This is a genomic window from Thalassobacillus hwangdonensis (genome assembly GCF_042675915.1).
Lineage (GTDB): Bacteria > Bacillota > Bacilli > Bacillales > Halobacillaceae > Thalassobacillus_A > Thalassobacillus_A hwangdonensis.
This window is the reverse complement of record NZ_JBHTKL010000006.1, coordinates 281,025-338,695: the sequence shown is the minus strand read 5'-3', so window position 1 is coordinate 338,695 and position 57,671 is coordinate 281,025. Positions and strand designations below refer to the sequence as shown.

General features: G+C 42.2%; 55 protein-coding genes and 1 riboswitch (2 of these 56 cut by a window edge). Of the genes, 44 read left to right on the top strand and 11 right to left on the bottom strand.

The window, feature by feature from the left end; all coding sequences use genetic code 11:
- The 13 genes from ACFQ2J_RS17310 to ytxJ form a co-directional block, all read left to right on the top strand.
- Window positions 1-2,698 carry the 3' portion of a hypothetical protein gene (locus ACFQ2J_RS17310; RefSeq protein ID WP_386063546.1) on the top strand. 737 nt of this gene lie to the left of the window's left edge, so only the last 2,698 of its 3,435 coding nucleotides appear in the window; its start codon lies off the left edge, out of view; it ends in the stop codon at window positions 2,696-2,698.
- A 16-nt stretch (window positions 2,699-2,714) separates the two neighbouring features.
- On the top strand, window positions 2,715-3,512 hold the full coding sequence (locus tag ACFQ2J_RS17305; protein ID WP_386063543.1) for a hypothetical protein: 798 nt from the start codon (window positions 2,715-2,717) through the stop codon (window positions 3,510-3,512).
- Between the two features lie 74 nt (window positions 3,513-3,586).
- Complete coding sequence (locus tag ACFQ2J_RS17300; protein ID WP_386063540.1) at window positions 3,587-5,992, top strand: McrB family protein; 2,406 nt, start codon at window positions 3,587-3,589, stop codon at window positions 5,990-5,992.
- The gene (locus ACFQ2J_RS17295; protein ID WP_386063538.1) at window positions 5,964-8,423 is read left to right on the top strand and encodes a DUF2357 domain-containing protein; all 2,460 of its coding nucleotides are present in this window, start codon (window positions 5,964-5,966) and stop codon (window positions 8,421-8,423) included. Before ACFQ2J_RS17300 ends, ACFQ2J_RS17295 begins: the two co-directional genes overlap by 29 nt.
- 16 nt (window positions 8,424-8,439) lie before the next feature.
- Window positions 8,440-8,763, top strand: a complete 324-nt coding sequence (locus ACFQ2J_RS17290; protein WP_386063535.1) for a phosphoribosyl-ATP pyrophosphohydrolase — start codon at window positions 8,440-8,442, stop codon at window positions 8,761-8,763.
- A gap of 167 nt (window positions 8,764-8,930) precedes the next feature.
- Window positions 8,931-9,668, top strand: coding sequence for a TspO/MBR family protein (locus ACFQ2J_RS17285; protein WP_386063532.1), 738 nt, complete (start codon window positions 8,931-8,933; stop codon window positions 9,666-9,668).
- Between the two features lie 110 nt (window positions 9,669-9,778).
- Window positions 9,779-10,438, top strand: a complete 660-nt coding sequence (locus ACFQ2J_RS17280; protein ID WP_386063529.1) for a hypothetical protein — start codon at window positions 9,779-9,781, stop codon at window positions 10,436-10,438.
- 27 nt (window positions 10,439-10,465) lie between these two features.
- Window positions 10,466-10,861, top strand: a complete 396-nt coding sequence (locus tag ACFQ2J_RS17275; protein WP_386063526.1) for a VOC family protein — start codon at window positions 10,466-10,468, stop codon at window positions 10,859-10,861.
- Window positions 10,862-11,004: 143 nt separating this feature from the next.
- Window positions 11,005-12,681, top strand: a complete 1,677-nt coding sequence (locus ACFQ2J_RS17270; RefSeq protein ID WP_386063523.1) for an FAD-dependent oxidoreductase — start codon at window positions 11,005-11,007, stop codon at window positions 12,679-12,681.
- A 112-nt stretch (window positions 12,682-12,793) separates the two neighbouring features.
- A complete protein-coding gene (locus ACFQ2J_RS17265; RefSeq protein ID WP_386063520.1) occupies window positions 12,794-13,279 on the top strand; it encodes an LptM family lipoprotein in 486 nt (161 codons plus the stop codon).
- Between the two features lie 119 nt (window positions 13,280-13,398).
- Window positions 13,399-13,869 (top strand): divergent PAP2 family protein, encoded by a 471-nt coding sequence (locus tag ACFQ2J_RS17260; protein ID WP_386063517.1) that lies wholly within the window; start codon window positions 13,399-13,401, stop codon window positions 13,867-13,869.
- A gap of 211 nt (window positions 13,870-14,080) precedes the next feature.
- Window positions 14,081-15,526, top strand: coding sequence for a protein adenylyltransferase SelO (locus tag ACFQ2J_RS17255; RefSeq protein ID WP_386063514.1), 1,446 nt, complete (start codon window positions 14,081-14,083; stop codon window positions 15,524-15,526).
- Between the two features lie 390 nt (window positions 15,527-15,916).
- Entirely contained in the window at window positions 15,917-16,261 is a 345-nt protein-coding gene (ytxJ, locus tag ACFQ2J_RS17250) for a bacillithiol system redox-active protein YtxJ (protein WP_386063511.1), read from the top strand.
- Between the two features lie 248 nt (window positions 16,262-16,509).
- Here the strand turns inward: ytxJ and ACFQ2J_RS17245 are convergent, their stop codons facing one another.
- The 3 genes from ACFQ2J_RS17245 to ACFQ2J_RS17235 all read right to left on the bottom strand — a co-directional run bounded on the left by ACFQ2J_RS17245 (window position 16,510) and on the right by ACFQ2J_RS17235 (window position 18,951).
- Entirely contained in the window at window positions 16,510-16,920 is a 411-nt protein-coding gene (locus tag ACFQ2J_RS17245; RefSeq protein WP_386063509.1) for an Imm10 family immunity protein, read from the bottom strand.
- 100 nt (window positions 16,921-17,020) lie between these two features.
- Window positions 17,021-17,599 carry a glycerol-3-phosphate 1-O-acyltransferase PlsY gene (plsY, locus tag ACFQ2J_RS17240; RefSeq protein WP_386063506.1) on the bottom strand — a complete coding sequence of 193 codons (579 nt, stop codon included), beginning with the start codon at window positions 17,597-17,599 and terminating at the stop codon, window positions 17,021-17,023.
- A gap of 272 nt (window positions 17,600-17,871) precedes the next feature.
- A complete protein-coding gene (locus tag ACFQ2J_RS17235; protein ID WP_386063503.1) occupies window positions 17,872-18,951 on the bottom strand; it encodes a GGDEF domain-containing protein in 1,080 nt (359 codons plus the stop codon).
- Between the two features lie 205 nt (window positions 18,952-19,156).
- Window positions 19,157-19,240, top strand: a riboswitch (cyclic di-GMP riboswitch).
- Between the two features lie 12 nt (window positions 19,241-19,252).
- Between ACFQ2J_RS17235 and ACFQ2J_RS17230 the strand changes: the two genes are divergently transcribed.
- The 3 genes from ACFQ2J_RS17230 (at window position 19,253) to ACFQ2J_RS17220 (ending at window position 22,688) form a co-directional block, all read left to right on the top strand.
- Window positions 19,253-19,864 (top strand): HD-GYP domain-containing protein, encoded by a 612-nt coding sequence (locus ACFQ2J_RS17230; protein ID WP_386063500.1) that lies wholly within the window; start codon window positions 19,253-19,255, stop codon window positions 19,862-19,864.
- A gap of 121 nt (window positions 19,865-19,985) precedes the next feature.
- Window positions 19,986-20,852, top strand: a complete 867-nt coding sequence (locus tag ACFQ2J_RS17225; protein ID WP_386064017.1) for a pirin family protein — start codon at window positions 19,986-19,988, stop codon at window positions 20,850-20,852.
- Window positions 20,853-21,272: 420 nt separating this feature from the next.
- Window positions 21,273-22,688: a sodium/glutamate symporter gene (locus ACFQ2J_RS17220; protein WP_386063497.1), complete on the top strand. Its 1,416-nt coding sequence runs from the start codon at window positions 21,273-21,275 to the stop codon at window positions 22,686-22,688.
- A gap of 43 nt (window positions 22,689-22,731) precedes the next feature.
- Here ACFQ2J_RS17220 and ACFQ2J_RS17215 read toward each other — a convergent pair whose 3' ends face one another.
- The 4 genes from ACFQ2J_RS17215 to ACFQ2J_RS17200 are packed head-to-tail and all read right to left on the bottom strand — an operon-like array spanning window position 22,732 to window position 24,803.
- Complete coding sequence (locus tag ACFQ2J_RS17215; protein WP_386063494.1) at window positions 22,732-23,115, bottom strand: hypothetical protein; 384 nt, start codon at window positions 23,113-23,115, stop codon at window positions 22,732-22,734.
- A 22-nt stretch (window positions 23,116-23,137) separates the two neighbouring features.
- Complete coding sequence (locus ACFQ2J_RS17210; protein ID WP_386063492.1) at window positions 23,138-23,863, bottom strand: hypothetical protein; 726 nt, start codon at window positions 23,861-23,863, stop codon at window positions 23,138-23,140.
- 13 nt (window positions 23,864-23,876) lie between these two features.
- Window positions 23,877-24,323 (bottom strand): hypothetical protein, encoded by a 447-nt coding sequence (locus ACFQ2J_RS17205; RefSeq protein ID WP_386063489.1) that lies wholly within the window; start codon window positions 24,321-24,323, stop codon window positions 23,877-23,879.
- A gap of 24 nt (window positions 24,324-24,347) precedes the next feature.
- Window positions 24,348-24,803, bottom strand: coding sequence for a hypothetical protein (locus ACFQ2J_RS17200; protein ID WP_386063486.1), 456 nt, complete (start codon window positions 24,801-24,803; stop codon window positions 24,348-24,350).
- A 180-nt stretch (window positions 24,804-24,983) separates the two neighbouring features.
- Between ACFQ2J_RS17200 and ACFQ2J_RS17195 the strand changes: the two genes are divergently transcribed.
- From ACFQ2J_RS17195 to ACFQ2J_RS17115, 17 genes are all read left to right on the top strand, one after another.
- The gene (locus ACFQ2J_RS17195; protein ID WP_386063483.1) at window positions 24,984-25,757 is read left to right on the top strand and encodes a Cof-type HAD-IIB family hydrolase; all 774 of its coding nucleotides are present in this window, start codon (window positions 24,984-24,986) and stop codon (window positions 25,755-25,757) included.
- A gap of 20 nt (window positions 25,758-25,777) precedes the next feature.
- Entirely contained in the window at window positions 25,778-26,290 is a 513-nt protein-coding gene (locus ACFQ2J_RS17190) for a hypothetical protein (protein ID WP_386063481.1), read from the top strand.
- 21 nt (window positions 26,291-26,311) lie between these two features.
- Complete coding sequence (locus ACFQ2J_RS17185; RefSeq protein ID WP_386063479.1) at window positions 26,312-26,605, top strand: TIGR04104 family putative zinc finger protein; 294 nt, start codon at window positions 26,312-26,314, stop codon at window positions 26,603-26,605.
- Between the two features lie 60 nt (window positions 26,606-26,665).
- Window positions 26,666-27,028 (top strand): hypothetical protein, encoded by a 363-nt coding sequence (locus tag ACFQ2J_RS17180; RefSeq protein WP_386063476.1) that lies wholly within the window; start codon window positions 26,666-26,668, stop codon window positions 27,026-27,028.
- Between the two features lie 133 nt (window positions 27,029-27,161).
- Entirely contained in the window at window positions 27,162-27,509 is a 348-nt protein-coding gene (locus tag ACFQ2J_RS17175; protein ID WP_386063472.1) for a hypothetical protein, read from the top strand.
- A 23-nt stretch (window positions 27,510-27,532) separates the two neighbouring features.
- Window positions 27,533-28,012: a GyrI-like domain-containing protein gene (locus tag ACFQ2J_RS17170; RefSeq protein WP_386063469.1), complete on the top strand. Its 480-nt coding sequence runs from the start codon at window positions 27,533-27,535 to the stop codon at window positions 28,010-28,012.
- 119 nt (window positions 28,013-28,131) lie between these two features.
- Window positions 28,132-29,046 carry an EamA family transporter gene (locus tag ACFQ2J_RS17165; RefSeq protein WP_386063466.1) on the top strand — a complete coding sequence of 305 codons (915 nt, stop codon included), beginning with the start codon at window positions 28,132-28,134 and terminating at the stop codon, window positions 29,044-29,046.
- An 11-nt stretch (window positions 29,047-29,057) separates the two neighbouring features.
- Window positions 29,058-29,504, top strand: a complete 447-nt coding sequence (locus ACFQ2J_RS17160; protein ID WP_386063464.1) for a nucleoside deaminase — start codon at window positions 29,058-29,060, stop codon at window positions 29,502-29,504.
- Window positions 29,505-29,535: 31 nt separating this feature from the next.
- The gene (locus tag ACFQ2J_RS17155; protein WP_386063459.1) at window positions 29,536-29,730 is read left to right on the top strand and encodes a hypothetical protein; all 195 of its coding nucleotides are present in this window, start codon (window positions 29,536-29,538) and stop codon (window positions 29,728-29,730) included.
- Between the two features lie 141 nt (window positions 29,731-29,871).
- Window positions 29,872-30,357, top strand: a complete 486-nt coding sequence (locus ACFQ2J_RS17150; RefSeq protein ID WP_386063456.1) for a DUF2975 domain-containing protein — start codon at window positions 29,872-29,874, stop codon at window positions 30,355-30,357.
- A gap of 10 nt (window positions 30,358-30,367) precedes the next feature.
- The gene (locus tag ACFQ2J_RS17145; RefSeq protein WP_386063453.1) at window positions 30,368-30,583 is read left to right on the top strand and encodes a helix-turn-helix domain-containing protein; all 216 of its coding nucleotides are present in this window, start codon (window positions 30,368-30,370) and stop codon (window positions 30,581-30,583) included.
- A 3-nt stretch (window positions 30,584-30,586) separates the two neighbouring features.
- Window positions 30,587-31,432, top strand: coding sequence for a DUF817 domain-containing protein (locus tag ACFQ2J_RS17140; RefSeq protein ID WP_386063450.1), 846 nt, complete (start codon window positions 30,587-30,589; stop codon window positions 31,430-31,432).
- Window positions 31,433-31,465: 33 nt separating this feature from the next.
- Window positions 31,466-31,900 (top strand): cell wall hydrolase, encoded by a 435-nt coding sequence (locus ACFQ2J_RS17135; RefSeq protein WP_386063447.1) that lies wholly within the window; start codon window positions 31,466-31,468, stop codon window positions 31,898-31,900.
- 114 nt (window positions 31,901-32,014) lie between these two features.
- Window positions 32,015-32,740 carry a ZIP family metal transporter gene (locus ACFQ2J_RS17130; RefSeq protein ID WP_386063445.1) on the top strand — a complete coding sequence of 242 codons (726 nt, stop codon included), beginning with the start codon at window positions 32,015-32,017 and terminating at the stop codon, window positions 32,738-32,740.
- A gap of 92 nt (window positions 32,741-32,832) precedes the next feature.
- Window positions 32,833-33,183 carry a PadR family transcriptional regulator gene (locus ACFQ2J_RS17125; RefSeq protein WP_386063442.1) on the top strand — a complete coding sequence of 117 codons (351 nt, stop codon included), beginning with the start codon at window positions 32,833-32,835 and terminating at the stop codon, window positions 33,181-33,183.
- On the top strand, window positions 33,170-33,508 hold the full coding sequence (locus tag ACFQ2J_RS17120) for a DUF1048 domain-containing protein (protein ID WP_386063439.1): 339 nt from the start codon (window positions 33,170-33,172) through the stop codon (window positions 33,506-33,508). The genes ACFQ2J_RS17125 and ACFQ2J_RS17120 overlap by 14 nt, the downstream gene beginning before the upstream one ends.
- Before the next feature lie 95 nt (window positions 33,509-33,603).
- On the top strand, window positions 33,604-34,092 hold the full coding sequence (locus ACFQ2J_RS17115) for an HIT family protein (RefSeq protein WP_386063436.1): 489 nt from the start codon (window positions 33,604-33,606) through the stop codon (window positions 34,090-34,092).
- 66 nt (window positions 34,093-34,158) lie between these two features.
- Here the strand turns inward: ACFQ2J_RS17115 and brnQ are convergent, their stop codons facing one another.
- Complete coding sequence (gene brnQ / locus ACFQ2J_RS17110; protein WP_386063433.1) at window positions 34,159-35,532, bottom strand: branched-chain amino acid transport system II carrier protein; 1,374 nt, start codon at window positions 35,530-35,532, stop codon at window positions 34,159-34,161.
- A 194-nt stretch (window positions 35,533-35,726) separates the two neighbouring features.
- Here brnQ and ACFQ2J_RS17105 point away from each other — a divergent pair, with 194 nt between their 5' ends.
- On the top strand, window positions 35,727-36,227 hold the full coding sequence (locus tag ACFQ2J_RS17105; RefSeq protein WP_386063430.1) for a hypothetical protein: 501 nt from the start codon (window positions 35,727-35,729) through the stop codon (window positions 36,225-36,227).
- 54 nt (window positions 36,228-36,281) lie between these two features.
- On the opposite strand, the gene ACFQ2J_RS17100 is transcribed toward ACFQ2J_RS17105, so the two are convergent.
- Window positions 36,282-37,559, bottom strand: coding sequence for a hemolysin family protein (locus ACFQ2J_RS17100; RefSeq protein ID WP_386063427.1), 1,278 nt, complete (start codon window positions 37,557-37,559; stop codon window positions 36,282-36,284).
- 468 nt (window positions 37,560-38,027) lie between these two features.
- Between ACFQ2J_RS17100 and ACFQ2J_RS17095 the strand changes: the two genes are divergently transcribed.
- The 3 genes from ACFQ2J_RS17095 to ACFQ2J_RS17085 are packed head-to-tail and all read left to right on the top strand — an operon-like array spanning window position 38,028 to window position 39,995.
- Window positions 38,028-38,555 carry a DinB family protein gene (locus ACFQ2J_RS17095; protein WP_386063424.1) on the top strand — a complete coding sequence of 176 codons (528 nt, stop codon included), beginning with the start codon at window positions 38,028-38,030 and terminating at the stop codon, window positions 38,553-38,555.
- A gap of 1 nt (window position 38,556) precedes the next feature.
- A complete protein-coding gene (locus ACFQ2J_RS17090) occupies window positions 38,557-39,396 on the top strand; it encodes a nucleotidyltransferase domain-containing protein (protein ID WP_386063421.1) in 840 nt (279 codons plus the stop codon).
- 56 nt (window positions 39,397-39,452) lie between these two features.
- Window positions 39,453-39,995 carry a hypothetical protein gene (locus tag ACFQ2J_RS17085; RefSeq protein WP_386063418.1) on the top strand — a complete coding sequence of 181 codons (543 nt, stop codon included), beginning with the start codon at window positions 39,453-39,455 and terminating at the stop codon, window positions 39,993-39,995.
- Window positions 39,996-40,024: 29 nt separating this feature from the next.
- Here the strand turns inward: ACFQ2J_RS17085 and ACFQ2J_RS17080 are convergent, their stop codons facing one another.
- Entirely contained in the window at window positions 40,025-41,245 is a 1,221-nt protein-coding gene (locus tag ACFQ2J_RS17080; protein WP_386063416.1) for a DUF819 family protein, read from the bottom strand.
- 307 nt (window positions 41,246-41,552) lie between these two features.
- Here ACFQ2J_RS17080 and ACFQ2J_RS17075 point away from each other — a divergent pair, with 307 nt between their 5' ends.
- From ACFQ2J_RS17075 to ACFQ2J_RS17055, 5 genes are all read left to right on the top strand, one after another.
- Window positions 41,553-50,900: a carboxypeptidase regulatory-like domain-containing protein gene (locus ACFQ2J_RS17075; RefSeq protein WP_386063413.1), complete on the top strand. Its 9,348-nt coding sequence runs from the start codon at window positions 41,553-41,555 to the stop codon at window positions 50,898-50,900.
- Window positions 50,901-51,113: 213 nt separating this feature from the next.
- Window positions 51,114-52,094, top strand: coding sequence for a nuclease-related domain-containing protein (locus tag ACFQ2J_RS17070; RefSeq protein WP_386063410.1), 981 nt, complete (start codon window positions 51,114-51,116; stop codon window positions 52,092-52,094).
- A gap of 216 nt (window positions 52,095-52,310) precedes the next feature.
- The gene (locus tag ACFQ2J_RS17065) at window positions 52,311-53,714 is read left to right on the top strand and encodes a vWA domain-containing protein (protein WP_386063407.1); all 1,404 of its coding nucleotides are present in this window, start codon (window positions 52,311-52,313) and stop codon (window positions 53,712-53,714) included.
- A gap of 154 nt (window positions 53,715-53,868) precedes the next feature.
- A complete protein-coding gene (locus ACFQ2J_RS17060) occupies window positions 53,869-54,708 on the top strand; it encodes a hypothetical protein (protein WP_386063404.1) in 840 nt (279 codons plus the stop codon).
- 67 nt (window positions 54,709-54,775) lie between these two features.
- Window positions 54,776-55,123: an ArsR/SmtB family transcription factor gene (locus ACFQ2J_RS17055; protein ID WP_386063401.1), complete on the top strand. Its 348-nt coding sequence runs from the start codon at window positions 54,776-54,778 to the stop codon at window positions 55,121-55,123.
- 22 nt (window positions 55,124-55,145) lie between these two features.
- Here ACFQ2J_RS17055 and ACFQ2J_RS17050 read toward each other — a convergent pair whose 3' ends face one another.
- Window positions 55,146-55,313 carry a hypothetical protein gene (locus ACFQ2J_RS17050; protein ID WP_386063399.1) on the bottom strand — a complete coding sequence of 56 codons (168 nt, stop codon included), beginning with the start codon at window positions 55,311-55,313 and terminating at the stop codon, window positions 55,146-55,148.
- A 123-nt stretch (window positions 55,314-55,436) separates the two neighbouring features.
- Between ACFQ2J_RS17050 and ACFQ2J_RS17045 the strand changes: the two genes are divergently transcribed.
- Both ACFQ2J_RS17045 and ACFQ2J_RS17040 read left to right on the top strand, forming a co-directional pair.
- Window positions 55,437-56,918: a spore germination protein gene (locus tag ACFQ2J_RS17045; protein ID WP_386063396.1), complete on the top strand. Its 1,482-nt coding sequence runs from the start codon at window positions 55,437-55,439 to the stop codon at window positions 56,916-56,918.
- A protein-coding gene (locus ACFQ2J_RS17040) for a GerAB/ArcD/ProY family transporter (protein WP_386063394.1) crosses the window boundary here: on the top strand, window positions 56,911-57,671 show its 5' portion. 346 nt of this gene lie beyond the right edge of the window; 761 of the gene's 1,107 nt are visible here — the first part of the coding sequence; it begins with the start codon at window positions 56,911-56,913; its stop codon lies off the right edge, out of view. Before ACFQ2J_RS17045 ends, ACFQ2J_RS17040 begins: the two co-directional genes overlap by 8 nt.

The following is a 57,671-nucleotide window of genomic DNA, read 5'->3' as shown; positions in this document are numbered from 1 at the left end:
TAGGTTTCTTCAAACTTTAGATAATGAGTTAATTCATGAAACAATGCAAGATCTTCAAGATATTGCTGAATTAGCTGATCATTATATTGATTCACTTCAAATCTTATTAATTACACATAAGAATTTAAGACAATACTTTAATTTGCTTAAAGAAGAGTATAAAGATGAGTTTGGACGCATCGAAAAACGATTTAAAAATTATCATATTAGTAATGATCAATCTACATTTGTTAGGTTAACTCATTCAATTTTAAATGAATTAAATATTATTAGTCCTATTGATAATAAGCTAAGGAACGAAGTAATTAATTCACTCAGAAAGTATTCCTTCTTCCCAACTTTAAATCAAGTTGAGATAGAGAAACTAATAGTTGAAGGTAGTTTTCCTATCCATCCAATTGCTTTATATCTATTGCCGCACTTATCAAGCGTTTTTGGGCAAAACGAACGTACTTTGTTTACCTTCTTAGAGAGTAATGAAACTGAAGGGTTATTAAATCATGTCCAAAAGAATGACGGATATTATTTACCCAATCAACTATTCGATTACTTTTTTTCAGATGAGCAAAACCTAGATAATGAAGACTTTAAAGAGATTTTTAAACTTTACAAACAGTTAGTTAAGAAAATTCCTACTAAAAGAGATAAGAGGAACCTAGAGCAAAAAATTCTTAAGCTCATTACATTGTGGGAATTAACTGGATTGCAATCAACACATAAGTTAAATGCAGAACTAGTAGCATTTGCATTAAATTCTAATTTGAAAAAGGTTGAAAAGTCTTTAGAGAAATTAAGTAATTATAAAGCAATAAGGTATAACAGAATTCTTGGTTATTGGGAGCTATTCCAAGGAAGTTCTATCAATGTTGAAGAAGAAATTCAACTTCGTCTTGAAGAAACTTCTATTGATACTTTTAAAAGAAAGAAAGTACTCAATACAGCATTGGACAAGAAATTTTATATAGCAACTTCCTATAATGATAAGAAGAGTATGACTCGATTTGCAACTACACAATTCTTATTGAGCACTGAGTTAATAGGGGACAAAGCCCTAGAGTTGAACATAGATAATGACGCAGTCATTAATTTTGTTGTATTAGAAGATATAAATGAAAAAAATGATGTTATAAAAGAAATTTTTCAACGCAGTGAAGTTGATGTGATTTATGCGGTATCTAACTATTCAATTAAAACTATTGAAGAAAAAATTGATCAGTTGATTGTTGTAGACGATATGCTTAATGATGTAGATTTAATCAAACAAGATAAGGATATTAAAAGTGAAGTTTTATTAACAAAAGAAGATTTATTATATGAGATTAAAGAGTATATTAATATGTGGACTGAATTTTCAAGTGAGGTTACATGGCTTTATAAAGGACAAAAGATCTCTATTACAAGTCAAATCAAACTAGAGAATAAGTTATCTCAAATAATGGGTGAATTATATCCATTTACTCCTGAAGTCAGAAATGACTCTATAAACAGACGTCAAATTAATAATGTTCAACTAAAAGCCGGTAAGGCTGTAGTGGACCATATACTCAAATACCCTTATGAAGATCAATTTAAGATAGAAGGTAATGGACCGGACTATCTTATTTATGCAACTATCTTTAAGAATAACAACTTTTCAATTGTAGACTTAGATAATATTGAACCTTATGACTTTAGAAAAATGAGAAAAGCTTTAGTGAAGAGAGTCAAAAGTAATAACCAGGGACATTTAAGTGATTTGTTAAATATACTTTCATCGTCTCCATTTGGTATTAGAAAACCTTTAACTCCAATCTATCTCGTGGCATTACTTAGAGATGTTTGGGATCAAATAATGTTTTATAGAAATGATATGTATGTTCCTGCAATTGATGGCGACAAGCTATATAAAATGATAGATGAACCTGAGGAATATAAATTTGTCTTTTATAATTTTAATAAGGATCTTAATCCTTTTCTACAAAAAATAGATCAACATTTCGGTGAATATAAGAGTGAATATGTAGAAGGGAAACCAAGGTTAATTCAAATGAGTAGTGCACTTATAGGTTGGTTAAGGTCTTTACCTAAATATACTCAAGTTACCTCGCATATGAATGACGAACTTAATAAACTAAAGGCTACAATTAAACGTAGTGAAGTTGATCCAACTTCTACTATTCAAGATTTATTTGAATCTTATCATAACAATTTTGAACAACTTATTGTTCAAACAAAAGATATCGAAGAGTTTATTGAAAAGCAAATGCAGTTAATCAAACTGTTAATTCTCAGTCAGACGAATTGCTCATCTTCCGTTGAATTATTTGCGTGGGCTGAAAGTCAATCAGGAGTGGTGAAAAAACAAAATGTCACTGTGAAAAGTATATTAGCTACTAAAGGAAAATCAGATTGGGTAAATCAATTTATCTTTAATTATACTGGGATTTCGATTGAAGATTGGTCTGATACAACCTTTGAGATGCTATCTAAACAAATTTCTAGTGATGTTAAGTCCATTAACCAGTCTAATGAGGCTAATGCAAGAGAATTACAAATTGATGGGAAAAATGTTACGATAACTACTGACGTTGAATTGTCTACAAAATCAAAAACTATCTATAAAAATGTTCATAGAATGATTAATAATGCTGGAAGAACTATACCACGTGACGAAGTTGAATATATTATCTACAAATTAGTTCAAGAATTTGTGGAGTGATGAGGTGAGGAAGTCTATGAGAAAGAATGTCCACGTAGCTATGTTTAGTGGAGGAGCGGCAAGTGCTTACGTAGCTAACCATATGGTGCAGACACATGGGGTAGAAAATTCAATTTTATTCTTTACAAATACCCTATGGGAAGATGAAGACAACTATAGGTTTATGGATGAAGTTGCTGATGCTATTGGTATAGAAATTACGGAGCGGGTAGACGGTAGGACTCCAGAAGAAGTTTTTTATGATACTAGATTTTTAGGAAACTCAAGAATGGCAAAGTGTTCAGAAGAGTTGAAAGTGTATCAAACTATCACATTCTTAGAGGAATTACGAGATAATGAAAATTTAGAACCTATTCTATATTTTGGGATAGGGCCTCATGAAAGTCATCGTGCAGATAACTTAAGAGACTTTTATGAACATAATCCTTTAGAGCCAATAGAAACCCGCTTTCCTATGATTGAAACCTTTAGAGAAGATATAGATGTAAAATCTATAATTGAAAATGAATGGAAGATTAAGCTGCCAAGAATGTATGAATTAGGTTTTAGCCATGCTAACTGTGGTGGGAGATGTGTCCGTGGTGGATTCCAACATTATGCTCAGTTGTATAAAATCTGGCCAGATCGTTATCAAGAGCAAGAGGAAATGGAAGAGAACTTCCGAAAACATTTTGATAAAAATGTTTCAATTTTAAAAAAGGACGGAAAGCCTTATACACTAAAAGAATACAGACAACGAATGGACAGAGAAGGATTAGACAAATTCTTAAAAGTACAGGACAATACTGTTCCGTGTGTTTGTTCATTCTCATAATGTTCTATTTCAACCAAGAGTAATATAACCATTGCTCTTGGTTTTTTATTTAACTTGAGAAGGATTGATTAATTATGTTAATTGAATTCACCTTGAAATTATTGGCCAATAAAATAACCAATTTGAAATATTCTACTATCGAAAGTATATCCGAGGGGGACATTCGGTATTTAGTAGAGCTCTTATTTAAAGAAGGAGAAATAAACGAGCAAGTTTTGGAAGAAAGAAATATCCCTATCGATATTATTATAATATTTAACGAACTGCCTTTTGTTTCGATAGATGACTTTACTAATAAAATTTCACTTAAGGAATTTAAAACTAATCAATTACTTAGAGATTCATTAAGAAATTTAGATGCATTCCTTAAATATGTTACAAGCTTCGAGAAATTGCCTACAACATTCAACAATCAATTTGAGAAAAAAGTAGCCCCACAAGACTTGAGGCTGTTAGGTTTTCTGAGTAAAGATGAGAACCTAAATCATCAGCTATTAAAGGAATATAGAGAAGAAAGTTTAAAGTTAATTCAAAAACAAGTATTAAATCATCCGTATTCTATTCTTAGCATTGAACTATTAAAACATATGCAATCATATAATGAATTTAGTAAGAAGAGAATATTAGTAGAATTGACTGAAAATATTGTAAGAAATTATAGACAAGAAAATCCTATTACTGATTCAATGGCTGAAAAAAGAATAGCTACGCAAATTAGTTACTTAAAAGGGGTAGGCATAGTGGATGAAAAACTAAACATAAATAAAGAGGCTAAGATTAGACCAATAATAAAAAAGATTATGAATAAATATCTACAAGAAAAACAATCACCCTTTAAAGCTAATGAACTAGGGCATTTTGTACGATCTGAAGCACCAATGATTTTGCATAGCTTAGATTTTGTAAACGAAGATCGCTATTCAGTTCAAGGGTCTGTGGGAAAAGGTAATTGGGCTAAAGTTCCTTGGATCTCTATTTTAGATAATAATGTAACTACTAGTACTCAACGCGGATATTATTTGGTTTACCTTTTCAGTGAAGACATGAATAGCGTGTACTTAACATTTGCTCAAGGAATTACCGAGTCTACTAAGGAACAAATGGCACATATAACTGAAGATATTAGAAATACAGTACATACTGAACATTACTCTTCATCTAGGCCAATACAAAAGGATGGTAACGTTAATCTGGGAGAAAGTTCTAAAAGTAAAGGTTATGGGGAGTCTACAGCTCTTTATATTCAATACGATAAAGATGCTCTACCTTCTGAAGAGGAGCTCCAGCAGGACCTTAAATCTATGATTTCTATTTATGATTATTATGTGAAAGTAAAGAGTGGAAACATTCGTGAAAAACAACCAGATGAAACGATTGATTGGTCTGATGATAAAGTTATTGAGCATATACACTCCTATATCCAAAATAAAGGATTTTATTATAGTTTAGAAAGTGTAAAAAACTTATTTATATCTCTAAAAACAAAGCCATTTGTCATTTTGTCAGGGATTTCTGGAACAGGGAAAACAAAAATTATTGAGCTTTTTGCTGAAAGTATAGGAGCAACAGAACAAAATAATCGTTTTAATTTGATACCAGTTCGACCTGATTGGAGTGACGGTTCAGATTTACTAGGTTATACAGATATTAAGGGTGAGTTTCTGGAAGGGCAATTGACTTCAATAATTAAACAGGCGAAAAATAACCCTGAACATCCATATTTTGTGGTGTTAGATGAAATGAACTTAGCTCGAGTAGAGTACTATTTTAGTGATTTTTTAAGCGTGATTGAAAGTCGTAAATGGAAAAACGGAGAAATTCAGACGCTCCCAATCCTTAAAGAGGCGCAATTGGGAGAACGCCTAACAATTCCCTCAAACTTATATATTGTTGGAACAGTTAATATGGATGAAACGACTCATCCTTTTAGCAAAAAGGTATTAGATAGAGCTAATACTATTGAATATAATGATGTTCACCTTGACACTTTTTCTTTCTTTAAAGAGAAGCTTGAAGAGGTTAAATCAATTAATCTTAGAAACCAAAGGCTTTGTTCCCAGTATCTTCAGTTAAAAGATGCCTATGGTGATCATGAGTCCTTAGTAAAAGATGTAACGGATGAATTAGTAAAAGTAAACAAATTATTAGAACCAATCCAAGCTCATGTAGGCTATCGTGTACGTGACGAAGTTTGTTTTTATGTTATATATAGTCGTTATGTCATGGGCTTTAATGAAGCGCTGGATTATCAGTTTTATCAAAAAATACTCCCTCGTCTAACAGCTAGTCATGGACAGTCATTCCAAGTTTTAAAGGACTTGTATGCTTACTTTACAAACCACGAATATGAAACTGATATATCAATCGAGCAAGCCAATGACATATTAGAGAAGGCTCGCTTCCCTCGGAGTGGTGGGAAAGTATATGAGATGCTTCTAAGAGGTGATCTAGATGGTTTCACATCCTTCTGGATTAGCTAACGAAATTGAACTAATAGAAATAGAGACTGAATCTTTTTCTTTATATATAAAGGGAAGACCGTTTCATCACCGTTATGAAAGCCTGAAACAATATAAAGACATTCACCCTAATGAACGTATGTACTTTTCAGTAATAGGGGGAGGCGTCGAATCCATTCGCCTCTTTGATGTAAATGAGGAAACGTTAACTGAATCTCAAGTTGTTCCACCTTTGTTTTTTGAAAATGGTGTGTACCAGTTAGTGGTGACTCCAAAGAATAAAGCTTCCTTGGAGTTCTACCATGAACACCCGTCAATTAGGAAAGCTGTAAGTAAGGTAGGAAAACCACCAAACCAACTTTTAATGGGAAACCTAACTTTTACGAATGAAGTAGGTTATTCAACATTTTCTATATATAGTAATGGAGATAAACAATTAGAAATCACTCTTGAAATTTTTCCATCTAAGCTGTCTTATAAAGAAGATTATAAGAAGCTTCTAGAAGAAGTGAATGAAGAAATTTATAATTTAGCCTACCATTTTGTGAAAAAAACTTATTTAGGATCAACAACTACATTAACTGTAGAATCTTCATGGACAGAATTTTATCGTTTACTGATGAAGTATTATAAACAATTTTCTAAATCTATTTCTCAAATAGAAAGACAGCCTCATCATCAGCTTTCCAAAGAACATCAACTAGTTAGAGGGGACCAGTTAAAGAAGCAAGACTCAAAAGGGAGAAAATTTCTCCAAAAGCGACCGGACCTATTTGTAAAGACTGAACATGGTATTAATATTGCTGATACCAGCCTAATGCCTATAAAAGGCTTAAATGTTAAAAAGTTCATGACTTACGATACTTTAGAGAATCGATTTGTAAAATGGATGATGATTAGGTTAAGCCACAAAATAGACATGCTAAAAAAAGTCTTAGAAGATAGAACCAACCTTTACTATTCAAATAATTATGAAGAGGTTGTTAAACAATTAAATGGCATGGAAAAGTCTTTAAATAGTAGGCTAAAGTCTACTTTTTGGAAGGGAATTGGAACATTAGACCGCTCGGTTATGAGCTTAGTAATGCAATTGGCACCAGGGTATAGAGAAGCTTATCAAACCTATTTAACATTATCTCGAGGGCTTGTTTTAAATGGGGAGTTAGCAAAAATGTCAATTAAAGATGTTGCTACACTTTATGAGTATTGGACTTTTCTTAAGCTTGGTCAAATTTTAGCAGCAAAGTATATTATGGTAAGTCAAGATATTATTAAAGTTAACAGAAACGGATTATTTGTTACATTAGATCAGTCCATGACAGCCAAAAGAATCTTTCGTCACCCGCATACTAATGAAAAAATCACTTTATACTTTCAAAAGCATTCCGGGCGATTGCCTACAGTAAAGCAGAAACCAGACTCTGTTTTAAGTATTGAAAAAGTAGGAAAAGATTACTCTTATGAATATGTTTTCGATGCGAAATACAGAGTGGATTTTGCAATTGAAGGAAGTTATTATGAGCGAAACTACAATAGTCCAGGTCCTCTTGAAGAAGATATTAATACAATGCATCGTTACAGAGATGCTATCGTGAGTAATAAAGTGAAAAATTATGAACGAACAACCTTTGGTGCTTATGTGCTCTTTCCGTGGGGAGAAGAACTAGAGTATGAAAAACACGAATTTTATCAAAGTATCCAAAAAGTCAATATTGGAGGATTTCCTTTCTTACCAAATGCAACTTCTTTGGTAGAAAGGTTTTTGGATCGATTAATTGAAAGTTCGCCGAAAAAATTACAACAAGAAGGTATCTTACCAAAAGGTACGTTGCAAGAATGGCAGTCTAGTTTAGAAGAAAAAGTTTTAATAATTAAAGTTAATAGTAAACAAGAATTAATTGAGATAAATCAAACAGGTGAAATAAACATAGCATCAAAAGTGTTGTGCAAAGATTGGAATGCTGCATCATACATTTCTTTATACATGCCGAAGAATGTATTCGGTGAAGATGGAGGAATAAATCAGTTCGCTAAGGTTAATGAAGTGTGTGTTAACGAGAGCTACTTAACTTTTAAAGTTCATAGTTGGAAAAGACTAAAAACGAAGATAAAGCCTGTCGGCTATGGAATTAGTTCATCAAGCATAACCTCATTAAATAATCTCAAAACTGCCGATGAGTTACCCAAATTATATATGAAATCAAGTGTTGAAAAGCAACTATGGAATGTAATTAGAAGGTTCTCAAAAGATATAAGTGTAGGTTTAGATAAATCAAATATTGAGCAAGCATCTCAAATAGTTTCTCTCTCTGATATAAAAAAGGGATTAGAAATAAAAATGAATAAAGAATATGTAATAGTGACTTCTCCGAATGATCATATAATTCTTTCGTATGAAGATTGCTTGTATCGAGTGAATAAGGTTTTCAAATCTATTACCGCAATACTATAAGTCGAGGGGTGAACAGATGCCGATTTACAATAAGCTTGTACGTGATCGAATTCCTGAAATCATTATACAAAACGGAAAGATATTGCAAACAAGAAGACTTTCAACTTTAGAGTATCAAACAGAATTGAGGAAAAAGCTGTTAGAGGAAGTTGATGAATACCTTGATGTAAATGAGAATAAAGCAGCCGTAGAGGAGTTAGCAGACATAATGGAACTTGTCAGTGCTTTAGCGAAACAACACGACTCCTCAATTGAAGAAGTTGAAAAAGTACGCAAGAAGAAAGCTCAAGAGCGTGGGGCTTTTAATGATCAAGTGTTTTTGGAAAGCGTTGAAGACTGATCATATACTGAACAAAAAGAAGATAAGCAGAATAATTAAAAAGGACCCAACTGCGGGTCCTTTTTATATGGAGGATGGAATATAATTTCTAATAGCCTGTCAAAACGTTTGTTTCTGAGGCGAAAAGGAATACTATAAGCACTTAGTAAAGTGGAAGGGGCTTGGTCATGGGAAAGCTGATACTTAACATCATCGCATTTCTGATCATGGTGACGGTCAACGCGCTGGCGAACATTCTGCCGCTCAACGGGCAGACGACCGGAGAGATTTCCAATCGACTGGACGTGCTGTTCACCCCGGCAGGCTATGTGTTCAGCATTTGGGGGTTCATTTACCTCCTGCTCGCCATCTGGATTCTCCGGCAGTTTCCTAAAGACCGAAGGAATTCACCGGTGTATCAGAAAACGAGTGGCTTATTCGTACTTAGTTCGCTGTTGAACAGTTTGTGGATCTTCATGTGGCATTATGAATATTTCTTTGCTTCCGTCCTTGTGATGCTGGCTTTGCTCGTGACGCTCATCCGGTTGTATGTCACGCTCCAAGAGGTGGGGGCATCATTCTTGGATCGTCTGCCATTTTCGGTCTATCTAGGCTGGATCAGTGTTGCGACGATTGCGAACATCAGCTATTACCTCACTTACATCGAGTGGGATGGCTGGGGGATTTCGGATGTTGCATGGACAGTGATCATGCTGGTTGTCGCGACTGCACTGGCGATCTTTTTCATGGTGAAAGAGAATGACTGGGTGTATCCGCTCGTCTTCGTCTGGGCGTTCATCGGAATCGGAGTGAATCAGCAGGGGAAGGAGCCGACAGTGGTGTACGCGTCGTTTGCTCTTGCCGCGGTGATTCTCGTAGCTGTTATCTTTTATGCTTTTTCAAAAGCCGGGAAAGGTTCCAGATAATATTCAAAGGCCAAATCTTAGATGATTTGGTCTTTTTTGTGTGAGAATATCGAGGGGATGACTGTAAATTAATGTTAAAATGTACGTAAGGAGTGGAGATGGGGGATAAGATGTTCAGTAGTAAAGTGGCAGTAATGATTTCTCTTATTACTTTGGGAATCTGTATGTATTTATATTTTCCTTTTCCAAATAATCCAATGGTTGAAACACAGGCACGAACGATCTTTATGTCTTTTCCGATAAGTAATTATGATGGCTCGATTTCACTTGGTATAACTGGATCCGTTTTGTTTATAGCTGCCATCATCCTACTTGCCATTGGTTTGAAAAAGTATCGCTTAAGAACAACAATTATTGTCGTGATTGCCTATACCATTTTACCGACGCTTCTCATTACGATGTACCAGGAGACACTTGCGAAGGGTATAGACGCCATCTCCTACAATGGGGAGGGAGCGTGCAGTTTCGATTCTGTGGACGAAGACTTGATGGATGCGAAATGCAATCTTTCATTACATAACCGCAGCAATGAAGCGGTGACATTTGAACTGGAATTTCTGGATTCAACTTATCAGGAAGATGATTTACGAATGGAGTCACTGATGAATTTAGCTGGTCCTCATCGTGTTACGATAGAAGCGAATCAAAAAAGGCGGATTAATTTCAAAGAGTCACTTAATCTTTCGAATGTTCCAAATCATATTGGAGGAGGAACATCGAAAGGCATACATATTAAGATAATCGACGGGGAGACTCTGCGAATTTTGTAATGAACCATAATTGAAAGGATGGATGATATGGCTGGGATAACTGGACTTGGCGGCGTTTTTCTGAATATCGACAGTGATGTGAAAAAGCTGGTGGACTGGTACAGGGATGTACTGGAGCTGGATGTAAGTGAGTATGGCATTAATTTTCTGAACCCGAACACCTTTACCTTGATCACGTTTGCTAACAAAGAGGGCGGACATACGAAGCTCAATTTTACCGTCGATGACCTGGATGCTTTTATGGAAAAGCTGGTGCAGAAACAGGTGAAAGTCATTCAGGAAGTTCAGGAGTATGACTACGGCAAGTTTGCCAGGATTGAAGATGTATCAGGGAATATGGTCGAGCTTTGGGAGCCGTTTGAGGACAACTACAGGGAAATGGTCGAGAAGGAAATGGAGACTTACAACTCAAATAAGAAATAAAATTGTTCCTCGCCGATAAGGTAGGGGAATTTTTTTGTCGCAAAAAATACACAAGGGGGTATATTGTTTTGCGGGTGGAAGAGGAGTAGAATAGAGATATAAAGTTACATGTGAATCAATTCACAATAAAGGGGATGAATGTCATGGGGAAGAAAATTATCATTGTCGGTGGAGTTGCAGGAGGAGCTACAGCTGCAGCTAGACTGCGTCGGTTGAGTGAAGAGGACGAAATCATCATGCTTGAAAAGGGAGAATACATTTCTTTTGCCAATTGCGGGTTGCCTTATTACATCGGCGGAGTAATTACGAACAGGGATGCGCTGCTTGTCCAGACAGTGGAAGGTATGTCTAAAAAGTTCAACCTCGATATTCGCAACCTGAGTGAAGCGGTCGGTATCGATCGTGACAAGCAGACGGTGGAAATCAAAGATTTAAGGACAGGAAACGTCTATACAGAGAACTATGATCGATTGATCCTGTCTCCTGGAGCACGCCCGATTGTACCGCCATTACCTGGTTATGAAGAGGCTGAAAATATTTTCACGTTGAGGTCTGTGCCGGATACCGACAAAATCAAAGGCTGGGTCGATGAGCGCCAGCCGAAACAGGCAGTCATCGTTGGCGGGGGCTTCATCGGTCTTGAGATGGCGGAGAATCTGGCTCACCTTGGAATCGAAGTGACGCTCGTCGAGCTTGGCGATCAGGTGATGGGAACGCTTGACTATGAAATGGCGGCGATGGTTCAAAAAGAGCTGATTGAAAAGGGAGTTCGTGTCATTTTGAAGGATGGAGTGAAGGCGTTCTATGACCAAGGAAAAGAGGTCGAACTTGCAAGCGGAAGGAAGCTTGTGAGTGACATGACCATCCTGTCCATCGGGGTCCGTCCGGAAAACGAACTAGCGACTGGCGCAGGGCTTGCAGTTGGAGATCGTGGTGGAATCGTCGTCAATCAACACCTTCAGACAGAAGACGAGAACATATACGCAATCGGTGATGCAATCGAAGTGAAGGATTACATCCATCAGGTGCCGACAATGGTGCCACTCGCATGGCCGGCGAATCGCCAGGGTAGATTGGTAGCGGATCACATCAACGGCATGAATGCAGCCTACAAAGGAACGCTCGGAACTTCCGTGGCAAAGATTTTCGACCTGACGGCTGCTACTACTGGTAGCAATGAAAAAGTGCTGAAGCGGCTTGGGGTGACTTATGAAGCGGTACATGTGCATCCAATCTCTAATGCAGGCTATTATCCAGGCGGAAGTCCCCTGGCATTGAAACTACTGTTCCATCCTGTGACAGGTGAAATCTACGGGGCCCAGGCAGTCGGGTTGAAAGGTGTAGAAAAACGGATTGATGTGATCGCAACTGCGATTAAAGGGAAGCTGACTGTTGCGGACTTGGCTGATCTTGAGCTTGCTTATGCGCCGCCGTATTCTTCTGCAAAAGATCCAGTGAACCTGGCTGGCTATGCAGCGGCGAACGTTGTGGAAGGCGACTTGAAGGTCGTGCACCACGATGAAATCGATCGGATTGTCGCTGAAGGTGGGGTGTTGATCGATGTCAGGGAGCCTGCCGAAAGGGAGATCGGATTTATCCCGGGCTCTGTGAACATTCCTTTGGGACAGCTGAGGGATAGACTTCATGAACTACCGAAAGATCAGCCTATCTATGTGGGCTGTCAGGTCGGGTTGCGCGGCTATCTTGCGGTCAAGACGTTGATGAATCATGGCTTTGAAGCGATTAATCTGAGTGGGGGCTACAAGACTTATCGAATGGCAAAAAAAGTGGAAAGCCAGCGCAAAGTCTCCATCTCTTAGGGGATGAATCATCCTATTTATGGTAACCGGTCGGGATGTATGTTTCTGTAAATCAAAGAATGATATAATGCAAAAGTTGCAACAGGAACGATACATCTAGGGGGAGTCATTAATGAAAAAGATAATCATCGCAATGCTACTGGTCGTTTTTTCAATAGTACTGGCAGCATGCGGACAGGATGAATCAGCATCAACAGATAAAAAAGCAGCTTCATCCGAAAAAGAACATGCGGAAAATACACAACTGAAGCCTGAAGACATTGAAATATCTGAGGATGTAAAGAAGATGTCCTACGAAACCATCAAAGGATATGATGGTGTGAAAGATGCCTACATTGAAGTGGATGGAGGCAAAATTTTGATGACACTTCAAGTAGGAGCAAGCATGAACGAAGAAACACGCAAGGAAATGGGCGATAACTTCGTAAGGAACCTTGCTTCCAATGCTGCGATTTATAATGATGACCTTGATGGTCCATCGAAGGATGCATACGGAACACTTTTTGAAGTATATGACTTGCAAATCGGTGTCGGTACAGGGTCCGATGATATCACTCAAGGTGCGAAAGTGAAAGAATCTCCGAAAATCACATGGTAAGTAGTCTATAGGAAAGGTCCCAGTCATTGGGGCCTTTTTTTCATCCTCTTTCGAATAAAACCTAAAGGGTTAGGGTAATGAAAAGATAGAAGATATTTGGACAAGTGGAGGGTGAAATGATGAATAAGAAAATGAACCGTGGGGTGTGGACGGCATTGTCCGCCATCGGTCTAGCGCAGGCCTTGAAGATAGTTACGCATAAACGGATGACAGGAAAGTGGGATGTCAAACAGATTGCGACGACCGGCGGGATGCCGAGTTCGCATTCGGCTGGTGTATCTGCACTTGCATCCTATATTGCTGCCAATAAGGGATCACGCCATACGGAGACAGCATTGGCGACAATCTTTGGAGTGATCGTCATGTATGATGCGCAGGGCATCCGCCGCCATACCGGTGAAATCGCGCAGCTGGTCAATGAGCTGGAAGACAATTTTGCAAAACTGTCCGGAGATTTCCCGAGCTTCGAGTTCGTCGAGCGGGAAAAAGAATTGAAGGAATTGTTGGGACATCAGCCTCTGGAAGTTGTCGGTGGTGCATTGCTTGGAGTGGCATTAGGTGTGATTGCAGCAAAATTTGAAAATGATTGAGAGTCCGATATGTCGGGCTCTTTTTTTGTGCATTTAGAAAAAGCTTTCGTCATGAATCTGGGGGGAGAGTCAAGTTTTTAGCAAATCGATTGCTTGTAAGATGATAGATGAGGGACTATGCTTGGAGCAAAGGAATAATAACGAGTGAGAATCGGAAACTAACCATGGAAGTTTTTTCGTAACGATGTCTTAAGCTGAAGGGGAACTATTTATGAATAAATGGAATTTCGATAATAGTTATGTACGATTGTCTGAGGAGTTTTTTACTAAGGTTGAGCCAACGAAAGTGATGGATCCGGAATTGGTCATTTTCAATAAAGATTTAGCGGAAACGTTAGGGTTAGATGAAGAATCACTTCAGAAGGAGTCAGCGGCAGAAGTGTTCGCGGGTAATGAGTTGCCGGATGGATCGGAACCGTTGGCACAGGCGTATGCTGGCCATCAGTTCGGCAACTTGACGATGCTTGGTGATGGACGAGCTGTATTGCTTGGAGAACAGATGACCCCTGACGGTGAACGGTTTGATATCCAGTTGAAGGGGTCAGGTCGGACGCCTTACTCTCGTGGTGGAGATGGGCGGGCGTCATTGGGACCGATGCTTCGTGAATATATTATCAGTGAGGCGATGCATGGACTGGGAATACCTACGACGCGTAGCCTGGCTGTGGTCACGACTGGGGAGCCGGTCATTCGTGAAACAGAATTGGAAGGTGCGATTCTGACGCGAGTGGCATCGAGTCACCTTCGTGTAGGGACATTCCAGTTTGCACGGGGACTTGATGATGTAGAGAAGCTGCGCTCATTGGCGAATTATGCGATTGAGCGGCATTACCCGGATGTGGCCGGGGATGAGAACAAGTATCTTTCCTTGTTGGAGCGGGTGATTGATCGCCAGGCTGCGCTGATCGCCAAGTGGCAGCATGTCGGATTCATCCATGGGGTGATGAATACTGACAACATGACAATCAGTGGGGAGACGATCGATTACGGTCCATGTGCGTTTATGGATACGTACGACCCGAAGACTGTGTTCAGCTCAATTGATACTGATGGACGTTATGCATATGGTAATCAGCCGGGAATCGGCGGCTGGAATCTAGCCAGGTTTGCAGAGACATTGCTTCCGTTGCTGGATGAGGACCAGGAGAAAGCGCTGGCTATGGCGCAGGAAGCGATGGAGGGATACCTCGAGCTTTCTAAAAAGTACTGGCTGGATGGCATGCGGAAGAAACTCGGATTGTTTGGCGAAGCGGAAGAAGATGAAGCCCTGGTTCAGGAGCTGCTGAAGCTGATGAAAAAGCATGAAGCAGACTTTACGAATACGTTCCGGGCATTGACTCTCGGTGAAGAAGTGGAGATGGTGGAAGATCAAGTATTCGAAGTATGGTATAAGAAATGGCAGAAGCGGCTGGCTGAGCAGGATGCGTCAGAGGAAGAAATGCGAGAGCGGATGAAAGCGAACAACCCAGCAGTCATCCCAAGGAACCATCGCGTCGAAGAAGCATTGAAAGCAGCGGTCGAGCAAGATGATCTAAGGCCGATGCGGAATCTGCTCGACGTGCTTGCTGACCCATATGCTTACGGGGCTGAGCAAGAAGCTTATACCACACCACCAGCACCAACCACCATCCCATACCGAACCTACTGCGGCACCTAAGGGTCTCAATCATAGGTAACGATGGCTATTTAAAAGTAAAAGTGAACGTATTTATACCGGAATTAAATATTCAAGAAACAGGCGATAGCTGCATAGTGGCTATCGCTTATTTTTATAGAAGTTTATGAAACGTATGAAGAATGAACCCGTATGTAATAGTAAGGTGCTTTTGATCATGAGATAGGAGATGGAAAATGAAAAAGACAAGGTTCCGAGGAATAGGAATTGTCCTTGGTGTAGCAATTGGCACTAGCGTAGGAATAGCTGTTGACCAACTAGCGATCAGCCTCCCGCTCGGTATCGTTTTAGGTTTAGTTTTTGGTTCCATGTTAGACATTAGGAGTAATCGGTAAGGGCAATAGGGATTAATTAATTTCTAGGGGGATGGCGATGGGTATTAATGAACTGACCTCATTTGAAGGTTGGCAGGACCTATGGAAACGCTCCACGGATTCACCGGTATTAGTCTTTAAGCATAGTACCTCCTGTATGATCAGTGCTAGAGCTTTCAAGCATTTGAAAGCGTTCAAAAAGGAAGATGAATATGAAATAGATTGCTGTATGGTGAAGGTTATTGAAAACAGAAGAATATCTGATGAAATCGCAAAGGATACGAATATTCCTCATAAATCACCTCAAATTTTCCTCATAGATAAACAACGAATTATATGGAATACATCCCATTGGAAGATAACAGAAAAGCGTATAAGAAAAGCCGTTCAGGTAGGTTGTTAGAAGGTGATTGTTGAAGATGAGGATTACTAAAGGGAATATCAAATATTCCTCATCCACAAAACGAACATATGGATTATTGAAGGATACCTTTTACTCAGCCTAACAAGTTCAGTATTGGGAAAAGTTCGATTCTAAATAAAAGTGTGAATAGCAAAATAAAACGCTCAGATTTTTTCTAAGCGTTTTATTTATGGAAATATTATTTTTTCACTTATTAAACTAAAGCACTCGTTAGCGTAGGAAAAAAACTACACTTCGCTTTTAAATACTCCTTCATGATCTTGAAACATTGTCATTAAGTGTGTTTTTAACTTCAACAAGTTATCGTCTTTTTCAGCGAAAGATATTTGTATTGTTTTTTCCGTTTGAAGTTGTCTTGAGGCATTATTATCTAGTTCTATTTCTACACAATCTTTGTATAAAACTACATTTAAAATTCCACCAAAGGTTGAACGGATTTCATCATTATAGGTAATATTGACCTCATTCGATTCTAGTCTCTTATCATCAGTTACTAATGACTTTTGTAAAAGTACATATTCGTTGGCATTAAACTCATCATCAGCAAAGCCTATAATAAGGACATTTGTATGCTCATCAACATCAGTATTTAAAAAGTTCGCTTTTAACAGTTTTTGCATTCCCCATGTCCCTCTCATATTAAATCCTTCTAGAACTAGCATGCTCCGTTACTTTAAAAAGAAGAGACCGATCTTCTGATTGAAGAAAAGTACCCTTTCGCTTAACAAGTAACACTCATTATCCTTCGACTATTTTATTCTCTGTTCCATTTAGAATTCTCTTTATGTTTTGTCGATGAAGAATAATTATTGAAACGCTTATTAATAGAGAAAGTGCCATGATAACTACATCTTCAAATATTAGACTGTAAATGAATAATGATATACAAGCCAACATTGAACTAAGTGATACATACTTAGTAAAGATCAAAGTTAATACAAATACAACGAAACCAACAAAAACGCCTAAAGGGGTCAAAAACAAGAAAACTCCAGTCGCTGTAGCTACAGCTTTTCCGCCTTTAAAACTAGCAAATACAGAAAAGATGTGTCCTAATATGGCTAATAAACCACATACAATAGGGTTAACCGTAGAACTAAGTATTATCGGAAGTAAACAAGCAAGTGTACCTTTTAATATATCTGCAATTGCAACAATTACTCCTGCTTTTATGCCTAAAACTCTATAAGCATTCGTTGCACCAAGATTTCCACTACCATAATTGCGAATATCCTTCTTATAAAACACTTTACCGACTATTAAAGCAAATGAGATTGAACCTATTATATAACTTGAAATTAGAGTTAAAATGTTCAAAGTAGTATTGTCTCCTCAATTATTAGTTTGCTATTATAAGTATTTCTCTTTGTTATTTATTTTTTCCTGCAACCCTTCTTGTAATAACTGCTCAGCTCGTTTCTCTTCCAAAACTGAACCCGTTAGCTCAGGCACAGAAAATTTCACGCCTTAGCACTTCACCGCGATGAGTGACAGTCCCTCATCGCGGTGAAGCTTTAGCAGAGCGGGGGACTGTCCCTCAATGCGTTAAAGCAATAGAGGAGCTGGGAAAGTGAATCCCGGCTCCTCTATTATTGGGCGATGCATAGTTTGTTGCGGCCGCTTTCTTTTGCTTCGTATAAAGCGACGTCGGCACGTTTCAGGAAGTCTTTGATTACTACGTCCTGCTTCGTCAGGCTCGAAGCCCCGATGGAAACAGTTATATGGAGCGGCTGATTGTCCGGTAAGACAAACGTGTTGTTTTCTACCCGCTTTCTTATCCGTTCTCCAACAGCAGTCGCCTGGGTAAGCCTGCAATTAGGAAGCAATATTGAGAATTCCTCACCGCCGTTTCTCGAGACAATATCCATGTCCCGAGAGGTCTCGTTTAAGATCGCTCCAAGCTGTTTCAGCACTTCATCCCCTGCATCATGGCCGTAAGTATCATTCACTTTCTTGAAATGATCGATATCAATTACCAGAATGGATAAACTCTCATGCTTTTCTTTAAACCTGGTTGTAAAGATATTCAAATAGTAGTCAAATTGCCGTACGTTGTTCAGTCCAGTCAAGAAGTCCACTTCGGCCGATTCTTTATAGAAGTGGAATAAGCGGTTGGCTTCCTGCATATCAATGAATACTTTCACTGCTAAGAGCCCTGCAATGATTCCAAACGGCCAATAGAAAAGTAAGATTTCCTGGCGTAACGCTTCATCACTGATTGTGATATATAATGCGATCGTTACAAATAACATGCCTATGATATTCCCGAAAAACATTTTGACTTTTATGCTGTCGATTTGTGCATATTTAGCTAGCAAAATTACACAGCCTCCCAACAGCAGGGAGAGTGCTACAGCAACGTAAGCTGCTTCAGTAAAACCGAAGAAGAAACGGCTTCCTGCAATGATTACCGTCGTTACAATCGTGGCAGGAATGCCACCATAAAAACCTATGAAGAGGATAGCCAGATGTCTCAAGTCAACCCTGACAGTATCAGTCGCCTGGATGGAAAAGTACATCAATAGTAAGCCGAGTAGTCCAAAGAAGAAGCCGTAACCTATCGAGGTCTTCAAGGAGTTCTTGGAATTCAAAGGTTTGGGGAAGATTTTACTCATCAAATAAAAGCAGGATATGAGAACAGCAGCGTTTGCTGCGAGATCCTTAATCAAATAAATCACCTATTTCCATTACTGGTAATCGTTACAAATATAGTTATCTAAAAGTATAGCATTTTTAAGAAATATGTCGAAAAGAGAATGTAAAATCTTTGTGAAATAATCATAAAATTCCTTTTTCCTCACCAGTATGAACTAGTATTAAAGCCGAAAAGTGATTATAATAGGTACAAAGCAAGGCTATAACTGCTTCACACATCAACGAAGAGAAGGCAATGAACGATAACTCTTCATGTGGGCACTTGAGTTATCGGGAGTCACTAGTGCAACCGGCTCCTAAATGGAGGTATGAAAGATGAGTTTTTCCCCTTTGGATTATTACTTAAATGTGTATTCTCCTTCTGCAAAGGATTTACTAGAACAGCTCCGGAAACATGACGCCATTACATATCAACATTCGTTACAGGTAACCGATTATTATGTAAGGTTCTGTGATTATTGGTCATTGTCGAAAATGCTGGTGCCTTCACGGGTGCTTTCTGTGCTGCTTCACGATATCGGAAAGCTGCAGGTCCCGAAGCGCATCTTACAGAAGCGAAGTCCACTTACTAATATGGAGTGGCATATTTTAAAAGGGCATCCGCGATATGGTACTGAAATTTTGAGTGACCATACGGACATTAAATTAGAACCAGATGTGGTCTTGTATCATCACGAAAACCTCGATGGTTCCGGCTATCTTTATGGATTGCAGGGTGCAAGGCTGGATTCCTGTGTGAGAATCTTGCGGATCATCGATAGTTATGATGCCATGATAAGTGCAAGATCCTATGGGAAAGTTTTCACACCAGGAGAGGCGCTTGAAGACTTGAGGAAGCATGGGGATACCCACTATGATGCAGATTATGTCGATCTCTTTGAAGAATTCATCCGTGAGAAGAGTATGAAAAAATCTCTTCCTTTATAAATTTAAAGAATGAGGCTCCCAGCACAATGTGTATGGGAGCCTCTAATTTTATTTCGGGCACATATTTGGACATTATTTCCTACTGTTCCTAGAATAGAATCAAGAAAGTAGGAAGGGAAGGATAAGTGTGGCAGAGTTCAAACGTAATGTAGATAAACAGTGGTATGTGAAATACGATGAGGTAGGATTCCCTTCGATCCAGAAAGGGTGGGTCCTGCCTGCTGGCCAGTTCGAGATGTTCGATCCGTTCATCCTGATGGCGGAAGACTGGTTCAAGAAGGGAACATTCACCGATCATCCACACCGCGGCTTCCAGACGATCACCTATGTCGTCGATGGAAGGCTGGAGCACATCGACAATGGTGGGGGAAGAGATATCCTTGAGCCAGGTGACGTTCAGTACATGAATGCCGGTGGCGGAGCAAGGCACGCGGAGGACGGTGTCGAAGATGATATCGCGCATACCCTTCAGCTATGGCTGAATCTGCCGAAGGAAAAGAAATTCACCGGAACGAGATATCAGAACCTTTATGGTGAAGACGCGCCGGTCGTACGATTTGATGGCGGCCAGGCAAAAGTTTTCTCAGGAAACGTGGCAGGTGTGAAAGGCCCGATGGATTCTATCGTACCGATCACGTTGACGGAACTGACGATGGAAGAAGGTGCTTCGTTCACCCTCGACCTGCCAGAGAATCACAATGCGTTCGCATATGTCCTTGCCGGTTCAGCAGATATCGGGGAAGATCCGGTGAATTTGAACAAACATGGTGTAGCAACTCTGAGCTTTAACGAAGAGGCTCCTAACGACGCAACAAGCGAACTGAAGGTCACTTCCAAAAAGCGCCGAACGAGAGTGCTCGTTTATTCCGGCAAGCCGATACGTGAGCAAGTGGTCGCGCATGGTCCATTTGTCATGAATTCAATGGAAGAAATTAAGCAGGCATACGAAGATTTCCGCAACGGAAAGTTTGGACCGCCGGCAGTATAAAATAACTAAAGTGCCATCTGTCGAGATTAGTTGTTAATATGTGTGTATTAAAAAGGAGGAGCTTCGATTTCTGAGCTCCTCTTTTTTTGAGCAATAATTTGTTTCTTCCAACGCACATTTATGTGGAGCTAGGATTATCTAAAGATTATCTTCAATAAAAAATTAATAAAACCGGTAATAGTATCAATGACAAGCCCTTTGTTTTTCTTTTTCATTTTCCGATGGTATTCATCCTGTTTTAGAATTGGATACTCTTTCTTAAAGTTTTTCAATCTCCCACACCCCTTAATAGGCATTCAATTCCTGTGATTGAAAATGCACAAAAAATTTGACTTTTATGAAATCTTTTTCCTATGTTTGGCAAATAGCGTCCACAGGGTATAACTCTCTCTAAGATATTTAATGTAAAGGAGAGGTAAAATGACGCCTGCCCAGATAGGTTTTGCCTTAGTATATATTTCGATTTTCTTGCTGTTAGGGAAGCTGATCCGGATTAAATTTCCGATCTTCCAAAATTTATTTCTGCCTTCATCCATCATCGGTGGCTTTCTAGCTTTACTTCTTGGTCCTCAGGTGCTTGGTAAGTTAGTTACCCCCTTCGTTTCAGAAGACAACTTTTTCACGAATGGAATCATGACTGAAGGGATCACTCAGGTTTGGGAAGCATTACCTGGCCTGCTGATTAACATTGTATTTGCGGCCTTATTCCTTGGGGCGAAGACGCCCACACTTAAGAATATTTGGAATTATGGGGGCCCGCAGTTAGCTTTCGGTTGGGCAATTGGCTGGGGACAATATGTCGTCGGTCTATTGGTAGTATTGCTGATCCTCGTGCCATTCTACGATATACCTCCAATGGCGGGTGCCCTTATCGAGGTTGCCTTTGAAGGAGGTCATGGTACAGCGGCAGGTATGGCCCAGACGTTTGAGGATCTAGGCTTTCCTGAAGCGTTTGATCTGGCAATCGGTTTAGCTACAGTTGGTATTTTATCTGGTGTCATTTTCGGTATCATCATGATCAACTGGGCAGTCAGAAAAGAGAAGACAGAGATTGTCAAAGACGTTAAAGAATTCTCTAATTTGAAAAAGAAGGGTATCATGGAGTTCCAAAATCGTGAACCTGCAGCTAATATGACAGTAAGACCAGAATCAATCGAACCGTTATCCTTCCACTTTGCGCTCATTTCACTGGCAGTTCTCATCGGGTATGTCATCCTGGAGGGACTGATTGCATTAGAAAGTGTGACATGGGGTGCTTGGACGGATAGTGAAATCATGACCTATGTGCCATTGTTCCCTATTGCAATGATCGGGGGCATACTCTTACAGTTGTTCTTTGATAAGACGGATAAACATGATGTGTTAGACCGTCCGATGATTGCTCGTATCCAAGGTTTTGCACTGGATATCCTTATTTTGACCGCGATTGCTTCTGTGTCACTCGATGTCATTGGCGAATACCTTGTGCCATTCATTGTGCTGGCAGTTGCTGGAATCACATGGAACGTTGTTGGTTTCCTGGTTCTTGCTCCGAGAATCATTCCGCAATATTGGTTTGAACGTGGTATTGGGGACTTCGGTCAATCCATGGGTGTTACTGCAACAGGACTGTTACTCATGAGGATTGTCGATCCGGATAGCAAATCGCCTGCGTTCGAAGCATTCGGTTATAAACAATTGGTGTATGAACCGTTCCTTGGCGGGGGGCTTGTAACAGCCTTATCCGTTCCATTCATCGCGCAATTCGGAGCGGTGCCGATGTTGGCGTTCGCAGCAGTCATGTCATTGACTGGTGTGTTAGCAGGATTATTCTATTTCGGTAAAAAAGGATCTTAAGTTGAAAATGCTGTCTCTGATGAGGCAGCATTTTTTTATGGTTTTAGGATAAGACGATAAATAAACATAGGATGAAAGTGACCCCTGATAATGGTGTCATAACGAAACGTTCTTTTTTGCTCGGTGAGATCAGGTTTGCTACTGTATTCATTCCGAGAAAAATCGTTATCACCCATACCGCTATATTGGTAGATATAAAGAAAGACCAATTCAAGACATCTGTATGGTGTAGAAAAACGAAAGCCATGAATAAGAGAATTAAAGCATTAATAACACTCACAATTCTTAATTTTTTGGGGAGGATTTTATGTTGGCCTCCCATTGCAAATTCACCTAAGGGGAAACCAAGGGAAAGAAGCACCTGAAACCCGGCAATTGATACAAAAGAAAGCGCAACAATTATTGATGCTATGTAGATGAAATCCACCTTCCAAACCTCCCCACATCATTCAGGAAAAATTCTTCCTATCTGCATGATCATCTACTCGTGTCCGCATATCTACTTTAATGCATTCAATTTCAGCATTTGCTTGAAATGCTTCCACCATCTTTTTAGTTCCACCGAATAAGGTGAAGTCAAAATCAATTCCGGTAAAAAGACACCAGCTCTTGTCCTCTGGCCACCAGTAGGTTGGATAATCCCGTATTTCTTCTTTAGCAGCGAGCTGTTCAACATCTATTAAATTCCCATAATACAAATGACCATAGCCGTGCTCTTCCTCATACTCGTTCACCTTTAATAGGTCATAATGGAAGAAACACATTCCCTTTGTAAATGGATTTAGAACCTTAATTACTTCTGGAACCATTTCAGCATCCATACTGTCTTCAACTGGTCCTGGCAAATATCGAGGATAGCCGCCCACTGCATTTACAAACGAGTGGAAACTAAATTCCTTATTAAATGGAAGGCCATATTTTTCAGCCAAATCTTTCAATAAGATCCGTTTTCCAAAATTAAAGGTTACTTCTTCAGCAGGGTCACAATCACTCCATAATAAAGCTTCATTCTTTATATTTATATCCGGGTAAAGAGGGTGCATCAGTTTAGCGAAATGAGTAAATCTTTTTGGGATGAAATTTTCAACTCTGCTACCTGTCCAATTATCAAAATCAATTGGCTCTGTTTCATTTGTAATCCAATGAAATGGTGAGAAATCATTTACCTTTTTCATCTGCTCATCCTCTTCATCTCTTTAATTCATTTACATAGTGTTTTACTTCCTGATAAGAATCCAGGTTAACGTCAATATCCCAAATGATAAAAGAGATAAATAATACTAAGTAGAGTAGAATATACTTTTTTGAGAATTTAGTAGAATGCTTGAACGATTTATTGAACAAGAGGAACAAAGCTGCTGCAAACATGGAGAGTATAAAAATATTCATTATCCAAATATTGTCCGCTTTTGCAACCGACAAAATTATTAAGGATAATGTACTGGCGTTATCGTTAGTAATGTGTACTGGGGTGTATTCCTTATTAAAATATCCTTCTTGAATGGTAAAAACTTCACTTTCTTCATCAAAGCTGTAATTATACCCGATCAAGTTGAAATTGGTAGGGATCGTTAAAAGGAACAATAATAATCCTACACTTCCATATATAAGGGATGCCTTATTGAATTTTTTCAAATAAATCCCCCCTTTAGTTAATCTTTACTTATCATCACGTTTATTCTCAAGCAATTTATAACCGACAAATATAGCAAAAATCCCCATCACTAAAAAGATAAGAACCATGACAATCCTTTGCACATCAAAAATAGATCCGTACCCATATTTTTCTTCTCGATAAGCCTTTATGTATTGACCATCGGATTCTTCAATGGCGATTGCTTCGTCCGTGCTGACGCCTTCAATCGAATAATATTTCGTACCTTTCTTGTACGTATTAGAAAAGTTACCGGCATACTGGTCCATATCTGAATACTTTGTGACATGACCAATTTCTTTATCAACATCTGTAACATATTCCTCATCACTAATCACATAAATATAACCGTCCCAAACAACAAATGAATATTCCCAAGTTGTCGCGGATGCCTTACTTGGAACAAAAGAAGTTAAGAGAATAATCCATACAGTTATCAAGAAAAATTGCTTATTTCTCAACTGCATACCTCCTTTGCTCTGGTTTACTTCCCATTCTTTATTATATCATTTAAAAGTTAAATATTGCCAAAATACTATTATCACTGATATGCATTTCAACCTGAAAAAAGTGATGTGGTAATATTAGGATATAGGATTTTTTTCCTGCTTTAATATGTATAGAGAAGAATGGAGTACGACATGGCCTATAAAATCATTTTTTTCGATATTGATGGCACCATCACTCACCACGACAACGGAAGCATTTCCCAATCTACAAAACTCGCAATCCAATCATTGAAAAGAAACGGAATCCAACTGGTGGCAGCTACAGGAAGACCTCTTTCAATGTGTGAAGAAATCAGGGATTTAGGAATAGATACCTTCATCACGGCAAATGGCGGATACGTAACGCATAAAGATAAAGTATTACATAAGATTCCTTTGGATAAACAGCTAGTCAAGGAAGTAGTTGAGTTTTCACAGGTGGAGAACCACGGATTATCTTTCTATACTGAAGACTTCAATATGAATGGGGTTAAAGAACCTGAGATATCCAATGCATTGAAGGAGACATTAGCGCTGGACGAATACCCGGCAGTTGATCCCTCGATTCACCAAAAAGAAATCTATCTGCTGTGTTTATTCGGAGATGATCCAACAGCTGAAAAATACCAAAAGGCTTTTCCGAATTTAACATTTCGAAGATGGCATCCATATGTGCTGAATGTGCTTCAGGAGGATGTGTCGAAATCAGTTGCGATTTTAAAGGTGCTTGAACATTTTGGTTACACCCCTTCAGAAGCGATTGCATTCGGAGATGGAGAAAATGATATTGATATGCTGGAGCTTGTAGGGGTGGGTGTAGCAATGGGAAATGGAAGTGAAAAACTAAAGCAGACAGCAGACTTCGTCACGAAGAAATCAAGTGAGGATGGAATTTCTTTCGCATTGGCGCACTACAATCTCATCTAATAGGGAAGGAGGAGGATTTCGTGAAGCTGTTGAAATCGAAACCGTTTTATTTTTTTCTGATTATCATCCTATCAGGAATTTTCTTCTTTAATTACGGGACTCCATGGGACTTGTACAAATACGATAAAGCATTCGAAGAACATTTGGAAAGTAACTACGATGGAGACTTTGTGGTCAAGAATATCAACTATGACATCATCCACCAGACCTACCATGCAAAAGCGTATGAACGTGAAAACCCTGAATTGATTTTTTATGTCGGACAGAATATCTCTGATCAGAAAATTACTGACTCATATGATTTTGAGAAAATGCACGTGGATGCAAAAGAAAAAGTTCAATCCGTTTTGGACCAGCATCTATCTGATTTCACTGTGAATGTTGAAGTCGTCTCGATGAAAGATAAAGAGCTCGAAATCAACATCTGGACCGAAGAGGAAATTGATCAGGAAATGGAGGAGACCCTGCTTCAGGCGGTTCTCAAGGAAACGGAGTACACTTCGAATCAATTTTTCGTTTCTGCTAAACGCTAGTAGGTAGAGGGAGGTTACTCAATGAAACTGCCAGTTTGCCAATATTGTGGGGAGGAATGGAGTTTCTGGGAGACTTTCAAACAATGCTACAATTTAAGGAGATTAAAGAAATGTCCTTACTGTAAACAACACCACCACATCAGTCAGCAGACAAGACATTATGTAGGTATCCTCTCCCTCATTTGGCCAGCTCCTATGATTCTGACATCCTTCTTTGTTTCTACATCAACCTCCATTACGATTACATTTACTGTGATCTCAGTTGTGACTTTGATCATTCCATTTTGTTTAAGGTTAACTCGTAAAAATTTGTAACCGACTCCGAGTTTATCTCGTCCAATAAGTAAGAAGGACCATACAGTGTGGAGGGAGTTTATGAAATTTCTATTATCACTTGCAATTGTTTTAACACTCTTAGCTGGATGCATGCAGGAAAGCTACCCTACTCCAAATCCTGACTCTTTTGTGGATGTAACGAATCAATCCGAAACAACGTCCGATTATCGGCATCTTTACATTCTTGAAGTATCAGAAACGCGCATGCATATTGCACCTCCCATGACCGACCCGACGGCATCCTATCCTTCCTACGAAATTCACTTTGACGAAGACACAAAAGTAGAGGGCGTGAAAGATTCCGTCAAAGTTCTCGCTGAAGGGGATCTTGTTGAAGTTTGGGTCAGGAAGGATGGTCCGGATCGGGAAGTTGCCGAAAAGATTATCGTCTATTCCCAGTAACATCACAGGCGCTAGAGATAGTGGTTTTATCGAATTCCGCCTGAGAATCGAGCTGTGTCTCGACACTCAAAAGCAACCATTTTACATAAATTTTTAAACGAATCCTCCTATTAAAATTAAAGAAGGCGAAGGCATGAAGTATTTTTTTGATTTTTTATTGGCGATTTCTTTGAATGGGTTTTCTTATTATGTAGCTAGTAGGGTCTTCACACTAGATCTTTCTGTGTGGCAGGCGCTCGTAATCGGTGCTTCTGTGGTGACGCTAGGGGCGTTGACGGAAGCTGTAGGAAGTCCGATGTGGTTGATCGTATTGATGCCGTTCCCGGTAGGTATGATTTTACTGTATCTGTTCCTTGGTGTAAGTGTTCCAGTGTGGTTCATCACCTATGCCGTTACACTCACTATCTACACGATCATTCACATTCCGATGAGTTATTTCTTCGGCTTTCATTCATTGATACCATCATGGAAATTATCCTGATGAAAAAAGAGAGGGGTTTATAAATGGAGAAAACAAAACGGATCGAATATCGCGGTGTAAAGGAAATTGGTGAAAAGAAACTAGTTGGTTTCCGAGTAGTTTGTGAGGATATGAAAGAATTTGGTGAGGAGATTCCAAAGGCATCGATGAAGCTAGTCGAACGAAAATCCGAAATCAAGCATCTGGTGGAGCCGGTCAACTTAATCGGTGCGTTCAAAGTGGCTGAAGAATCACAGGATGAAGACGGCTACTGGTCCTGTTTTGAAGTGGAAGCAATCGAGGATGTCCCTGAGGGCATGGTCAGCCTGACGATTCCTAAACAGAAATACGCAGTGCTGAACTTCAAAGGACACTCCTCGGAAATCATTGATGTTTATACGGATCTGCATCAGTGGATCACAGACAATGGCTATGAGCGTACGCCTGAAAAGTGGACGCTCGAAATCTATTCCGAGTGGTCAGAAAATGAAGACAATGTAGACTTATGTGATCCTGTAAAGTAAGCTGTAGTACACTTTGACGTAATCCTTAACAATGGATTACGTCGTTTTAGTTTAAATCCAGCCTTAAGTGGAAGTATTAAAGCAGGTATTTCGTGCGGAGTGAAGGAGGTTTAGTCATCATGAAGACGAAAGGAATTACGCTGGTATTGATCGGAGCAGCAAGCTTCGGTTTTACTCCTATCTTCGTGAAAACAGGATTTTCATACGGTTATACGCTGGGACAATTGAATATTACGCAAATGCTGGTTGCATTCGCTATGCTGTGGGGAATCAGCATAGTAAAAGGATTGAAGCTGAAAGGGATGACAAAAGGCGATGTGCTGAAGGTCGTCGCCACCGGTACGTCAGTAGGTTTGACTGGTATTTTTTATTATGGGGCGATGCTGTACATACCTGCTTCCCTGGCGATTATTCTGCTCTTCCAGTTTGTATGGATGGGGATGATTTATGAGTGGATCTTCAGCAAAGCCGTACCGACTAAGGTCAATCTATTATCTTTGGTCGTTACGCTGACCGGAGTCGTGTTTGCTTCTGAAATTATCGGAGGAGATGTAGCTGAATTACCAACGATCGGGCTCGTTTTAGGGTTGTTATCAGGCGCATCCTATGCGGGATTCATTTTCTTCAGTGGACAAGTAGCTACCAAGTCTCATCCAATCTTGCGGAGTGCGCTTATGGTGGCGGGATCTCTCGTGCTGATGCTCCTTGTTTTTGTCAGGGAAATTACGTCGGTTCCTCTAGGCGATGGGCGATTATGGCTGATTGCGTTCGGGGTTGCAATGGTAGGGGCGGTGCTTCCGCCGTGGTTCTTCGCGGCAGGTGCACCGCTGATTCCAGGCAGACTTGCCAATGTGTTAAGCTCTGTGGAACTTCCAGTAGCCATCATTTCGGCGATGGTCTTTCTTTCGGAATCAGTCAGTCCACTGCAATGGTTCGGGATCCTGCTCATCATTCTGGCAATTTTCATGAATGAGCTGGGAGAATCCTTTATAAGAAGGAAAAAAGGGTATAGAGAAAAAATAGTGCATGAATAGGAGGATGTAACATGGATCGATTCATGGAACGCGCTGTTGAGCTTGCTGTTCAGAACGTAAAGGAAGGTGGCCAGCCATTTGGTGCGGTGCTGGTTAAGGACAACGAGGTGGTAGCTGAAGGAGTGAACGAACTTCACAAGACCTACGATGTCAGTGGACATGCTGAATTGCTTGCTATTAGGCGTGCGCAGAAAAAACTGCAGACGCTCGAATTATCCGGTCACGTGATGTATGCAAGCGGCGAGCCGTGCCCTATGTGTCTGACCGCGATGTACTTTGCTGGAATAGATGAGGTTTACTATTGTCAGCCTGTGGAGGAGGCAGTGGACGCAGGCTTGGGGAAATCACAGTTCGTTTATGAAGAACTAAAGAAACAGAAAGAGGATCGTGAGCTTAAGTTCCGCCGCATACCATTGGAAGAAGGACAGGAAAACCCGATGAAACTATGGAAGCAATAGACATGATTAATAATCCTGGAGGTTGGTGGGCATGAAATATGTAAAGGTTAACCTTCTGATAGGCACACTGATCGGCTTTTCCATAGTCTTTCTGATAAGAGGACTATGGACAGGGGACTTTGATTTTTCTTGGTGGATTGGAATGCTGTTAGGTGGAGTTTTTGCCTACTTCCTGCTGGCATTGGTTTTTTACTTGAGAGACAAGGGTGCGGATAGGAATACCTAAGCAGTAAGTTCTCCTTAAATTAAGGAGGGCTATTTTTATGGGATCAACAATAAAAATAGATTGCAAAATAATATATATTTATTGTAAAACGATAAATAACCGCATATAATGAAAAAAAGATACTTTAAATGGGGTGTTTTCATGAAACGACGAGGTTCCACACTTTTTCTGAAAATAGTTGTGTTTCTTTTAGCTGTTCCAATACTTGGAATGTGCATCTTTTTATTACCTAAGATTGCAAGTGAGGCGGCAAACAGTGATTGGGAGCCGGCTAAATATGTGTACCCGATTCTGGTCGTGATGTATGCTTCGGCGATTCCGTTTTTTATCGCTTTGTACCAGGCGCTGCGACTGCTCAGTTATATTGATAAGAACAAAGCATTCTCTGATTTGTCGGTGAAGGCATTGAGGATCATCAAGTTCTGTGGAGTGGCGATTAGCGTGTTTTATGTGGCGGCAATGCCTTTCTTCTATTTGATCGGTGAAAAAGACGATGCGCCGGGGGTCATTTTGATCGGAATGGTACTTACATTCGCACCTGTCGTGATCGCAGTGTTTGCGGCTGTACTTCAGAAGCTGTTGAAAGAAGCGATCGATATTAAATCTGAAAACGATCTGACGGTATGAGGTGATTCATATGGCGATCATCATTAACATTGATGTAATGCTGGCTAAACGGAAAATGAGTGTTACGGAGTTATCCGAAAGGGTTGGCATCACGATGGCCAACATGTCCATCTTGAAAAATGGGAAAGCGAAGGCAGTCCGGTTTTCTACACTGGAGGCGATTTGTAAGGCATTGGATTGTCAGCCGGGAGATTTGCTCGAATACCAGCCTGAGGAAGGGGAGTAACGGATGTCTGGAGCGAATCGTATCACGCACGCATTCAGACAACTTGTCCGCTTTGGGTGGGAACAGACGCTATCCTGTCTGTTTCCTGTAGTCATCTTCGCATCTCTGGCAATCACTCAAATGATTTCCCTGCCTTTATTGCCGAGGTACGATTGGTTGTTGCTACTCTTCTTACTGATGCAATGGATCATGCTGCGCTCCGGTCTGGAAACGAAAGATGAACTGAAAGTGATCACCTTGTTCCACCTGATCGGACTTGCACTCGAAATCTTCAAAGTGCACATGGGGTCCTGGTCGTATCCGGAGGAAGGCTATTCGAAAGTGTTCAGTGTCCCTTTATACAGCGGGTTCATGTATGCGAGTGTCGCAAGCTACCTCTGTCAGGCTTGGAGACGACTGGATGTGAAGCTGGTGAACTGGCCTCCATTTTGGCTGGTCGTTACGCTGGGTTCTGCCATTTACTTGAATTTTTTCACTCATCACTTCTGGATGGATGTTCGGTGGATTTTATCTATCCTGGTGATCATCGTTTTCTGGCGTTCCTGGGTCAACTATTCGGTTAATGGTATAGTCTATCGCATGCCGATTGCCCTTTCGTTTGTCCTGATCGGCTTTTTCATCTGGATAGCTGAGAATATCGCAACATTTTTCGGGGCGTGGGAGTACCCGAATCAGACGGAGGCTTGGAGTCTTGTTCATCTTGGGAAGGTAAGTTCGTGGCTGTTGTTAGTGATTGTCAGCTTCCTTATTGTAGCGTCCCTGAAATTGGTGAAAGGAAAAGAGGCAGATTTGCGAAGGCGTTCATCATCCCGACAGCATTCAGGCATAAAAAGAATGACATCTACATAGGTTTCATTCATACACTAATCTTGAGGTGAAAATATGTCAATAGTGAAATATACGGATGCAGACGTTGCATTGATGGCGCGGATGATGCGGGCAGAAGCTGAGGGAGAAGGAAAACAGGGAATGCTTTACGTCGGAAATGTCATCGTCAACCGTGCGAAAGCAAGTTGCCTGGATTTCACGGATGTAAGGACCATTCGCCAAGTCATTTTCCAAGTGCAAGGTGGGAATTATTCTTTCGAAGCGGTTCAGAAGGGGAACCTCTTTTATAACAGAGCGCGGTCTGTAGAGAAACGACTGGCGAGGCAGAATTTAAACTACTGGCGTCAGCATCCTGCGAAATATGCATTGTGGTATTTCAATCCCTATGCACCATGCCCTCCGTCATGGTATGGTCAGCCATTTTCGGGTCAGTTCAAAAATCATTGTTACTATGAACCTGCTGCTGGAACATGTGCCAGTGTATATTAGCGGTAATACTTTAATGTCCAGTGCTGATCTGGGCATTTTTTTGTGCGCGGAGATCATTCTAATTCCAGGACAAGTACATATCTTATAGGAACTGCAGTGGAAGGATGGTCAAGGATGAATGTATGGGTAATGTGGTTATGTGCTTTGTCGACGGGTCTCGGGGCATTGCTGGTCCTGTTTTTGAACAACCTTTCTCACAGGAGAATGGATGTATTGCTGGCATATACAGCCGGGATCATGGTGGCTGCGTCTACTTATGCTTTGATTCCTGAATCCTTGAAGCTTACCAATCTATGGGAGTTGTTTTTTGGTGTGCTTGGTGGAGCTCTTTTATTGAATATCATAGAAAAACTGCTGCCTCACGTGGATTTGAATCCGCATCCGGGACGAGCGCTCGTTCCAAATGAAGCGTTGATGATGGTGTCAGCGATGACGATACATAATGTGCCGGAGGGATTATCCGTCGGCGCAAGTTTTGCCAGTGAAAATGAAAGCCTAGGTCTTGTCGTTGCTTTATCAATCGGATTACAGAATGCGCCTGAGGGGTTCCTCGTGGCGCTGTTTCTCGTCAATCTAGGAACTGGAAAAGGAAGAGCGATCCTCATCGCCACATTGACGGGGCTGATTGAAGTAGTGGCCAGCTTCTTCGGGTACCACATGATCGGACTGGCTTTGGCCCTGGTCCCCTACGGGCTGGCATTTGCCGCTGGCGCGATGCTGTTCATCGTGTATAAGGAATTGATTCCAGAAACACACGGGCATGGATATGAACGATCTGCAACGTTTGCATTCATACTTGGATTGTTAAGCATGATTTCCGTCGTAGAATTTTTCCGTTGATTGACGTTGCGCACTATTAAGTATTACTATATACTAGTAATAAGTAATACTGAATACCGGTGATACAGAGTACTGAAAAATGGAGGAAGAACATGAGTAATTTCCGAGAAATGATGAAAGGGGTGCTTGAGGGTTGTGTGCTTGAGATCATCAGTCGAGGCGAAACATACGGCTATGAAATCACTCAACAGCTGCGGAAACTTGGCTTCACTGATGTGGTGGAAGGAACCGTTTATACAATCACCATGCGTCTTGAAAAAAACGAATTGGTGGATATCGAGAAAAAGCCATCTACAATGGGACCGCCGAGAAAATTCTACACACTCAACGCAGCAGGTAAAGCCCACCTTGAAACCTTTTGGGGAAAATGGGAATTTGTTTCAAGTACGATTAACGAATTGAAAAATTCAAGTGTAAAGGAGAATGAAGATGAGTTTTCTTGAAAAAATTATTGGAAGTATTGAAGATAAGCGGGAATGGAGAGCGATGGAGGCACGCGCGAAGGCGCTTCCGAGTGAATACCATAATGCATACAAAGCGATTCAAAAGTATATGTGGACTACTGGCGGTCCTTCAGAGTGGAAGGATGTCCATCGTATTTTTAGTGGAATCCTTGACCTATTCGAACAAGGTGCAGCGGAAGGTAAAAAAGTCACTGACCTTACCGGCGAAGACGTAGCCGCTTTCTGCGATGATTTAGTGAGGGAAGAGAAAACTTGGACAGATAAGTATCGTACGAGATTGAACGATACAGTTAAGCGTGGCTGACATTTTAACTATGAAGACTACTTTATAAATGTTTTCAGACCTTAGAGTAGTCTTCGATTTCATTTATCGGAAATTTTGTTTAGGAGAGAATACATGTGAGAAAAATAACCTTATCAAATGGAAATACAGTAGAGGTTGAGTGTCTCAGCTGTGCACTGACAAGTGGTTTAGTTGATCCTGATGGTGGTGTCGTAGTTGAAACAGAGCACTTTCATGCTCATCAGGACGTTGCTTACCCAATAAGAGGGTTGATTATACTAGCTTCAAAAAGGCACATCAAAAGTCTTGATGAGTTGACCGAGGCTGAAAGGTTAGATTACATAAATGTCATGACCAGGATAAGAAAAGCTCAAAGAGAAGTGCTGGGTATAGAGTATGTTTATTATTTTTATAACGAAGACACTACCCATCATTTTCATACTTGGATGGTGCCACGCTATGAATGGATGTATGAGTTCGGGCGCTCTGTAGAGTCTGTTCGACCGATATTGCTTCACGCCAGAAATGAAATGAATGATAAAGAGAATGTGCAGGAAGTGATGGAAGCAATCCATACCCTTACTGTAGAATTGAACGACAAATAATAAAGCAGAACGCATGGCGTATATTGTCCGTGCGTTCTGCTTTTTGTTAGGGAATTAATGGTTTCTTTAATGTGATACATTTTCCTGTAAAACTGGTGCATCTGTTTTGCTTCCACGATTCAACATGTAACCGATGATGGCTCCGGCTATTGCAGGAAGCATCCATCCCAACCCGATGTCATACAACGGAAGATAGGTTGCATACATCGTTCGTACAGCCTCCAACATGGAATTATTCAAGCCTGCAATCGTAGACGTCAATGTAGTGTAACCATCAATGATACTTACGAAAAACGTCAATGCCATCGCACCTGCATAAACACTGCGCTTATGGTTGAACAACCTGGAGCTTAGGCCTAACAGGATCAGCACGATTGCCAATGGATACAGGAACATCAGAACAGGTATGGCGAATTCGATGATGTTGGTCAATCCGAAGTTGGCGACAGTGAAAGAAACGAGTGAAAGCAGTAGCACGAATGTCTTATAGCTGACTTTCGGAAACACCTCATGGAAAAATTCACTGCATGCGATCGTCAGTCCAATGCTGGTTTTCACACAGGCGAGCACGATGATGATCGCTAGCAGAATTGAACCGAATGGACCGAAATAATACTGGGAAACTGCTGCGAAAGTCAATCCGCCATTTTCCAATGTTCCGACTGCTGAGACACTGGATGCGCCCATGTACGTGATCAATCCGTAAATCAGCATCATCAGTCCCATTGCGAAAATGCCTGATTTCCAGGTCGCTTGTGCGATTGCTTTCCTATCGGTAATCCCAAGATTCCGAATGGCATTTATGACGATGATTCCAATAGCCAGTCCCCCGAGGGCATCCATCGTGTTATATCCCTCTTGGAAGCCGGTCATGAATGGAAGAGCTGCATAATCTCCTTGAGGTTCTCCGAAGCTGCCCATCGGCTTCACAATCGCAGTGATGATCAGAATCGATAAGAACAACAGGAACGTCGGCGTCAAATACTTGCCGATGATATCCATGACTTTGGCTGCGTTCAGTGAAAAATAATAGACGATTGCAAAGAAAATGAAGCTGAACAATGCAAGCCAAAGTCCACTCTGACCAGGGTTGATGAATGGCTCAAATCCGACGGTGAACGGAACAGTCGCCGTCCTTGGAATGGCGAAGAAAGGTCCAATGGTCAAATAAAGCATGATAGCAAAGGTGATTCCGAATATAGGGTGGACCCTGCTTGCCAAGTCATGCAGTCCTTTACTGCCTGACAGTGCAATTGCCAGGACTCCCATCAGCGGCAGGCCGATTGCTGTCACGAGAAAGCCGATCAGTGCCGGCCAAAATGAGGTTCCGGCGAGCTGGCCAAGCTGAATTGGAAAGATGAGGTTGCCTGCTCCGAAGAAAATTCCGAACAACATTGTCCCGATTGCTGCATACGTTGAGAAGCTGATTTTCTGGTTCATGTGCAAGTTCCCTTCTTGATGATAGTTTTGTGCTGTAAAGTATTAGAGAATATCCTATCAGGATTTTTTGGCGGAAACAACCGTATTTCAGCGATTCTTCTAAACTATTTGAAGATTTTCTGATGACAGCGGTTTCTTTTCTATTAAGGGAATAGTAGAATCGATTTTACTACTTAGAGGAGCAGGAGGATTGGATGATTTTCAAAAGGAGTTTGTTATTGCTCTTGCTGGTTTTGATGGGTTGTGAAAATGAAGAAACAGAACCGATGATGTTTAAGGGTGAAAATGAAAATTGGAAAACTGCCCTTGTCATGGAGCAGGAAGAGGAGGGTCACGTAAGGTACAAGGTTAATATAACGTATAAAAAGGATGATGAGCCTTATATTCAGAAATGGGTGGATGGGCAGGAAGTGGATTTGGACTTTTACATAAAAGGTTTAAGAAAGAAACCGAAGATGTATCATACCTCTATGTTCTACGGCAGTGAAGGGCATTGGGTAACTTTCGTTGATAATCAATCCGTAGCTGAACCCTTTAACAGAGAGGATGCGTTTGTTCTGACACTTAGGCTGGATGATAACGAAGAGGAAGTTACATTGCGCTTTGATGAGGATGGGACAGAAGACTTGGAAGAGATCGATGGCGATGTAATCGGAAATTCATTGAAAGAACCTCTGGATGAGGAAAAAGGTTAGGGTGAATGAAAAGAGTGACATCCGTCTGTGGATGTCACTCTTTTTACTATATTTCTAGGCTGATACTTTTATCTTGCGTATTTGATCATCCACCACTTGGATGATTTCGAATTGATAAAGCTTATGCATGAGTTTGGTACCTTCTTTTGCGTCTATGTTGTTCTTCAATATCCAACCGGAAATCGTATCGACGTCCCCATTTTCCAATTCAATATTAAAGTAATGATTGACATCTGCAATGGATAATTTTCCATCTACTACAAAGGTTCCATCTTCGTTATCAATGATCGTTTCATCTTCTTCATCGAATTCGTCCCCGATATCACCGACGATTTCCTCAACGATATCCTCGGCTGTTACGATTCCGGCTGTTCCACCATACTCATCTGTCAACACTACTAACTGTGTTTTTGCTTTCTGCATCCGTATGAGCAGGTCATGAATCGGAATGTTCTCAAATACTTTTTCCACAGGATGTACGAATGCTTCCAAGGATTCCAAGCCTGCCAGGTCCTGTTGAAAGAGCTCCTTGATGTGGAGGATACCGATGATGTGGTCTTTATCGCCTTTAACGACCGGGTATCTCGTATATTTTTCATTCCTGATGTGCATGATGGATTCCTGGATCGGGTCTTCAATATCGATCACAGAAATATCGGTGCGGGGCACCATGATTTCTTTAGCAAGACGCTCATCGAACTCGAAGATCCGATTGACATATTCATATTCAGATTTGTTGATTTCTCCTTTTTCATAGCTCTCTGAAAGGATATGACGTAGTTCTTCCTCTGAATGGACTTCATCGGATTCACTAGCTGTCTGATAACCGAACGTACGAATCAGTAAGTTAGCGGAACCGTTCAGCAACCAGATCAGCGGGTACATGATTTTACTATAGAGAACTAAAGGAGGAGTAAGCATCAATGTAATGGATTCTGCTTTTTGGATAGCCATTGTTTTCGGTGCTAATTCTCCTAATACTACATGTAAGAAAGTGATAATGAAAAACGCGATGGCAAAACTGATCGTGTGAGATAATCCAGAAGGCAAGTCAAATCCCGCAAGTAATGGATGAAGCAGTACCTCAAGGGTAGGTTCACCTAACCACCCCAATCCAAGGGCTGTGATTGTAATTCCTAATTGGCACGCAGACAAGTAGTAATCCAGGTTATTGGTTACCTTCAGTGCTGCTTTTGCCCGTTTGTTTCCCTCATTTGCTTTAGATTCCAACTTACTCTTTCTTACCTTTACAATCGCAAATTCGCTTGCAACAAAGAACGCTGTCAAAATGATCAACAGTGCCACTGCTGCAAGCTTAATCGACGTTTCCATAATTTATCCCCTTTGCAATTTTTTTAAAATGTTTTGTAATCATTCCATTAACTATCCACCAACACAATTACATCAGCCTGCTTACTCCTTTCTCATTGGTTTATTTTTCGATAAGTTTTCGAGAAAAGCAAAAAACCTTTACCAAGTACGATTGGTAAAGGTCTGTACATTAAAGTATGACTACCTTTACCATAGTGGCAAAGGTCTCGCAAACAACATGAAGTTGCCAGTTTAGCCGGTGATCTTCTGAATGAGACCACGTATTGTCGACGTCACTGTAAGCTACTCCCCTTTGGAGTATATCTTATTCTTAATCATCACAGTCTATACTCTTGACTGTAAAATCATCTTATCCTACTTACCAAATACCGTCAATACATCCATCCGATAGTTGTGATTCTTTTTGAAAATGTTAGAATTTTTTTAGTATTGCTGAACAATAAATGAAGTTATGATGGGGGTGAGTACATGGAATATAAAGTACAGACTATAAAAGGTTACACACCACAGATCGGACAACTGGTAACCCAGATGAATTACGCACGAAAAACGACACTAGATGCAGTAAGAGGATTGACTCCGGAACAACTGGATTATCTTCCTGGTGAAAATGCCAATAGTATCGGGGCATTACTCCTACATATGGCAGCTGTCGAAAAAGGGTTTCAAATCGAATTTTTTGATGGCAGGAGACCGAATGAACAGGAAATGGCGGAGTGGGGAGCAGCCTATGCACTCGGGGACCAGGGGAGAAAAGAAATCAAAGGGCGGCCGTTGGAATTTTACCTTTCAAAGCTTGAAGAGGTAAGGGGACGGACGTTGCGGAAGTTCGCTGGATTTGAAGATGATTGGTTGTACGAAGATTGTATGTGGGCGGACCAGCCTTCCAATCACTATTTCATCTGGTTTCATGTATTTGAGGATGAAATCAATCACCGTGGGCAAATCCGGATCATCCGAAAAATGCTCGACGAGAATGCTGGAATGGAGCGATGACATGAACATTAGGAGAATAGGAGCTGTCTGCAAGGTAAATCACGATGGATATCTCGTAAACGAATCCAGCTGGGAAAAGATCGATGTAAGATTCAAAGAAGCAGTAACCTTTGTGGTAGATGAAATTATAGCTGCTTTTTCCAAGGAGATTCATAGCATTTATCTGCGTGGATCTCTACCGAGAGGGCTGGCGATCGAAGGTGTTTCGGATATCGATCTGCTCATTGTAACGCATACTCCATTGGGTGCTGATGAGCTCGAGAGACTCTATTCACTTGAAGAGAAGCTCACGGAACGCTTTTCTTTTGTAAATGGGGTGGAAGCAGGAGTCTTTCCTTTAGGGGAGGTTGCTGACAGAAGTCGATTCCATATCATCCCGTTCATGATCAAGACCTATAGCGTCTGCCTATATGGAGAAAACCTGCAGGGGACGCTGCCGGATTATAAGCCCGATGAGAAGCTGGCGAACGCACATATCGTCCAGTTGAAAAGTCAAATCCAGCAGGCAAAAGAAGACCTTGTCGATAACGAGGACCTGGAGGATATAGCGGATTGTTGCACGTGGATCATGAAAATCATCGTCAGGTGCGGATTTGCCTTCGTTTTAATTGACGAACAAACCTATACAAGGGATTTATATCCGGCATATGAGCGATTTTCCCAGTACTACCCTCATCAGCAGAAAAAGATGAGACAAGCGTTGGTGTATGCCATTAATCCCACTTCAAATGCTGGGGAAATCCTCTCTTTTTTGGATGAATTCGGAGATTGGATGATAGGAGAGGCAGAAGTTTGGCTGAATAAACATAACCCTGAAAAAGTTGACCATCTTCCTTTATGAATAAAGGTTAGATGCCTACACATCGTACTATACTGATAGAGGAGAGGAGGGACGGTATGAATGAAGAGATGAAGCGCTATTTCGAGGAGCTCGAATCGAAGGATAAAACAAGTCAGTACGAAGCCTATCAACATATAATGGCGGAAACCGAACAGGAAGTAGATTGGGCGTACGAGGTGTGGGACGATTTGAAGGCAGACCTCACCCATAAGGATGCACACCGGCGATCACGAGCGGCACAGTTTCTTGCTCAGCTTGCGATCAGTGATCCAGAGAATCGGATGCTTCATGATTTTCCCGATGTGTGGGAAGTGACGTTCGATTCGAAATTCGTTACAGCAAGGCACAGCCTGCAGGCTATTTGGCGAGTCGGGCTGGCCGGACCTGAACATAAACAGCTGGTAATGGATCATCTTACCAACCGATTTGAAAATTGTCAGGATGAAAAGAATTACACGCTGATCCGCTTCGATATCATGGAAGGGATGCGTAGTCTCTATGATTACCTCGAGGATCCGGAAATCAAGCGCACAGCTTTGGACTTGATCGAAAAAGAACAGGATGCGAAATACCGTAAGAAATATGCATCCGTTTGGTAAACGAAAAAGCAGCCAGTGACGGCTGCTTTTTACATGGCTTGAAAGACGTAATACATCATGCTTCCAATGTAATTTCCGATGATATAGCCCAATGTTCCGACGAGCATGATCGGGACAATCAACTTCGTCCAGCCTTTGGCGATTGCGAATGCTGCGGCAGTAGTCGGGCCGCCGACATTGGCGTTACTGGCGACAATCATTTCTTCGAGGCTGAACTTGAACACACGCCCGACACTGAAGGTGACAAGCATGTTGAACAGCACAATGATACCAACGAATACCACAAGTAATGGTGCATTGTTGATCAGCAATGGAATCGATGCCGGCACCCCGATGACGACGAAGAAGATGTAGATCAGGTAAGTACCAAGCTCCTGTGCGCCATTGATTTTTTCAAAAAATCCACTGAAGAAGGTGACTGCAAGGACTGTCACGGTCGTGAGCATCAGGTAGCCATCCCCGAACAGGCCATTCAGCAGGTTCAGCACTACATTCACATCATCTCCTGAAGGAATGAGTCCATCGATCCATTCCGCCAGCTTGAAAGAAACGCCTACCAATACGAACGCGCTTCCGCTAGCAAGGGCGATATCCTTCAAGGAAATATCCTTCCGTTTCCAATAGCTTGAAGCAGTATTCTCTTCTCCTGATCCTGCATTTTTCTCCAGGTCATCAATGTATGGCGTGCGGTAATTTTTTCTGAAAAAGCTGAGCGTCGGCATTAGAATCAGCACGAAGAAGTAGAGTGCCATCAAAAGGTTGTCTGCTACGATCGCAGATGCTGCGAGCTCCCCGGGCGGATTCAGTTTCCCTGATAATGCAGCGAAGTTCACGCCGCCACCTATGTAAGAGCCAGTTTCCATCGCTCCGATTTTGTCCAGATGAGGGATTGAATCTTTCATCAGGAAGAATGCGAGATACGCACCGATTACCGTTCCGGCCGCACTGATCAGAAAGATGAACAGCATCCGTCCACTTTCGTTCAGTACCTTTTTCAAATTGGCCTGGAACAACAAGAGCGGGATTGCTAACGGGATAACATACGTCCACACCGCATCATAGGCGGGGGCGGCTGTCGGAATCACTTTCAAGTTTGCTAGTATCAAAGCCCCAAGCAAAGCGATGATCGCACCTGTAAGCTTCGACGCCCATTTATATTTCTGTTCCAGGTAGATGCTGACAGCAGCCCATCCAGCAAGAAAGGCCCATAACAACCACGTGTCATCTGCCTGGATCAACGTGTTCTCCATGTAGTTTCCTCCTTTTTATGTAAACGATTTCCTCTATTAAAACATACATCCGATAAATTCTACCATTTTAAGAGCGTCATAGATGAAATTGAGGAATTCGAAGTGGTGGGATAAATGTACTGGTTAGGACAAAAAGAATAAGCTGCTGGTTACCATTTGGAACTTTTTACCTAATGCGTGGTAGAGTCTTTATGCTTACCATTTCCTACCAACGAACGAATTTAATCTGAATATTCAGATAAATAGAGGTAATTTATCAAAAATATAGTATTTTTTGGTAGATTGCCAATTTTTATGGAGGTGGGGAATGTTGAGAAAAAGAAGATTGCAGAGGAATTTCGCAATCTTTGCCATTTTTTTGATGCTCCTTTCGATTTCTGTCCCTCCTTCTGTTGTTTATGCGACAGAGGGACAGCCGGAAACGAAGGAAGAGAAGCTCGAACTGGAGAAGCAGCTTGAGCAGCAGGCAGAGAGTGGTGAAGCAGAAGCGGATCCAGCAGTGGCGGAGGATGAATTGGAAAACATGCTCTCCGGGCTTGGAATCGAACAGCCGGAACAGCAGAAGTCCAAGGAATCTGCCAAGCAGGAAAAGGTAGAAGCTGAAGTTAAAACCATATTGAAAAAGAAAGAAAAAGTGGATGTCATCATCCGCATGAAGGATAAGCCGGAACTGGACAAGCTCTATCCTCAAACGAAAAGTTTGCAGAAGCGGAGCGAGAAGCTTGCTTTCGTAAAAGAGAAGCTTGAGGATAAAGCAGAGAAAAGTCAGTCAGGACTCGACAAAGCATTAGCAGCGCTCGAAAAAGATGGGAAAGCGGAAAAGAAAAGTACGCTTTGGATCATCAACGGTGCTGCAGCAACAGTCGACCAGGATGCATTGAACGAACTCGAACAGCGTGAAGATATTGAGAGCATCACGCTTGATGAAGTGATCGAGCTTCCTGAAATCACGGTAGAAGAATCAGGTCCGAGGCTCCCGGAATGGGGTCTTGAGAAAATTTATGCAACGAAAGTATGGGGAGAGTACGGACTGCAGGGAGACGGTATCGTAGTAGGTATCATGGACTCCGGTGTGGACGCTACCCATGAAGCATTGAAGGACAATTATCGTGGGAAAGACGGTGCACATCAGTTTTCGTGGATCGATGTGTCCGGACAGGATTATGAAACACCGAAAGACGGAAATGGACACGGGACGCACGTTGCTGGAACGGTACTAGGCGGTGGCAGTGGAAAGCCGATCGGTGTCGCTCCGGAAGCGGAATGGATTGCCGCTAAGATCTTTGATGATATCGGCAGGGCATCCACTTCTGGTATCCATGAAGCATTCCAATGGTTCATGGCACCTGGTGGAGATCCGTCAAAGGCACCACATGTTGTAAACAATTCCTGGGGGAACTCGAATACATACAGCATGGAATTCTATGATGATGTAAAAGCATGGGTCTCTGCAGGAATCTTCCCGGTTTTCTCCGCAGGGAATGATGGACCAGGTACAGAGACCATCGGTGCACCGGGAAGTTTTCCAGCTTCCTTTACCGTTGGTGCGACCGATCGTTTTGATCAGATCGCTCCGTTTTCAAGTCGTGGCCCTGTCTACTGGCCGGATGAAAATGGAGAAACGAAGCAGATGATCAAACCTGATATCGTAGCTCCAGGACATGAAATCTATTCAGCGATGTCCTCGCAAATCGGTAATGAAAAATACTTCACCTTGAGCGGAACATCGATGGCAGCACCGCACGTTACAGGTGCAGTCGCGCTGTTGTATCAATCGAACCCTGACTTGGACATCGATGAAGTGAAGCAGCTGCTCCTGAATACGGCGAGGCAAGACACGTACATGGGTGAACTGCCGAACAGCGTGTATGGAAAGGGTATCATCAACATTTATCAGGCAGTGACCGAAACCGCCTATGCGGGCGAATTGACTGGTGTGTTGAAAAATGAGGAAGGTGAGCCGATCGAAGGGACACTTTCTCTTGATGACATGGAATACAAGATTCCGGCAGATGGGGCGTTTTCCTTTAAAGTGAAAGAAGGAACGTATGATGCAGTGGTCGAGTCGTTCGGCTATGAAGACCTCGAAGTAGAGGTAGAAGTGACTCAAGGGGAAACGACTTCAGTAGAGTGGACGTTACAGAAGTCTGCTGCTTATGAAGTCACTGGACAAGTGGTCGACCAGGATGGCAATCCTGTCGCATATGCATACTTACGTGTGAAAGATACCCCATTGCCAGTAAGCAGGACTAATGCGGATGGTGAATTTTCGCTAGGTGAGGTCCCAGTAGGCACCTACGAGATTCAGGTGACCGGCAGTGGCATAGAGGGGGTCACATCAGAAGTTGCAGTCGATGGCGAAAAGCAGCTGACGATTGAAGTAGTTCGGAAAGATGCTGCTTCCTCTTCAGCGATGTGGGAGACTGCGAATAACAATGCTGCTCGTAATGCAGTATCCCCACATTCAATTGATCTGGATGCGCTCAATGATGCGTGGACGTATGAATCCGGTTCAAAGGGACCGCTCCTTTTCACTACGCCTGCAGCAAATAATGAGCAGATTGTTGCAGTCACCGAATATGGCTGGGTCGTTTCATTAGATACCCAGACAGGGGAAGAAATGTGGGCAGTCCGCTTGGGCAATGACAATCGTTCCACACCTACGCTTGCAGATGGCAAAGTATTTGTATCTGGAGGCGCGGATGGGAACATTCATGCACTTGATGCAACAAATGGCCGCGTGCTGTGGAGTACGGATGTCGGCAGTCCTGCAATCTATGAAGCCCCGGTTCTCAAGGATGGAAAACTTTATGTATCCTCCGGTCTTGATGGAAATGCCAAGCTGACAGCGCTAGACGCAGCATCAGGCGATGAATTATGGAATGTGCCATTGGAAGCGCCGACCTATGCAGGTCCTACTCTAGGGGATGGCATGCTGTTTGTTGGAAGTTTCAATAACGAGAAGCTTCGTGCTTTCAGTATGGAAGATGGTACAGAAGTGTGGAGCAAGACGATGGAAGGAGAAGGATTCCTTTCAAAAACGGTTTATCACGAAGGGACGTTGTATGCCTCTGCATCCAGCACGACGATGGATGACGGGACCCTGTATGCATTCGATGCCGCAACCGGCGACGAATTATGGCGTGCTGCCGATGTAGGGGATAGCCAGGCTGCATCACCGATCGTTTATGAAAACATGGTGATTGCAACGTCTGCATCGGAGCCGTTATTACGGGCGTTCGATAAACAGACTGGTGAACTTGTATGGACGAATACAGAAGTAGGAGCAAGCTATAATAACGGCTCCATTTCCGCAAACGGAATTTTATTCTATGCCGGGAAAGATGGAAAGTTCTCAGGTCTGGATGTGTACACGGGTGAGGTGCTCACATCATACACCTTGCCGGTTTACAGCACTTCCAACCTTCCGATTCTATCCGGACAGGTCGTTGTCCCATATCGTGCTGGTATCCAGAGCTACATGGCACCAGGTATCATGACCGGTACAGTGACGGATGCTGATGGTAATGGACTGGATGCAGTGCTGTCGATTGAAGAGACAGGTTATGAGGTGACAGCAGCTGAAGATGGAACGTACACGATTAACCATGAGCCTGGCGAATACACGGTGAAAGTCAGTGAGTATGGTTATAAGCAGGAGGAAACAACTGTTGAATTTGTCTCCGGATTCAGCAGGGCACAGGACTTTACGTTGGAAGCAGCGGAGGAAGGCGCGTTGCAGGTGGAAGTCACAGATGCTCGAACCGGGGAAGCACTTGAAGGAGTTTCCGTAGAAGTCAACGGTACCCCTGTCCAAGGAACAACAGATGATCAAGGGTTGTTTACTGAAGAAAACGTTTATGAAGGAACGTTTGGAATTTCGTTGACGCTTGATGGCTATGTAGCGTTGTCCGAAGAACTTACCGTCGTAGCGGGAGAAACGACAACAGTAAGTTATTCGATGCAGCCGATCGATGTGGCAGTGTTGGATGATTACGAATCAGAAGTCACGAAGTTCTTACAGCTTAACGGTGTTACCGCTGAAGAGCGGGAGTGGGATATCGTTGAGGATATCGACCGTTATCAAATGGTTTATTTGAATGGAGCGTATAGGACAGGTGGCGTTCAGCCTACGAAAGAGCAAGTCGATGCATTGATCGCTGCTGCTGAAGAACATGGTGTCAGCCTGATCTTCACCGATCAATGGGGTGGGTCATACGGATCGATTGAACATCTATATGATTTTTATGAAAACCCGAAAAAATTCGGAGAGCATTCAGGCGATGGTACGGTAAGGCTTGAAGTTGAAACCGTTCATCCGATTTTTGAAGGCTGGGAAATCGGTGACAGGCTTGATCTGTATGATCGTGATGGCTATTTTGCCTGGTTCAATCAGTATGATGGCAGTGCACTTGCGAAAATCGGGAGCACAGAAGCAGGCTATCTTGGAACAGGTGTAGCCTATAAAGCTGTAGCTGAAGACAGTGCCCACATGCTGCTTGCAGCACACGGAGCAGCTCCATGGGTTTCGCCGCTGCAAGGATGGAAGCAGGACCAGCAGCAGTTGCTTCTGAATACAGTCGATTACTTGAGAGATGTAGCTTTCGGTCTAGTCGATGGGACAGTGGTCGATGCTGGTGGAGAACCGATCGATGCCACGATCGAAGTGCTTGAGACAGGAACGAAAGTGGAAACCTCTGAAGGAGCGTTCGAGTTTTTCCACGACTTAGGTACGTACACGCTTGAAGTCCGTGCAGCAGGCTTTGCGACGAAGACTGTGGAGATCGAAGTGGGCTCGGAAAACGATGCGCTATCGATTGAAATGGAGCGGACCGATGGTGGCACGGTGGCCGGGCTTGTCAGTGATTCAGTGACGGGTGAACCGCTTGAGGGTGCTGCTGTGAAGGTACTTAATTTGGATGGAGAAGTAGTAAAGGAAACGACGACTTCTTCCAATGGCAGATACGAAGTCGCTGGTCTCGCTGAAGCGGTCCATGTACTGCAAGTTTCAATGGATGGATACATTAGTGAGGAAAAAGAAATCGACGTCGCTCGGATCAAAGGGGATCAGAATGTTGAGCTGTATCCTGTTCCAGCTGTAGCAGTCGTCGGTGATGATTACAACGATTCACGTAATTTCCGGTCGGTGATGGCAGATGCCGGCATTGAAGCGGTAGAAGTGGATGAAGAAGAAATTGCCGGACAAATCGGTGAGTACGATGTTGTTTTCGTAAATGATCCGAGTACGGTTTATTTTAAAAAGGAACAGTTCGAGGCCATGATGGCTGAGGCAGACAAGCAGAAGACGAGTGTGATTTTCGGGGACACGTATTACAGTGGTTCCGGAATCAACCATCTCGTCAAGCATCGTCAGGATCCTGAAAATCGTACTACACTCAGAGATCGCTCCAAACTCACCGAATATGTGGTGACAGAAGCGCATCCGATTTTTGACGGGGTCGCTGAAGGGGAGACGATTGAAATTCTGAAGCCGGATGGTGGCTCGATTGCTGCGTTTGATGGATACAGCGGCAAACCGCTTGCTGACATCCAGCAGGAAGGAATGGAAGAGCCGCTCGGCACAGGAATCGCTTATAAAGCAAGGACCGGTGAAAGTCTGGAGCTTTTGATGAGCGGTCATGGATATTCATTTATCAGGAACAAAGAAGACTATACTGAAGCGGGGAATAATCTGATCGTCAATGCCGTGCTTTGGGCAGCCAATGCAGAATTTGCAACGGTGAGCGGAACCGTTGTGAACGATGAAGGCGAGCCTTTGGAAGCTACGGTCAAAGTGGTCGGTGAAGAAGTGGAAAAAGAAACCGATCCTGAAACAGGTGCATTTGAAATTGCGCTTGATGAAGGAACCTACGAGCTTGAGATTCATTCCTATGGTTACGAAACGAAAACGATCACGCTCGAATCTACCATGGGAAGTGAGACGCAGACGATTGAAGTCGACGTAGCCGAAGACGCTGGCTCACTATCCGGAGTCGTGGAAAATGAGCGTGACGGAAATGCAGTGGAAGGTGTAGCGGTTACGCTAGAAGGCACACCGCGTGAAGCGGTCACCACCACACAGGGTACATTTGAATTGGAACACCTCTTGCCTGGAGACTACACTTTGTCTCTGGAAAAAGAAGGATTTGTTGATAAAAAGGTTGAGGTGAGCCTTTCCGCCAATGAGGAAGTTACGCTGAATCTGACGATGAAGCCTTCTCCTCTCGTAGGTGTCATCGGGGAAGTCAATTCATCCAGCTACGTTTCGGTTAAAGAATACCTTCGTGACAAAGGTTATCAAGCCGAAGACATGACCTATACGGATCTTGATAAGCTGGAAGAAGTCGATCTTGTTTTTGCCAATAACGATTATGATCGTGATGCAGAACCGTCGAAACAGGAGTTGGATGCGTTTATTCAAGCCCTGGATGAAACGAAAACTTCAATCATTTGGACTGGTCAGCATGGCGGCAGGGGAGCAATCGATTTCCTATCCGATTTCTACAATGATCCGGATGCAGTGTTCAGCGGAAGTGATGCAGGTGCAAGTGCGACTGTGACGAAAGCACATCCGTTGACGGAAGGTTTGGATCCGGAAACGACTTTCGATGTCGAATCGAAATACAATTACTATTACGGCTTCGATGGCTATTCCGGTGAAACCGTAGTGGACATGACGCATGAAGCGAATGGAGAGAGTGGAAGCATGGTCGCGTTCAAAGGACGCACCACAGAATCCGTTGAAGTGCTGATGGCGAACTTCACCTTCAGCAGTGTCTTCCACCCAGGTGATTATTTTGATGAAAACAGAGAGAAGCTGTTGCAGAATGCACTGGAATGGACAACGAGTGATCGTGAACCATTGGTAGGCGAACTGCATGGCAAAGTAGAAAACGAGCAGGGTATGGCAGTGAAAGCTGCAATTACTGTGGAAGAGACTGGGGATACGATAGATACGAATGACGAAGGTGAATTTTTCGTAGGGTTGGAAGCGGGAACGTACCAGCTGAGTGTGGAAGCATTCGGCCATGTGGATCAGACCTTTGAGGTCACGATTGAAAATGGTCAAGTGCTCAATGAAACCTTCACGCTTCAGACCGATAACGCCGGAACGATTACTGGTACAGTGATCGACAGTCAGACGAATGCACCTATTGAAGGAGCCGGTGTTCAGCTGGTAGGCACGCCATTAGAAGTGACCACCGATGAAAACGGCAGTTATGAACTGGTGGCACCGGAAGGACAATATGAACTTCGGGTTGTTGCAGAAGGCTATGCGCCTAGAGGATCTTCCGTGGATGTTACAGCTGGCGAGACAATCGAGGTGAACGTGACACTCGTTCAGGCACAGAAGATTGCTGTACTTGCTAACAGTTATCAGCAGGACAGAATCATGCCGTTCCTGGAATCGAATGGATACGATGTCGATTTTTATGACTATCGTGATCACCAGGAACTCGATGGAGCACTTGCCAATTATGAACTCGTCATTTTGAATGACACATCTTCAAGTATGAGTGACGAGCAATTCGGAGCTTTCATTGAAAAGGCAGATGCCAATGAAGTGAGCCTGATATTCCCTGGGCAATATAGCTTCGGAACATTGGGTGACTTGTCAGATGTTACAGGAGACCCAGAGGATGCTATTGGAGGATTTGCACCGGATAGCATCAAGTTGAAAGTCGAATCGAACCACCCGATTTTGAAAGGGTACAACGTCGGGGATGAAGTGGAGATTTTGACGAGACCGAACAGTAACGCTCAATACGGGGTGTATGAAAATTACAGTGGAACGACGATCGCGAGCCTGACCAATGATGAGGTTGGCCCGCTTGGAGACAGTATCGGTTTCAATTACAGTTCTGCGAATAGTGTTCATGTACTATTATCGACGCTTCATATCGGTGGATATGGGAACCCGAATGAACGCTGGACCGAGGATACAGAGCAGATCTACTTGAACGCACTGGATTTTGCAATGACTGCAAGTCTGGGTGAGATTACAGGAACCGTCACGGATGAAGCTGGCGAGCCTGTGGTTGGAGCGCAAGTGACTCTTGAAGGACAGAACAAACAGACGACGACCGACGTGAACGGAAATTACCGATTCGGTGTCGGTGTCGGAGAGTATGAAGTGAGCGTATTGGCTCGAGGTTACGAAGCAGCAAGTAAGACTGTCGAGGTAGCAGAACTCGGAGATGCTGTTGTCGCCGACTTCACCCTTGCTGAAATCGAAGGTGTAAGTCTGGCTGGCGTAGTGACCGATCGAGAGACGGGAGAGCCAGTGTCTGACGCTACGGTTACCCTGACTCCGGTCGAAAATGAAAACTTCAAGGAAGAAGTAATGACTGGGGAAGATGGCGCATACGCATTTGATCAACTGCTGCCAGGCGACTATAAGCTGAAAGTGGAAGCGGAAGGCTATGTCTCAGCAACGGTTGATGTGAATGTGGAGGATGAAAATATTGTTTTGGACGTGCATCTTGATGATTATCAAGTGGCCGTCGTAGGTGATGTGGATGGTAGTATTGTAGAGTTGTTGATGGAAAATGACTTGCTTGCAGAAGAACGCGACTGGGATGTCGCTGCTGATGTAGCCGACTATGAGCTGGTCCTGATCAATAGCGGAGACGGCTCTGTGGAGCAGGTCGAGCAGTTGATTGCAGCAAGCGATGAACACCATGTCAGCACCGTATTTGTTGGGACGTGGGGAGCAGAAGAAGGCTCGGTGCATTTGTTGAGGGAAGTTGAGGGATATCCTGAAATGGGAGCACAAGGCTATGACGAAGGAGCCGTTTTCGTAGATTATCTAGCTGATCACCCGATGTTTGAAGGGGTGGCTTCAGATGAGAACGGGCAGGTTCGGATTTTGGCAGAGCGTAGCCCGTATGCAACATTTGAGGGGTACCCTGGTAAAGTGCTGAGCAACCTTTACGTTGACGGCGAAGATAAAGGAGCTTCGGTTGGATACCAGTTCCGAAGTGCCGACCACATGCAACTTGTCCTTTCGTCCTACGCAGTCAATAACATGATCGGTCCGGATTACGGATGGACTGCAGAAGGAAAGCAGCTGTTTGTAAACGCGCTCGAATGGGCGATCGATGCAGAACAGACTGCACCAGAAGCACCTGTCTGGGATGACATGGACCGCGTCGTTAAACGACCAGTTGTCGTGAGTGGTACAGCGGAAGCTGGAACTATGGTGACCATTAAGGAAGGTTCGGACGAGCTTGCTCAAGTTGAAGTTGGTGAGGACGGTACGTTTGAAGCAGAACTTGAGCTTGCTAATGGTAAGCATAAGCTGGTTGCTGTCGCAGCGAATTTTGCAGGTGAAGCAGAAAGCGACGTGCTTGAGATTGTTGTGGCTGGGAAGCCTAGTAATCCTGGTAAGCCAGGTAAGACCGCTGATTCAAGTGAAGATCCAGATAAGGCAGGAAACACCGACGATCTGCAGGCAGAGGTCATTAATGAAGGCGTACAGCTTTCATGGGAGGACCTTGGAGAGGAATTTTATCAAGTCTTCCGCGGTGATGAAAAGCTTGCGGAAGTAGATGAGGGTAGCTTCCTCGATGCTGATGTCGAGTCTGGCGAGACTTATGTTTATCGAGTGAAAGGTAAAGAGCACTCTTGGCAGTTGGAAGTGACAATACCTTAATAAGAAATTCAGCCCCAGGCATCGCGCCTGGGGCTGAATTTTTTATTTTGAATAGTAAATGGGTCTGTTTAATTAGAAAAGGTAGAGGTTTGATTAGTTTTGCTAATGTTTTAATCAGTAAAACTAATATTTTAATTAGAATCCAACTATTTTTAATCAGTAAATACTAAAGGAGATTCAAGGAAGAGATAGAAAGTAAAGGAGGCAAAGGGAGTGTTGCTTATTTACATAAAACCTATAAAGATGTCAGAAGAAATTGCGGTATATCAACAGGTTAAAAAACGGCTTAGTGCAGAGTATCCTGAAAACCAAACAATACTAGATCGATGTGGGATGAAGTTGGCTGGATTCTTTGGAGAAGCGTCGTTAGCTTATAGCCTATCACACTATGAAAAGGAGTCCTTCCGTATTTTTCACGACCTTCGTTTATATGATGGCAAAAACTTCTTTCAACTAGATTTTCTAATACTTACGAGTTCATTTGCGGCTATCATAGAAGTGAAAAACATTGCTGGAAAGCTCTATTTTGATGTGGATCATCATCAACTTTTAAGAGAAAAAGATGGCATCACTGAAACTTTTTCGTGTCCCCTTCTGCAAGTCAGAATGCATAAAGAGCAGTTGAACTGGTGGTTGTATAGATATGGTATCCATGACTTACCGATTGTTCACTTTGTAGTAATCAGTAACCCTCGAACCCAGTTAAAGTTCTCAACCCCTACACTTTCCGCGCAAGTTATGCACCAAAAGAAACTCTACTTCGCACTCCAAGATACAAATCACACATATACGAAAGAATATCTTGATATAAAAACCCTGAAAAAATTGCAAGAAGAAATTTTGCGAGAACATCACCCAATACGAGGAACTGAGGTGTTGAAGAATCTCGGAATTACCAGTGATGATCTCATCCCTGGAATTATTTGCCCATCATGTGATCGACCACCGTTAATACGCCTACATGGGAGATGGACATGTGAGTTTTGCGAGGAGATCTTCAAAGATGAAGTGTGTGAACAAACTCTTAAAGACATGCATCTATTTTATGAAAACAAGGTCCCTCTAGCCCAAATACAGGATTTCTTAAATTTAAGCAGTTCTCAAGTTACAAAAAGGATTTGTAAGAAGTTTAATATTCCAGTCTGTGGGCGAGGCAAAGCTACACGCTATGTACTAGATGCATTTGATAGATAAATCTGAGAATATGATTAGAAAATGCAACTCTTAATTAGTATTTCTAAACTTTCGATTAGTAAATCATCCATTTTAATCAGTAATGCAGAAGTTTTGATTAGAAAAGTCTCGATAAAGGTTTCACATCCCCGAAAAATGAGAATATATAGGCAGATATCAAATTGTATAAAAATGGTATGATATGCAGAGTTGTCTTAGTCAGGGGAGGAAATCGTTATGAATTGGAAAAAGATATTGCTAGCTGGAGCACTCGCGCTGGCGGTTGCCGGGTGCAGTTCGGAAGAAGAACCAACGGAAGAAGCAGCGGATCCGGTTGCAGCAGAGCAGACAGAAGAACAGGAAGCAAAGGAGCAAGAATCTCAAGAGCAAACAACCCAGCCAGCGGATGCATGGTGGGAGGATGAATTTGAATCCTACGAGCTCACTGACATCAACCGAGATCTGACAGAAGAAGAACAGGAAATGATAAAAAAAGAAGGAGAATTCAGCGGCACCAATTACGATAAGGCTGCAGTAGAAGCGAAGCTGGATGAACTACCCAAAGATGTAGATGAAGAAACAATAAAAAGAGCGATCCTTCACCTCGTGCGGGAGGATTACCATGAAGAGGTGGAAACGTTCATCAAGTTCGATCCGACCGTGAATGTGGATAAAACCGGAGTGGACGAAGAAGTCGAAGGCCCACAGGCAACTTCAGGCACTCATTTCGCTATTTTACTGGATGCGAGTGGTAGTATGGGGGAAACGGCGGACGGATCGACGAGAATGGAAGTTGCGAAACAGGCGATTGATCAATTCATTGGACAGCTGCCTGAGAATGGGACTGTCTCTTTACGTGTTTATGGTCATGAAGGCACAGGATCGGACGCCGATAAGGAGAAATCCTGTGCATCCACCGAAATGTTGTATAGCGGAAAAATTGATCAATCAAAGATTTCAGATGCATTAAGTTCTATCAATCCAGCGGGCTGGACACCGATTGCCCGTGCGATAGAAGAATCGCAGGCAGACATTCCGGAAAATGCCTCCAGTGCTGTTACTTATGTTGTCAGTGATGGAATCGAAACGTGTGACGGCAATCCAGTAGCTGCAGCGAAAAAGCTTAGTGAAGCCGAGATTCAGCCAATCATCAACATCATCGGTTTCCAGGTGGATAATGAGGCACAGCAGCAGTTGCAGGAAGTTGCATCAGCGGGCGGTGGCACATTTACCTACGCAAGTTCCAAGCACGAACTGGATGAATACTGGAACGAGGAGTATGATCGCTTGCAGGATGCCTGGGAAGAGTGGCAGCAGGAAGGTATGGAAAAAGCCGATGAAATATCCGATCAGCTGATGGAGAAAGCGGGGGAGACCGGTAACTCGATCATGGACAAATCGGATTTGGAATGGAAACATGCTGAAGACGCAATCACCTACCTTGAGGAAGAGCATGAAATGGAACAGGCCGGCGATGTATGGAGTCATTTTTATGACCGTTCGAAAATGACTTGGGGTTATGGTTATGATAATAAGACAGACAACTGGCAGGAAGCGTATCATAATGGTGTAGATATGTGGCAGTATTTTTATCACACCGGGAATGATAAGTGGACAGAATACTACGAGAAAAAGAAGTAAACTTCATGCACCTGTGATCTTGATGATTGCAGGTGCAATCTTTCACTTGAAATGTTCTTAATAAAGAACTAAACTGGATAGTATAAACGTCGGAACTTTTGACAAAAAATTTTTCGTTAATAGTTCTTTAAAAAGAACAATGAGGAGGATGCTTGTGCTAACGTACAGTTATTACCGTAATGCTGTAAAAATCACAGAGCGGATGGGGAGCGGGGTTGCTCCGAATAAGGGAAGAACCGATCTTCTGATGGATATGGAATTGTTGTTATCACCAATTGATAAGCACAAATTTGTCACTAAAAAGAAAGGGATTTGCATCGTCATTCCGAACTACCTGATTGATTTAACCAACGAAGAGGAGGAAATCTACCAGAACATCAAAAAGAATACGAAATACAAAATCAATCGCGCCAGAAATCGTGATGAGCTGAATCTGGTTAATTTGACCGCACCTAGTGATAATCAGATTGAGGCGTTTACTGCATTTTATAATCCTTTTGCTAAAGAGCGAGACTTACGTGGATGTGATGAAGGGAAGCTGAAAGCGATTCGTGACCAAGGGTCGCTTGTGATGACGTATGTAACAGATCAGGAAAGTCGTGTGCTTTGTTATCACGTGTATCAGACGGATCAGCACCAGGCGTATTTGATTTACTCTGCTAGCAGAAGATATGCGAACGAAGAAAACCTGGACCGGAACATGATTGGGCGTGCCAATCGGTATTTGCATTGGGAAGATATGAGGCTTTTTAAATCTTTGGGGTGTGCCTGGTATAACTTTGGTGGGAAGGTGCTAAATCCGGATGACAAAGGCGGTCAGAACGTCAATCGTTTCAAGCTGGAATTCGGCACAGTAGAAGGGTATGATGCAAGGAGATATACGTCATGCAGTTTGCTTGGGAAGGTCGTCATGTTCTTATTTTATATGAAATGGAAGAATACCCACGCGTATCAATTCACCATTTCCAGCCAAAACCTCACATCGGAAGCGTAATTTTGGAAAGAGCACCTGCTCATCAACTGTGATATAATCAAATAAAATTGATGAAAAGGTGATTCCAGTGAAAGAAATCCCTGTACTTGATACAAATAGACAACAGCAGTTCTTGGATTATAAAAAGAAGTTCAAAGCGCTGGCCGATGAAAAGCGTTTAGAGATTCTCCACCTGTTATGTACACATGGATCCTCCTGTGTATGCGATCTGCAGCCGATGATCGGGATGACGCAGTCGAAGCTGAGCTATCATTTGAAAATCCTGCTTGAAGCTGATTTAATCGAGCGGGAAGAAAAAGGGACGTGGAGTTATTACACGATCAAAGAAGAAACGATGAACCACCTTCTATCTGAGGAACTATGCTGTATATTTCGTCCTGCTGGTAAAAAAGAAGACGCTGACCCATGCTGCTGATGGGCCGGCGTCTTTTATTGTTTCATTTACTATCTGGATCTTCTTCTTTGTATAGCAAGAAAAATGGAATGAATAGCACAATTATGATGAATGTATAGAGCAGGACTGCTGCTAACGTATTCATTAGAAAATAGACAGCCAGGAAGAAAGCAGCCAATAGTACTAAGGGAGCTACATAAGCAAATATCATCGACTTCCTCCATTCTGGTCTTTTTCTTACTATGTCCATCCAGAATAAAATGTTGCAAGTTGCAGAGTATTAAATAATAACTAGAAATGGACTAGTTCTACTAAGTTCTAAGGGGCATGCGATATGAAAAGGAAGCACCGTGAGAATGATGCGAAAATAACGTCAATTGATAAACTCCTAGAACAGAACAGGGAATCGAATGATTTTAAGTCGTATGCATTGAATGGAAAGACACCTTGTACCCTCTCCTACTTCGAAACGATGATCGACTTGAAGATCCTAAATCAATCGGTGCTGCCCGCAGTAAAAGGTCATCATCTATCTACTCTTAATGAAATGAAAGAAATGATTCCTGTAGAAAATATTACGATTACAAATCAATTTGAGGAAATTAGAGATAAATTCATGCAAGGGTATGTCATTTTCCAGATGAAAGGTAACCCAGGGGAAGCCTTGATGATTCCTGCAACTTCAACGGAGACGAGAAAAGTAAGTGTTCCGGAAGTGGAATTCAGCGTCGTCGGTCCTAAGGAAGCATTTGTAGAATCACTCGATACCAACATCAACCTTGTTCGGAAAAGGCTCCCGCTTTCTCAGTTGACAGTCAAAGAATATCCGGTGGGGAAGATTACAAAAACTAGAGTCGCTATCCTTTATATTGAGGGAATTGCCAATCCGGAAAATGTGAATACGGCGATACAGCGGATTACAGATATTGAATTTGATCAAATCAATGACAGTTCCTATATTACACAAATGATTTCCGATAATTCCCATTCCCCTTTTCCGCAATTATTGGATACGGAAAGACCGGACAGGGTGACGGGTTCGCTGGTGGAAGGAAAAGTTGTCATTATTGTAGATGGGGCTCCGCATGCATTGTCTGCACCTACTACGATTGTAGAGTTTTTCTCTGCCTCTGATGACTATTTTCTTCCATGGCACTTAAGCTCGATGTTTCGTCTGATCCGTTTGTTTGCGGTGATGTTTTCCGTATTAGGTTCATCATTATATGTTGCCATCCTTACGTACCATCCAGAAATGATCCCCCAGGATTTACTGGCAACTATCGTTTCCTCTCGGGCGGATATCCCATTCCCCCCAATACTTGAAGTGATTATCCTAGAATTGACCATTGAGCTACTGAGGGAAGCGGGCGCACGCCTTCCAACCAAAGTTGGTCAAACCATCGGTATCGTGGGTGGAATTGTGATAGGGACAGCGGCTGTGGATGCTGGTCTTACAAGTAATGTCCTGCTAATCATCGTTGCGTTAGGTGCACTGGCTTCATTCACTACTCCTATTTATCAGATTGGTAATACGATAAGATTGATCCGCTTTCCATTTTTAATTGGTGCTCAAGTATGGGGACTTGTCGGTTTATCTTTGGTGATGGTGTTTTATATTGTGCACCTTATTAAGTTGAAGTCATTGGGTCGTCCTTTTTTTGCACCAATTTATCCGTTACGGTTCAGAGAACTGAAGGATGCTTTCATTCGACTTCCATTCTTCGTGCAATCAAAACGCCCAATTTTAACACGCTCACCGGACCCTGGGCGTTTCAATCGGATACGGGCCAAAGAAAAGAGGGATGTGGATGAATAAACCAGGTGCATTGAATATCCCGGCAAACCTATTGATTACCCCTGTGTATGTATTCTTATTGATTCATACTATGCAGGTTGGGGTAGGAATCCTTGGCTTTGAACGTTATATCGCGAAGGATGCTGGCTACGATGCATGGATCTCCATCTTGGTGGGAGGAGTAGTCATCCATCTTCTCTTATGGATGATCTATCGAATTCTTAAAAACACCGATGGGGATATCGTTACTGTGCATCAGTACGTATTCGGGAAGTATATTGGCTCTTTGTTTAATTTGGTTGTAGCGATTTATTTTCTGCTCCTTTGTCTGACTGTGTTCCGTACTTTCATAGAAGTGATTCAAGTTTGGGTTTTTCCTCAGTTGCAAATTTGGCTTTTTTCCATCGTGTTTCTTGGTCTTATGTATTATATCGTCATAGGAGGAGTAAGAGTCATTACAGGAATGGCATTGATGAGCCTGCTTTTAGGACTACCGCTGCTTCTGTTCAAGTACTTTCCGATCAAAGCTGGAAAGGTAGATAATGTATATCCGATCATCGATCACTCCATTATGGAATTGCTCGCTTCAACAAAAGCAACCACGCTCAGCTTTCTAGGGATTGAGTTGCTGCTAGTTTTTTATCCCTTTATAAAAAACAAGCAAGCATCCATAAAATGGGCCCACTTCGGGGTGTTCTATACGACAATGATCTACCTGAGTACGGCATTGGTAACTTTTATCTATTACAGCGAAGAGCAACTGGATCATGTCAT

Bases quoted from the DNA above. Each gene is read 5' to 3' on its own strand.
- ACFQ2J_RS17270 (WP_386063523.1), top strand. From the start codon at position 11,005: ATGGGGAAGAAAATTATCATTGTCGGTGGAGTTGCAGGAGGAGCTACA.
- ACFQ2J_RS17105 (WP_386063430.1), top strand. From the start codon at position 35,727: ATGATTTTCAAAAGGAGTTTGTTATTGCTCTTGCTGGTTTTGATGGGT.
- ACFQ2J_RS17155 (WP_386063459.1), top strand. From the start codon at position 29,536: ATGAAATATGTAAAGGTTAACCTTCTGATAGGCACACTGATCGGCTTT.
- ACFQ2J_RS17255 (WP_386063514.1), top strand. From the start codon at position 14,081: ATGAATAAATGGAATTTCGATAATAGTTATGTACGATTGTCTGAGGAG.
- ACFQ2J_RS17180 (WP_386063476.1), top strand. From the start codon at position 26,666: ATGAAATTTCTATTATCACTTGCAATTGTTTTAACACTCTTAGCTGGA.
- ACFQ2J_RS17130 (WP_386063445.1), top strand. From the start codon at position 32,015: ATGAATGTATGGGTAATGTGGTTATGTGCTTTGTCGACGGGTCTCGGG.
- ACFQ2J_RS17295 (WP_386063538.1), top strand. From the start codon at position 5,964: ATGGTTTCACATCCTTCTGGATTAGCTAACGAAATTGAACTAATAGAA.
- ACFQ2J_RS17265 (WP_386063520.1), top strand. From the start codon at position 12,794: ATGAAAAAGATAATCATCGCAATGCTACTGGTCGTTTTTTCAATAGTA.
- ACFQ2J_RS17170 (WP_386063469.1), top strand. From the start codon at position 27,533: ATGGAGAAAACAAAACGGATCGAATATCGCGGTGTAAAGGAAATTGGT.
- ACFQ2J_RS17090 (WP_386063421.1), top strand. From the start codon at position 38,557: ATGAACATTAGGAGAATAGGAGCTGTCTGCAAGGTAAATCACGATGGA.
- ACFQ2J_RS17210 (WP_386063492.1), bottom strand. From the start codon at position 23,863: ATGAAAAAGGTAAATGATTTCTCACCATTTCATTGGATTACAAATGAA.
- ACFQ2J_RS17050 (WP_386063399.1), bottom strand. From the start codon at position 55,313: ATGATATTTGCTTATGTAGCTCCCTTAGTACTATTGGCTGCTTTCTTC.
- ACFQ2J_RS17085 (WP_386063418.1), top strand. From the start codon at position 39,453: ATGAATGAAGAGATGAAGCGCTATTTCGAGGAGCTCGAATCGAAGGAT.
- ACFQ2J_RS17300 (WP_386063540.1), top strand. From the start codon at position 3,587: ATGTTAATTGAATTCACCTTGAAATTATTGGCCAATAAAATAACCAAT.
- ACFQ2J_RS17275 (WP_386063526.1), top strand. From the start codon at position 10,466: ATGGCTGGGATAACTGGACTTGGCGGCGTTTTTCTGAATATCGACAGT.
- ACFQ2J_RS17290 (WP_386063535.1), top strand. From the start codon at position 8,440: ATGCCGATTTACAATAAGCTTGTACGTGATCGAATTCCTGAAATCATT.
- ACFQ2J_RS17100 (WP_386063427.1), bottom strand. From the start codon at position 37,559: ATGGAAACGTCGATTAAGCTTGCAGCAGTGGCACTGTTGATCATTTTG.
- ACFQ2J_RS17195 (WP_386063483.1), top strand. From the start codon at position 24,984: ATGGCCTATAAAATCATTTTTTTCGATATTGATGGCACCATCACTCAC.
- ACFQ2J_RS17095 (WP_386063424.1), top strand. From the start codon at position 38,028: ATGGAATATAAAGTACAGACTATAAAAGGTTACACACCACAGATCGGA.
- ytxJ (WP_386063511.1), top strand. From the start codon at position 15,917: ATGGGTATTAATGAACTGACCTCATTTGAAGGTTGGCAGGACCTATGG.
- ACFQ2J_RS17045 (WP_386063396.1), top strand. From the start codon at position 55,437: ATGAAAAGGAAGCACCGTGAGAATGATGCGAAAATAACGTCAATTGAT.
- ACFQ2J_RS17065 (WP_386063407.1), top strand. From the start codon at position 52,311: ATGAATTGGAAAAAGATATTGCTAGCTGGAGCACTCGCGCTGGCGGTT.
- ACFQ2J_RS17305 (WP_386063543.1), top strand. From the start codon at position 2,715: ATGAGAAAGAATGTCCACGTAGCTATGTTTAGTGGAGGAGCGGCAAGT.
- ACFQ2J_RS17150 (WP_386063456.1), top strand. From the start codon at position 29,872: ATGAAACGACGAGGTTCCACACTTTTTCTGAAAATAGTTGTGTTTCTT.
- ACFQ2J_RS17280 (WP_386063529.1), top strand. From the start codon at position 9,779: ATGTTCAGTAGTAAAGTGGCAGTAATGATTTCTCTTATTACTTTGGGA.
- ACFQ2J_RS17135 (WP_386063447.1), top strand. From the start codon at position 31,466: ATGTCAATAGTGAAATATACGGATGCAGACGTTGCATTGATGGCGCGG.
- ACFQ2J_RS17145 (WP_386063453.1), top strand. From the start codon at position 30,368: ATGGCGATCATCATTAACATTGATGTAATGCTGGCTAAACGGAAAATG.
- ACFQ2J_RS17125 (WP_386063442.1), top strand. From the start codon at position 32,833: ATGAGTAATTTCCGAGAAATGATGAAAGGGGTGCTTGAGGGTTGTGTG.
- ACFQ2J_RS17185 (WP_386063479.1), top strand. From the start codon at position 26,312: ATGAAACTGCCAGTTTGCCAATATTGTGGGGAGGAATGGAGTTTCTGG.
- ACFQ2J_RS17245 (WP_386063509.1), bottom strand. From the start codon at position 16,920: ATGAGAGGGACATGGGGAATGCAAAAACTGTTAAAAGCGAACTTTTTA.
- ACFQ2J_RS17175 (WP_386063472.1), top strand. From the start codon at position 27,162: ATGAAGTATTTTTTTGATTTTTTATTGGCGATTTCTTTGAATGGGTTT.
- ACFQ2J_RS17080 (WP_386063416.1), bottom strand. From the start codon at position 41,245: ATGGAGAACACGTTGATCCAGGCAGATGACACGTGGTTGTTATGGGCC.
- ACFQ2J_RS17160 (WP_386063464.1), top strand. From the start codon at position 29,058: ATGGATCGATTCATGGAACGCGCTGTTGAGCTTGCTGTTCAGAACGTA.
- ACFQ2J_RS17165 (WP_386063466.1), top strand. From the start codon at position 28,132: ATGAAGACGAAAGGAATTACGCTGGTATTGATCGGAGCAGCAAGCTTC.
- ACFQ2J_RS17285 (WP_386063532.1), top strand. From the start codon at position 8,931: ATGGGAAAGCTGATACTTAACATCATCGCATTTCTGATCATGGTGACG.
- ACFQ2J_RS17140 (WP_386063450.1), top strand. From the start codon at position 30,587: ATGTCTGGAGCGAATCGTATCACGCACGCATTCAGACAACTTGTCCGC.
- ACFQ2J_RS17120 (WP_386063439.1), top strand. From the start codon at position 33,170: ATGAGTTTTCTTGAAAAAATTATTGGAAGTATTGAAGATAAGCGGGAA.
- brnQ (WP_386063433.1), bottom strand. From the start codon at position 35,532: ATGAACCAGAAAATCAGCTTCTCAACGTATGCAGCAATCGGGACAATG.
- ACFQ2J_RS17220 (WP_386063497.1), top strand. From the start codon at position 21,273: ATGACGCCTGCCCAGATAGGTTTTGCCTTAGTATATATTTCGATTTTC.
- ACFQ2J_RS17075 (WP_386063413.1), top strand. From the start codon at position 41,553: ATGTTGAGAAAAAGAAGATTGCAGAGGAATTTCGCAATCTTTGCCATT.
- ACFQ2J_RS17260 (WP_386063517.1), top strand. From the start codon at position 13,399: ATGAATAAGAAAATGAACCGTGGGGTGTGGACGGCATTGTCCGCCATC.
- ACFQ2J_RS17230 (WP_386063500.1), top strand. From the start codon at position 19,253: ATGAGTTTTTCCCCTTTGGATTATTACTTAAATGTGTATTCTCCTTCT.